The organism is Nocardioides halotolerans DSM 19273 (genome assembly GCF_000422805.1).
Classification (GTDB): Bacteria; Actinomycetota; Actinomycetes; order Propionibacteriales; family Nocardioidaceae; genus Nocardioides; species Nocardioides halotolerans.
The window spans coordinates 1-57671 of record NZ_AUGT01000029.1; the positions used below are offsets into that span (position 1 = coordinate 1).

Sequence of the window (57671 nt, forward strand, 5' to 3'; positions counted from 1 at the left end):
GCGACTGGCCACCCGGCATGACCCACACCCACCACCAAACACGCTGGACCGACGGCGGCAAGACCAACCTCCGCGACCTCATCTCACTCTGCCCCCACCACCACGCACGAGCCCACGACCACCGCTACCACCTCGACCAGCTCCCCACCGGGAAGTACACCTTCCACCGACGCACCTAGGCCGGCGGTCGATGCCGAGCGGTCGGGGCCGTCCTCAGAACGCGACGGTGCCGGTGCAGACCTGACCGTCGAACTTCGCCTTGAACACGACGTTGTCGGTGCCGGGCCGGTCCGCGATCCGGCGCTCGGCGCTGAAGGAGCCGCTGCGGCCGCCGGTGGTCGACGAGCCCTTGGCCACGACCGCGCCGTTGTCCTTGAACTTCCAGCGCCAGGTCTGGCCCGCCCGGTTGGTGTCGACCTCGCCCTCGACCTCGAGGCCGCCGTCGTCGGTCTTGACCTTGAGCTTCCAGCGGGCGCCGTCGGAGCAGCTGCCGGTCTTGATGATGCGGTCGTCCTTGCTGCCACTCGCTGCGCTCTGGCTGCCGCCGTTGTCGTCGCCGGGGCCGTCGTCGCCTCCGTGCGAGGCGAACGCGGGCGCGCCGAGGGCGAACAGCGAGGCGGTGGTCAGGGCGGCCAGGGCGGTGGAGATCTTCGTCGTCATGGCAGCAGCGTGGGCCAGCACCGTGAGGCGGGCATGAGCCGGTGGTGAGAGCGCTCTTACCTGGACGAGCGCGCCCACGCGCGCAGCCGGCGGCCCGGCGCGTCGGGCGCGGGTGACTCCGACTGCTCCCACACGCGGCGCCACGCCGCGACGTCGGGTCCGCCGGGGTCGGGCGTCTCGCCGGACGACGCACGGCGGCGCGCGTCCCACCACGTCGTCCTGTCCTCGTCGAGGAGCGTGGCGACCGCCGCCTTGATGCGCGGGGCGAACTCGCGCACCGACTCGCCCTCCCGCGGGCGCAGCGGCTCGCCGAAGCGGATCGTGAGCTGCCGGCGCCCCGGAGACGGCCAGCCCTGGCCGCGCGGCATGGCCGCGAACGTGCCGCGGTGGGCGACCGGGACGACCGGCACGCCGTGCTCGTGGGCCAGGAACGCCGCGCCCATCCGGAAGTTCCCCATCCAGCCGTCCTTGGACCGCGTGCCCTCGGGGAAGATCACCAGCGACCAGCCGTCCGCCAGCACCTCGCCCGGCGTCGTCGCCATCGAGCCGCCCCGTCGGTCGATCGGGAAGGTGTTGAAGATCAGCGACGAGCCGACCGCGCGCCACCAGGTGTCGAAGAAGTAGTCGGCCGCGGCGGCGACCGCCGTGCGCCGGCGCCACTCGTCGGGCAACGACAGGAGCACGAGCGGCGTGTCGAGGTGCGAGGCGTGGTTGGCCGCGAAGATGACCGGCCCCTCGATCCGCTCGAGCACGTCGAGCCCCTCGACCTTCGTGCGGACCTGCGAGCGGAACAGCGGCTCCAGCCCGCCCTTCTGGGCCACCTCGCGGGCCGCGATGGCCGGCCGCCTGCGCGACCAGTCCGACGGGAACACGGTCTGCTTCGCCGGCAGCACGTAGGGCTCGGCCGAGCGGGGCACCTGCGAGCGCCGGCCCCAGCGCCAGCCCCGGGCCGTACGCCGGAGGTCGGAGACCCCCTCGGACAGGAAGCTCATCGCGTCACCGCACGTCCGCGAGCAGGTGGGGCGGGTTGTGCAGGTAGGTGATCGAGGGCGACGTGCCGACGGTGCCCGACGCCATCTCGAGCGCGTCCTGCAGCGTGGTCGCCGCCCGGAAGCCCATCCGCGCGGCCGCCTTGCGGTTGCCGCCCACCCAGATCACCTCGTCGACGTGGTCGAGCGCGTGGGCGATCCAGTACCACATGTAGAACGGGTGGACGCCGTGGTAGGCGTGCGAGGTGCGGTAGAGGTGGATGTACCACGGGTCCTGCGCGAACTGCTGCTCGTACTTCTCTCCCACCACCGCGGGGTCGGTCGACTCGGCGAGGACCTCCTCGTAGAAGTCGACGTACGACGGGTGGTGCAGCTGGTTGAACCCCTCGTCGAGCGGGTGGTAGAGGATCACCGCGCCGCCCTTCCGGACCACCGGCTGGCCGCGGTAGGAGTTGAAGTAGTAGCCCAGGCCCATGCAGGCGGCCAGCACGGGGTTCATCGAGCTGTTGACGTTGTAGGGCCCGAGGTAGGGCACGCCCATCACGAGCACGTCGGACTGCCCGTTGACCTCGACCGAGTGCTGCGCGTGCACCTTCTCCAGCGTCTTCTCGTGCACCGCCTCGACCTCGCCGGCGTTGACGCCCGTGAGCCCGTAGACCGACCGCAGGTCGTGGAACATCTTGTGCCGCAGCTTCGGCGGCGCCACCGCGAGCCCGCGCCGCACGCCGAGCATCGAGGCCTGGTCCTTGACCGACCACTCCCACTCCCGCTTCTGGAGGAAGCCGAACGGCGAGGGGAACACGTCGTTGTTGAGCGTCGTCTCGACCTGGAACACCTTCACGGTGTCCTTGATGATCCGGCCCATCCGCCACGCCGAGTGGTGCATCTCGGAGTGCTTGTGGTCCATGAACGAGCGCGAGTGGACCATCGTCTTGGCGTTGTGGTGGTGCCGCAGCGACTTGTACGACGCGAGCCCGATGCCGACGGACTTGTGGCCGCCGTCCATCGCGACGAGGTTCACGTTGACGTAGACCAGCAGGTCGGACTCGGCGGCCCGCTTGCTGATCTCGATGTCCTCGCCCTTCTCGGTGGTGCCGAGGTGGGCGAGCTCGTCGCGGTCCTCGGCGTCGAAGTTGTAGAGGTCGCCCTGGGGGTAGAACGAGCGGAACACCCGCTCCCCGACGATGTGCTTGAGCTCGGCGGCCGTCATCCGGCGGTGCAGCGCGTTGGCCGCGATGAGCTTCACGTCGTCGACGCCGGCCTCGGCCGCCATGGTGAGGACCGCCTCGATGATCCGGCCTCGGATGTCGGGCGCCTTCATCGTCGGCAGCGGGATCGACAGGTCGTCGAAGGCGATGGTCAGCCGCATGCCGGCCTTGAGCAGCGCCGGCAGCGGCTCGGAGTCGAGGGGGTTCAGCAGCGCGTGCTGGATCGCCTCGTCGACGTCGGGAACGGCCGGGATCGACTCCGGCGGGTAGACCACGCGGGTGCCGAGCGGGAAGCTCTCGAGCCGGAACCCGAGACCCTCGTGGACCACCATGGGCGGGGTCCGGTCGTCGACCTCGAGCACGAATCCTGGGCGGCTCACTGGCCCTCCATCTGTGTACTGCTCCTCATTGGGAGCTCCGGGGGTCGAACGCGACCTTGACGGTACCGAGCCGGCCCGCGGCGTGCGCGTGGTCGAGCGCCTCCCGCCACCGGTGCAAGGGGTAGGACGCGACGGACTTGGACAGCTGGACCACGGGCTCGAGCTCGGCCAGGTCGGCGGCGAGGTCGAAGGCGCCGCGGCGCTCGCCGTTCGGCAGGGTCTCCTCCTGCGACGAGGCGTAGGTGCCGACCACCTCGAGCTCGCGGAACCACGCCGCGGACAGGTCGGCCGCCGCCGGCATCCCCGACAGCACCACCCGGCCGCCGGCGCGGGTCGCGTTGAGCGCGGTCTCCAGTGACTGCTTGCTGCCGACCGCGTCGACGGCGACGTCGACGCCGCCGAGGAGGTACGGCGCGGAGAGCTCCGGCTTGAGCTGGAAGGCGCCGGTCGAACGCCGGACGCGCCGCAGCACCTCGGCCGGCTGCACGACCTCGGTGGCACCGAACTCGAGCGCGAGCTCGCGCTGGTGCCCGTGCTTGGCGACCACGATGATCTCGCCGGCCGGGGTGAGCTGGCGCAGCGCCAACGTGGCGAACAGCCCCACCGAGCCGGCGCCGCTCACCAGGACCCGGCCGTTGTCGGGCACGGCGGCCCGCAGCGCGGTGTGCACCGCGCACGACAGGGGCTCCATCAGCAGCGCCTGCTCGTCGGACCAGCCCTCCGGCACGACGTGCATCTGGCTGCGGTGGGCCGTCAGCTGCTGGCCCCAGCCGCCGCCGGTGTCCTTGCAGAAGCCGGTCTGCAGCCCGGGTGCGAGGTGGCCGACGGTGATCCGTGAGCAGCGGTTGGTGTGGCCGACCGCGCAGTTCTCACAGGGCTCGACGCCCCGGGCCGCGCAGGTCAGCACGGGGTCGAGCACGACGCGGGTGCCGGCGGGGAGCTCCTCGCAGTCCTCGAGCAGCTCGGCGACCACCTCGTGGCCGGGCACGAACGGCAGCGACACGACCGCGGAGAAGTAGAGCGAGGTGTGCCCCGACAGCGCCCCGAGGTCGGAGCCGCAGATGCCGGACAGCCGCGAGCGCAGCCGCGCCCAGCCGGGGCGCTCGACCTTGGGCGGGTCGATCGTGACCAGCCGCAGCGGCGCGGCGAAGCCGGACAGGATGCCGGGCATCCGGCTGCCCATCGCCTTGCCGGCCACCGTGCGCGGCAGGCTGCGGAACATCTCGAGCGCGAGGATCATGCGTGGCCCACCTCCTCGGCAGCGATGCGCTTGGCGTGCTCAGGGTGCGTGCATCGCAAGGCGCCGGAGCGAAGACGCTGTAGGCCCATCATCGAGCGACGGCAACGCCGCGAGGTGCGTGCACTGCGCGCGCGAAGCGCGCCGATGTCGAGGAGGTGGGTCACGTACGGACTCCGGGGTCGAGGGCGCGCACGGAGCCCGACGGGCTGGCCCAGTCGGCGACGTCCCAGTGCGAGCGGCGCGCGTGGCGGTAGAGCGGCACGTCGGGCCGGACGGCGACCGGGTTGCCGACCGCCTCGAGCAGCGGGAGGTCGGAGTGCGAGTCGGCGTACGCGAACGACGCCTTCATGTCGATGTGGTGCTCCGCGGCGTAGGACCGCATCCAGGCGGCGCGCGACTCGCCGACCAGCGGCGAGGACGCCAGGAAGCCCGTGCAGACCCCGCGCTCGTCGACGGCGAGGTCGGCGGCCTCGATGTGGTCGAACAGGGGCCGCAGGGGCCGGGTCAGCGGCCGGATCGCCCCGGTGATCAGCACGGTCTGGTGCCCGGCCGCCCGGTGCTCGCGGATCCGGCGCACGGCGTCGGGCGAGAGCCGCGACAGGATGTGGTCGGTCAGGTGCTCGTCGGCCACCGCGTCGAGGTCGGCGGCCCGCGCGCCTTCGTACTCGCGATAGACGCCGCGCAGGAAGTCGCTGCGCGAGCGCCGCTCGGCCTGCACCAGGCTCGGGACCTTGGACGCGATCCGGCCGAGCTCGGCCAGCCGCTCGCCGCCGTCGAGCTCGCGGAGCCGCACCCACAGGTAGGTCTCGATCACGTTGGAGGACAGCAGCGTGCCGTCCATGTCGAAGAACGCCGCGATGCCCTCGCCCCCGGAGCCGACCTCGCGCAGCGACGTCCCGCTCGGCTTCTTGCGCAGGGCGCGGAGCTCGTCGAGGCGGCGCACCGGCGCGGTCACGGCCGGGCAGTGCACCTCGATGAAGTAGCGCGGCCAGTCGACCACCGAGGTGTCGAAGGCGAACGTCGCGCGGTCCTCCTCGGAGAGCGAGGTGAACAGCGCCATCGTCTGCTTGTCGGAGAAGCGCAGCTCGGCGGTGGCGTACTCCATGTAGAGGTCGAGGTAGCGGCGCAGGAACTCCAGGCGCCGGCCCTGCTGGTGCAGCTTGCGGGCCAGCTCGCGGGCGCGGTCGCTGCGCGGCGCGTGCCCGACGACATAGTCGGCGACCTTCCACGCCTTCTCGCTGGTCGAGAGCAGGCGCTCCACCGAGCGGGCGCCCGGGAAGCGCCACTCCGGCAGGCGGGCGGCGCCGCGGTCGCCCGCGGTGAACGGGTGGTGGTCGAAGTAGGTGCGCACCGAGCTGTAGAGCATGTTGAACGTCAGCGGGTTGCGGTCGCCGCTCGAGACGTGGAAGTAGCCGACGTCGCCCGGCTCGGGCGGGTGCGCGAGGACCGCGACGATCGCGGAGACGACGTGGTCGACCGGCACGATGTCGACGATGGTGTCGGGGGCGGCCGGGAACTCCGGCAGCTCGCCGCGACCGTAGGCCAGGATCAGCGGCTCGGCCATCTTGAAGCCCTCGATCCAGCCCACGTGCGGACGCTCCAGGGCGGACTCGATGATGCTCGGCCGGACGATCGAGGCGCGGCGCGGGCCGGCCGCGCCCGGCGTCGAGCCGGCCGCCCAGCGCTCCACGACGCGCTCGCCCATCGCCTTGGTGAACGTGTAGCAGTCGGTCCAGCCGAGGCTGCGGGCGCGCTCGGTGCCGATCCGCACGAGCTCGTCCTTGACCCACTGCCGCCGCGCCGCCTCGGTCGCGCGGGCGGCGGTGAGCAGCCCGGCGCGGCTGTGCTCCTTCTCGGCCTTCTTGCGCTCCTTGGTCAGCAGGTCGGCGCCGCGCGACTGGTCCTCGACGGCCCGCCGTTGTCCCAGGCCCCACGCCAGCTCGGTCTCGAGGTCGACGTCGTGCTCGACCGGCGCCTCGGGGATGCTGCCGCGGCGCCGCCCGGCGACGTACGCCGTGGAGATGTGCACGTAGTGGATCTCCCGGCCGCTCGCCGCCTGCGCCTCGTCGATCCGGTCGAGCAGGTCGCGCACCCCGATCACGTTGGTCGTGAAGCCCTCGTCGACCGGCGGGTCGAAGGACACGTCGCCCGCGCAGTGCACGACCGCGTCGATGTCGGCCGGCAGCGCCGGCACGTCGGCGAGGTCGCCCTCGACCACGGCGACGCGCGCGTCGATGAGCGCCTCGACGCCGCCCGCGGCGGCCACGACGTCGGCGAACACGGGCTTCTCGAGGAGCTTCGCCGTGCGCGCCGCCCCACTGGTCGAGCCCTTGGGCCGGACGAGCACCGAGACCCGCACGTCGGGCACCTCGGTGAGCATGAGGTGCAGCAGCGCCTCGCCCACGAAGCCGGTCACCCCGGTCAGCAGGACGTGCTGCCCGGCGAGCCGCTCGGCAACCGACGGCGTGTCCCTCTGACCCACGAGACGGAACCCTGCCATGTCGCTCACCACGATCAAGAGGCTGGTGCCGTCACAGGTGCTTCAGGGCCTCGCGCCGGGACCGCCCGGACAGGCGTCCCCGAGGCGGGTCGGACCCGCCGCACGGCGTCCACAGTCTGGGAACGGGTGTTTGCAGGGTGGGCACCCCGGGCACGGAAATGGTGTCGGCGGCCCGGACGAGATCGTCAGTCCAACCGGGCCGACGGCCCCAGACCTTTCCCTTGTCGGTCGCGAACGACGGGGGAGGTTCTCGGGCTGGTGGGCGCAGAGGGGATCGAACCCCCGACCGCTGGTTTGTAAAACCAGAGCTCTACCGCTGAGCTATACGCCCGTGGACGCCCGCACAGTACGGGAGTGGGGCGCGGCCGTGGAAAACGGCTCGCAACCGGCCCCAAATGGAAGTTGAGCCGCTGGCGTCTCGGGTCACCAGCGGCTCAACGGGGCATAACGTACTGCCCGCGTCAGACCGTCACAAACATCCCGATGAATTATTTCTCAACTGGTCCAGACCGGGCGTCGCCACGCACTGCTCGCGCGCTCAGACCAGGGCCTGGAGCTGGCGCAGGTGCTCCTCCAGGTCGCGGCCCTCGGAGCTCGGGTTGTGCACCGCCCAGCGGAGCAGACCCTCCTTGTCCACGACGTACGACGACCGGCGCGGCGCCCCGCGCTGCTCGTCGAAGACCTCGTAGGCGCGCGTCACCTCGCCGTGCGGCCAGAAGTCGGAGAGCAGCGGGAAGTTGAGCCCGTCGGCGTCGGCGAACGCCCGCAGCGCGTAGATCGGGTCGCAGGAGATCGCCAGCACCTCGCTGTCGAAGGTCAGGAAGTCGGCGAGGCGCCTCCGGATGCCGGCCATCTCGCCCGTGCAGACCCCGGAGAAGGCGAACGGGTAGAACACCAGCACGACCGCCTTGCGGTCGCGGTAGGACGACAGCGTGACGTCCTGGCCGAACTGGTCGCGGAGCGTGAAGTCGGGCGCCGGTCCGCCGAGCTGGAGCCCGGTCACTCGGCGTCCGAGCCGGAGTCGGAGCCGGAGCCGGACCCGCCGTCCGGGTCGTAGTCCTGCAGCTCGCGCTTGAGCACCTTGCCGGTGGCGTTGCGCGGGAGCTCGTCGAGCACCACGATCTCGCGCGGCACCTTGTAGCGCGCGAGGTTGTCCTTCACGTGCGCCTTGAGCTCGTCCTCGCCGGCAGAGGCGCCGTCGCGCAGCACGACGAAGGCACGCAGCCGCTTGCCGAAGTCCTCGTCGTCGACGCCCAGCGCCGCGACCTCGACCACCGCCTCGTGCCGGGCCAGGCAGTCCTCGACCTCCTTGGGGAAGACGTTCTCCCCGCCGGAGACGATCATCTCGTCGTCGCGGCCCTCGACGTAGAGCAGCCCGTGCTCGTCGAAGCGACCTACGTCTCCGGACGACATCAGGCCGTCGATCATGTCCTTGTGGCCGCCGCCGGTGTAGCCCTCGAAGAGCAGGCTGTTGCCGACGAAGATCCGACCGGACTCGCCCTGCGCCACCTCCGCGCCCTCTTCGTCGAAGATCTTCACGACCGTGGCCCACGGCGGCTTGCCCGCGGTGGTGGGCTCCTGGCGCATGTCCTCGGGGGTGGCGATGGAGGCGTAGGCGACCTCGGTCGACCCGTAGGTGTTGTAGAGGTTGTCGCCGAAGCGGTCCATCCAGCTGATCGCGAGGTCGCCCGGCAGCGCCGAGCCGGACGCGGCGACCACCTTGAGGGTCTCGAGGCGGTGCTGGTCGAGCTTCTCGTCGGGCAGGCCGAGGATGCGCTGGAGCATCACCGGGATCACGACCATGCCGTCGCAGTGCTGCTCCTCGACGACGCCGAGCGCGGTCTCGGGGTCGAACTTGCGCCGCAGCACGATCGTGTGGCCGAGCAGCAGCGAGAGCATCAGGTGGGCGAAGCCCCACGTGTGGAAGAGCGGGGCCGCGATGTGCACCCGCCAGCCGTACTTGAGCGGCATCCGCGAGAGCAGCGAGACGGCCGCGTCGACGCCCGCCTCGTTGCGGGGCGCGCCCTTCGGGGTCCCGGTCGTGCCCGAGGTGAGGATGATGATCCGGCTGTGCCGGCCGGGCACCTCCACGGGCTCGTCGCCGCTCTCGGACTCGATCAGGGAGTCGAGGGTGTCGAGGTCGGTCTCGTCGTCGACCCAGGCGAGCACCCGCTTCTCGACGTCGGCCTTCTCGAGCATGCCGGTGAACTCCTCGTCGTGGACCACGACGCTCGGCTGCTCGCGCTCGAGGACGTCGACCAGCTGCGGGCCGGCGAACGCGGTGTTGAGGTAGATCAGGTCGGCGCCGAGCTTGGCCGCCGCCACGGTGGCCTCGACGAAGCCGCGGTGGTTGCGGGCCATCAGCGCCACCGAGTCGCCCTCCGAGACGCCGAGGGCGCCGAGCGCCCTGGCCAGCGCGTTCGTACGCCGGTCCACCTCGCGGAACGTGAGGTCGCCGCGCTCGTCGACGATCCACACCCGGTCGGGCATGAGCGCCGCCATCGCGAGGAAGCCTCCGGCGGGGCCGGTGCCCCACTGCTGGAGCGCGCGACCGGCCTTGGCCAGCGCCACCGGTGAGTAGGGACGGAGGATGCCCGACTCGGCCAGCACCTTGAGGCCGTAGCCGGTCGAGGCGGCCTTGCCGGCCAGCCTGTCGAGCGGGGAGGGCAACGTGAGGGGCACGAAAGGCAGGATGCCACGACCTCCGCGCCGGGTGGCCCGGGCGTCCGGGGAGGTGGGGCTCAGCCCGGGGTCTTGGGAGCGATCAGGCGGGTGGCCGACCACTCCTTGCTGACCGCGGCGGTGGTGGTCTGCGACAGGCCCGCGATGGGCGCGGCCTCGGCGATGTCGGCCGGGTCGACCGCGTTGGGACGACCCACCTTGGGGGTGAGCAGCCAGATCGCGCCGCCCCCGACCAGGTCGGTCAGCGCGTCGACCAGGCCGTCGACGAGGTCGCCGTCCTCGGAGCGCCACCAGAGCAGGACCGCGTCGACGACGTTGCCGTAGTCGCCGTCGACCATGTCCGCGTCGATCGAGTTCTCGATCGCGACCCGCAGCTGGTCGTCGGTGTCGGAGTCCCAGCCGAGCTCCTGGATGACCATGCCGGGCTTGAAGCCGAGCCGCTCGGCGGCCCCGGGAGCACCCGTCTGGGTGGCGCCTCCACCCTCGGTCGAGCTCACGCCGTCTTCCTCCTGTGTCGCGTCCTGTGTCGCGTCGTCATGGCGGACCCTCGCCCTCGCGGGGGTCGACTGGGCGACAGTCCACCGGAGTTGGGCGGCACACGCAAGCGAGCGGCGCCGCGTGGGCACCCGCCCTGCACCCTCCGGAGCGGTCGGCACAGGGCCAGGACCTGTTCGGCGCCGCCTGTCACGGGTGCACACAGGCAGTCTTCGGGCGTACTCATCGGTAGCCGTTCCGGCTCGTCCGTCCTGGCGACGCGTGACACGATGAGAGGGTGACCGAGGAAACGTCCCCTGACTCCGGCACCGACACCGGCACCCGGGCCGTGGGCTCCCCAGCCCCGGTGATCCACGAGGGTCTGCCCACCCAGCTCCCTGACATCGACCCCGACGAGACCACCGACTGGCTCGAGTCCTTCGACCAGCTCGTCGGCGAGCGCGGCCGCGACCGCGCCCGCTACGTCATGCTGCGGCTGCTCCAGAAGGCGCGCGAGCTCAACGTCGGCGTGCCGGCGCTGCGCAGCACCGACTACATCAACACGATCCCGCCCGAGCGCGAGCCGTGGTTCCCCGGCGACGAGGACATCGAGCGCCGGATCCGCGCGTTCATCCGCTGGAACGCAGCGGTGATGGTCTCCGACGCCAACCGGCCGGGTCTCGAGGTCGGCGGCCACATCGCGACCTACCAGTCGGCCGCCAGCCTCTACGAGGTCGGCTTCAACCACTTCTTCCGCGGCAAGGACCACCCCGGCGGCGGCGACCAGATCTACATCCAGGGCCACGGCTCGCCGGGCATCTACGCCCGCGCGTTCCTCGAGGGCCGGCTCACCGAGGAGCAGCTCCTGCGGTTCCGCCAGGAGGTGCAGCACGGCGTCGGCAAGGGCCTGTCGTCGTACCCGCACCCGCGGCTGATGCCCGAGTTCTGGGAGTTCCCGACGGTCTCGATGGGGCTCACCGGCATCAACTCGATCTACCAGGCGCGGTTCAACCGCTACCTCCACAACCGGGGCATCAAGGACACCTCCCAGCAGAGCGTGTGGGCCTTCCTCGGCGACGGCGAGATGGCCGAGCCGGAGTCGCTGGGCGCCATCCGGGTCGCCGCGCGCGAGGAGCTCGACAACCTCACCTGGGTCATCAACTGCAACCTGCAGCAGCTCGACGGCCCGGTCACGGGCAACGGCAAGATCATCCAGGAGCTCGAGGCCAACTTCCGCGGCGCCGGCTGGAACGTGATCAAGGTGATCTGGGGCCGCGAGTGGGACGAGCTGCTCGCCCGCGACGTCGACGGCGTCCTGGTCAACCAGATGAACAAGACCCCCGACGGTGCGTTCCAGAACTTCTCGGTCGAGGACGGCGCCTACAACCGCGAGCACTTCTTCGGCCCGGACCCGCGGCTGCGCAAGATGGTCGAGCACATGAGCGACCGGCAGATCGAGAAGCTGCCGCGCGGCGGCCACGACTACCGCAAGGTCTACGCCGCGTTCGACGCCGCGTCCAAGCACACCGGGCAGCCGACGGTGATCCTGGCCCACACCATCAAGGGCTGGACGATCGAGGCGCTGGAGGGCCGCAACGCGACCCACCAGATGAAGAAGCTCAAGAAGGACGACCTCAAGAAGTTCCGCGACCGGCTCTACCTGCCGATGAGCGATCGCGACATCGAGGAGTCCTACGACGCCACCGGCACCGCGCCGTTCTTCCACCCCGGCGCCGACTCCCCCGAGATCGAGTACATGATGGAGCGGCGCCGCCAGCTCGGCGGGTCGATCCCCCGGCGCTCGATCCGCGCGAAGTCGCTCATCCTGCCCGGCAAGGAGATGTACGACGAGCTCAAGCAGGGCTCGGGCAAGAACAAGGTCGCCACGACCATGGCCACGGTCCGGCTGCTCAAGGACTGGATGAAGGACCCCAACATCGGCCAGCGGATCGTCCCGATCGCGCCCGACGAGTACCGCACCTTCGGCATGGACTCGATGTTCCCGAGTGCCAAGGTCTACAACCCGGGCGGGCAGCAGTACGAACCCGTCGACCGCAAGTTGTTGCTTGCCTACAAGGAGTCCCAGCAGGGGCAGCTGCTCCACGAGGGCATCAGCGAGGCCGGTGCGATGGCCTCCGCGACCGCCGCGGGCTCGGCGTACAGCACGCACGGCGAGCACATGATCCCGTTCTACATCTTCTACTCGATGTTCGGGTTCCAGCGCACCGGCGACTCGATCTGGGCCATGGCCGACCAGCTCGCGCGCGGCTTCCTCATCGGCGCCACGGCCGGTCGCACCACCCTCACCGGCGAGGGCCTGCAGCACGCCGACGGCCACTCGCCGCTGCTGGCCGCGACCAACCCCGCGGTCGTGCACTACGACCCGGCGTTCGCCTACGAGGTCGCGCACATCATGGAGTCCGGCCTCGCCCGGATGTACGGCGAGACCGAGGCGCACCCGCACGGCGAGGACGTGATCTTCTACCTCACCGTCTACAACGAGCCGGTCCCCCAGCCCAAGGAGCCCGACGACGTCGACGTCGACGGGATCCTGCGCGGCATGCACCAGACGGCGCGCGCCGAGGGCGACGGCCCGCGGGTCACGCTGATGGCCTCCGGTGTCGGCTACCCGTGGATCGACGACGCCAAGCGGATCCTGGCCGAGGACTGGGGCGTCCAGGCCGACCTCTGGTCGGTCACGTCCTGGAACGAGCTGGCCCGCAACGCGACCGCCGCCGAGGAGTGGAACCTCCTGCACCCCGGCGAGACCGCCCGCACGGCCTACGTCTCCGACCGGCTCGCCGGCGTCCAGGGACCGGTCGTGGCGGTGTCCGACTACATGCGCGCCGTACCCCTCCAGATCGCGCGCTGGGTGCCGGCCGACTACCGCGTGCTCGGCGCCGACGGGTTCGGCTTCGCCGACACCCGCCCCGCCGCGCGCCGGTTCTTCCACATCGACGCCCAGTCCGTCGTGGTGCAGGCGCTGCAGGCGCTCGCCGACGCCGGCGAGATCGACCGCGGCCAGGTCGAGAAGGCGTTCGCCGAGTACCGCATCGACGACCCGACGGCCGTCGCGGATGTGAAGCAGGAGGGCGGCGACGCCTAGCTCTGTGCCCCCGCGATGCTTCGCCGCGACAGACCGGGTCGCTTCGCTCCCACGCTCCGATTGCGTTAGCCGTAGCGAGGGGCCGGCCCACGGTGGCTGAGGTGCGAGGCCGGCTACGGCCGAGCCTCGAAGCCCCCGCAACAACGGCACCCGCCTACGTCGCGGCCAGATGCGCCCTTGAGCTCACCTCGCTGCCTCGACCCCGGCGACAGCTCGCCCGAAGTCATGAGGCGCTGGCGTTCGCGACGGGGCTGAGTGAGGTCGCGCGGCCGGACTTGAGCAGGCCGCGGAACCGGGCGCGGGAGTACTTCGCCGGCTCGGTCGAGCGGATGAACTCGTGGACGATCTTGGCGAAGCGCTGCGGGTGGTCCTTGTGGGGGAAGTGCCCGGCGTGCGGGATCACCTCGATGCGCGCGTTGGGCGCGAGCGCGGCGGCGTTGCTGGCGTGGCGCACGGGGATCACGCGGTCGTCGCGACCCCAGATCACCGCCATCGGCATCTCCTCGGTGAGGTAGGCGCGGTCGGCCATCGTGACGATCTGGCCGCGCCAGTCGACGACGGCCTTGACCACGTGGCGGATCGCCGCACGGGCCGCGGGGTCCTTGAACGAGTCGTAGATCGCGGCGACCTCGTCGAGGTCGCGGGTCGCCTTGAGCTCGGTGCGGGAGAGCGCGACGAGCCCCACCCTGCCCACGTGCCGGATGCCGGGCAGCGTCAGCACGCCCATCACCTGGTGGAAGCCGGGGGTGGTGACGGCGCGGATCGACCGGCTCACCTCGGGGCCGAGACCGCCGGAGGCGACGAGCACCAGCCGCTCGGTGCGCTCGGGGAACTGGTAGGCGAACTGCATCGCCACGCCGCCGCCGAAGCTGTGCCCCAGCACGGTCACCTTGTCGACGCCGAGGACGGTGAGCAGGTCGCGCATGCCGTTGGCGTAGCCGCCGACGCTGTAGTCGGCACGCGGCTTGTCGGAGAGCCCGTGGCCCAGCAGGTCGGGCGCGATCACGGTGTAGCGACGCGCCAGCGTCTCGATCACCGGCTCCCACGTCGTGTGGTCGCAGCCCAGCCCGTGGAGCAGCAGCAGCGCCGGCCCCTGCCCCGCCTTGACGTAGGCGCGCCTGTGGCCGTGCACCGTGACGAACTGGACCTCGTGCCGTGCCCGGTGCTGCAGGTCTCCCACGGATCCCTCCCCGTTGCACCGCCCGGTGGCCGTGCGCTCGTCTCGCGGATTCAACCTACCCACGACGGGCCGGGGCAAGCGCCCGTCCATCACGTGTTGGCCTCGATTCTCCGCCGGCCTCCTCCCGCCCGGCCGTTTCTCGAGCGCACAAAGCAAAGGTGACAGGATCACGGCGTGAGCGCCCGCCGTGCCGCCGACCCCCGCAGCCGGGTGGCCGACGACCTGCGCCGCTCGATCGGCCGGCTCAGCACCGCTGCGACGACCCGCATGGCCGAGGACCTCCCGTGGTTCCGGGAGCTCAGCGCCGAGGACCGCGCGTGGGTCGGCACCATCCTGCAAGCGGGCATCAGGGGCTTCGTCGACTGGTTCGAGAAGGCCGGCCTGCACGGCGACGCGCGCACCGGGCCGGCCGTCGCGACCTCGGTGTTCGGCGCGGCCCCCCGGGCCCTGGCCGGCGTGATCACCCTCCAGCAGACCGTCGACCTGGTGAAGCTCTCGATCGAGGTGGTCGAGAGCAACGTCGAGGAGATCGTCACCGCCGAGGACGCCACCGAGGACGCCGCCGAGGTGCGGCGCGCGATCTCCCGCTACGCCCGCGAGGTCGCCTTCGCGACCGCCGAGGTCTACGCCCGGGCCGCCGAGGTGCGCGGGGCCTGGGACGCGCGCCTCGAGGCTCTGGTCGTCGACGCCGTGCTGCGTGCGGAGACCGACGAGGCGGTGCTGTCGCGGGCCAGCGCCCTGGGCTGGAAGGCGCGCGGCACGGTGTGCGTGGTGCTCGGCGCCTCGCCCGCCCGCCGCACCGAGACCGACCTGTTCGACGACGTACGCCGCACCGCGGCCGACGCCGGCATGGACGCCCTGTGCGCCGTGCAGGGCGACCGGCTGGTGGTGCTGCTGGGCGGCGCGGCCGAGCCCCGCCAGGCCGCGTCGGTCATCGCCGGGCTGTTCGGAGACGGCCCGGTCGTGGCCGGGCCGGTGGCGGCGGACCTCGCCGGCGCCGCCGCCTCCGCGCGGGCCGCGGTCTCGGCGTACCGCTCCGCACCGGGGTGGCCGGGCGCACCGCGACCGGTGCTGGCCCTCGAGCTGCTCGCCGAGCGTGCGCTCGGCGGCGACGGCCATGCCCGCCGGCAGCTGGTCGACGACGTCTACCTGCCCCTGCTGCACGCCCGCGCCGCCCTCGTCGAGACGCTGACCGCCTGGCTCGAGGGGGGCTCGTCCATCGAGGGTGCCGCCCGGGCGCTGTTCGTCCACCCCAACACCGTGCGCTACCGCCTCCGCCAGGTCGCCGAGCTCACCGGGCTCACCCCCGGCGAGCCCCGCGACGCCTTCACGCTCCAGATCGCCCTCGTGCTCGGGCGGCAGTCGGGCCGCGACATCTGAGCCTGGACACGTTTTTGTAGGAACCCTACAAAGACGCTCCGCGCAGTTTCGTGGGCGGCGGAGGCGAGGTCGGCCCGGGGGGCCGGGCAGAGTGGAGCCCGTGCTCGTCATCGTCGCGCCCGGCCAGGGCGCCCAGAGTCCCGGCTTCCTGACCCCGTGGCTCGAGGACCCGGAGTTCCGCAACCGGTTCGAGTGGCTCTCGACGGTGGCCTCGCTCGACCTCGTGCACTACGGCACCGAGGCGGACGCCGACGAGATCCGCCGCACCGACATCGCGCAGCCGCTCCTGGTCGCGACCGGGCTCGTGGCGGCGCTCGGGATCTTCCCCCACCCCACCGACGCGTTCGGCAAGGTCAGCGCGGTCGCCGGCCACTCGGTGGGCGAGCTGACCGCCGCCGCCGGTGCCCGCGTGATCACCGCCGAGCAGGCCATGGTGCTGGTCCGCGAGCGCGGCCGGGCGATGGCCGAGGCCGCCGCGGTGACGGCCACCGGGATGACCGCCGTGCTGGGCGGCGACCGCGACGAGGTGCTCGCGGTCATCGAGAAGCACGGCCTGACCGCTGCCAACGACAACGGGCCGGGCCAGGTGGTCGCCGCCGGCACGCTGGAGCAGCTCCAGGCGCTGGCCGACGAGCCCCCCGAGAAGGCCCGGCTCATGCCGCTCAGCGTGGCCGGTGCGTTCCACACCCACCACATGGAGCCGGCGGTCGGGCACCTCGCCTCGCTGGCCCGGTCGGTCTCGGTCCACGACCCCCGCACCCGCTTCGTGTCCAACCGCGACGGGCAGGTGGTCCACGACGGCCGCGACGTGCTGCGCCGTCTCGTCGGTCAGATCGCGAGCCCGGTCCGGTGGGACCTGTGCATGGACACCTTCGAGGACCTCGGCGTCACCGGCATCCTCGAGATGCCGCCCGCGGGCACGCTGACCGGCATCGCCAAGCGAGCCCTCAAGGGCGTCGAGACCTTCGCCCTCAAGGGGCCTGAGCTCCTCGACGAGGCCAGGGCCTTCTGCGACAAGCACGGCGAGTTCGCCGAGATCGACTCCTCCCCGACCTGGCGGATGGTCGTCTCCCCCGCCAAGGGCACCTTCCACATCGATCCGGAGGCGGCGGACGTCGAGCAGCTGCCGTCCGGATCCCTGCTCGGTGAGGTCGCCAGCCGCAGCGACCGGATCCCCGTCACAGCCGCGCACGGTGGCACCGTGGTCGAGTGGCTCATCGAGGACGGCGACCCCGTCTCGCCCGGTCAGCCCCTGATCCGGCTCCACCCCCAGACCTCCGACAGCCAGGGAGGCATGTCATGACCGCCATCGAGTCCGTCACCGGCGCCCCGCACGCGCGCATCTACGGCATCGGCGCCTACCGGCCCTCCCGGGTGATCCCCAACAGCGAGGTCGTCGAGGCGATCGACTCGAGCGACGAGTGGATCCAGCAGCGCTCGGGCATCAAGCAGCGCCGCTGGGCGACGCCCGAGGAGACCGTGCAGCTGATGTCGGTCACCGCCGCGCGCCAGGCGCTCGAGCGGTCCGGCGTCGACGCGCGCCAGATCGACTGCGTGATCGTCGCGACCGTCAGCCACATGTTCCAGACCCCGGCGATCGCCACGGCCATCGCGCACGAGCTCGGCACCGATCAGGCCGCGGCGTTCGACATCTCCGCCGCGTGCGCGGGCTTCTGCCACGGACTGGCGCTCGCCTCCGACATGGTGCGCGGCGGCAGCGCGGGCTACGCGCTGGTCATCGGTGTCGAGCGGCTCTCCGACCTCACCGACGTCGGCGACCGCGGCACGGCGTTCATCTTCGCCGACGGCGCCGGCGCGGCCGTGGTCGGCCCGAGCGACACCCCGGCCATCGGCCCGGTGGTCTGGGGCTCCGACGGCGAGCAGTACGGCCTGATCCAGCAGCGCGAGGACTGGCGCGACGTGGTCGCCTCCGACCACCCCCAGATGCCGCACCTGGTCATGCAGGGCAACCCCGTCTTCCGCTGGGCGTCGTTCGTCATGGCGAAGGTCGGCCAGCAGGCGCTCGACCGCGCCGGCATCCGCGCCGACCAGCTCGACTGCTTCGTGCCGCACCAGGCCAACATGCGCATCACCGACGCGATGGCGCGGGCGATGAAGCTGCCCGACAACGTCAAGATCGCGCGCGACATCGCCGAGCAGGGCAACACCTCGGCCGCCTCGATCCCGCTGGCGCTCGACCGGATGTACGCCGAGGGCGACGCGAAGACCGGCGACACCGCCCTGCTGATCGCCTTCGGCGCGGGGCTGGCCTACGCCGCCCAGGTCGTCGTGCTCCCCTGACCACCCAGATCCGCAGGCGCACCACCCCAGACCCGACCCGGGACACCACCCAAAGAGAACCCGAAGAGAAAGAGACACGCCAGATGGCAACCACTGAGGAGATCCGCTCCGACCTCGCCGAGATCGTCAACGAGGTCGCCGGCATCGATGCCGATGACGTCCAGCTCGACAAGTCCTTCGTCGACGACCTCGACGTCGACTCGCTGTCCATGGTCGAGGTCGTCGTGGCCGCCGAGGAGAAGTTCGGCGTCTCGATCCCCGACGACGAGGTCAAGAACCTCAAGACGGTCGGTGACGCGGTGGCGTTCATCGAGCGCGCCCAGGGCTGAGCAGCGCCCACCCTTTCCCCACACCAGCACGAGAGCGAGCACCCCATGAGCCGCACCCGAGTCGTCGTCACCGGACTGGGGACCACCAACCCCGTCGGTGGTGACGTCGCCAGCACCTGGGACGCCCTGGTCAACGGGCGCTCCGGCGTCCGGCACATCGAGGCCGACTGGGCCGAGGAGATGCCGGTCAAGATCGCCGGCGTCGCCGCGGTCGAGCCGACCGAGGTCCTCGAGCGGGTCAAGGCCCGCCGGCTCGACCGCGCCGCGCAGTTCGCGATGGTCGCCACGATGGAGGCCTGGGCCGACTCCGGCCTGGCCGAGGTCCAGGACGACCTCGACGGCGACCGGCTCGGTGTGGCCATGGCCTCGGGCATCGGGGGCGTGATCACCCTGCTCGACAACTACGACGTGCTGAAGGAGAAGGGGCCGCGCCGGGTCTCGCCCCTCGCCGTGCCGATGCTGATGCCCAACGCATCGGCCGCCAACGTGAGCCTCTACGTCGGCGCGCGGGCCGCGGTCAACACCCCGGTCTCGGCCTGCGCGTCCGGCAACGAGGCGATCTCGCTGGCCGTCGACCAGATCCGGCTCGGCCGGGCGGACATCGTCGTCGCAGGCGGCACCGAGGCGGCGATCCACCCGCTCAACATCGCGGCGTTCGCCAACATGATGGCGCTCTCCAAGAACCCCGGTGACCCCACGACGGTCTCCCGCCCGTGGGACACCGCGCGCGACGGGTTCGTGCTCGGCGAGGGCGCCGGCGTGCTGGTGCTCGAGTCCGAGGAGCACGCGCGGGCCCGCGGGGCGAGGATCTACGCCGAGGTCCTGGGCGCCGGCATCACCGCCGACTCCCACGACATCGCGCAGCCCGACCCGCTCGGGCGCGGCGGCTCGCGGGCGATCCTCCGGGCACTCGCGGAGTCGGAGATCGGCCCCGAGCAGGTCTTCCACGTCAACGCCCACGCCACCTCGACGCCCCAGGGCGACATCGCCGAGGGGCTGATGCTGCACGCGACGCTCGGCTCGCACGTCGACCAGGTCGTCGTGACGAGCACCAAGTCGATGACCGGCCACCTGCTCGGTGGCGCCGGGGCGCTCGAGGCGGTCGCGACGGTGCTCGCCCTCCAGAACCGCGTGGTCCCGCCGACGATCAACCTCGACGACCAGGACCCCCAGGTCGAGCTCGACATCGCCACCAAGGCGCGCGACCTGCCGGTCGGTGACATCGTGGCGCTCAACAACTCCTTCGGCTTCGGCGGCGCCAACGTCGCCGTGGCCTTCGGATCAGTCTGATGACGACGACCGCCGACGCCCCGGCGGCCAAGCCGGCCAGGCTGCCACGCGAGGAGGACCCGCGCCACCCGGTCAAGCGGCTCACCGCGCTCTTCGACGAGGGCTCGCTCGAGCTCCTCACGCCCGACGACGACTCCGGCATGCTGGCCGCGATCGGCCACGTCGACGGCTCGCCGGTCGTCGCGTTCTGCTCCGACGCCACCACCATGGGCGGCGCGATGGGCGACGTGGGGTGCCGGGTCGTGGTGGACGCCTACCACCGCGCGATGACCGACGGCGTCCCGATCGTCGGGCTGTGGCACTCCGGTGGCGCCCGGCTGGCCGAGGGCGTGCTGTCGCTGCACGCCGTGGGCCGGATCTTCCACGCGATGACCCAGGCCTCCGGCAAGATCCCGCAGATCTCGGTCGTGCTCGGCCCGGCCGCCGGCGGCGCGGCGTACGGCCCGGCGCTGACCGACGTCGTGATCCTCGGCCCCGAGGGCCGCATCTTCGTGACCGGCCCCGACGTCGTCCGCTCGGTGACCGGCGAGGACGTCGACATGCTGCGCCTCGGCGGCCCGGAGCCGCACGGGCGCCGCTCCGGCGTCGTGCACATCCTCACCGAGTCGGAGGCCGAGGCGCTGGAGCGGGCCCGCACGGTCGCGGCGCTCCTCGGCGCCCAGGGCAGCCTCGACGTCGCCGCCGTCGAGGACCGCGACCTCGAGGACCTGCTGCCGGAGTCGCGCAAGCGCGCCTACGACGTGCACCCGCTGGTCGAGGCGATCCTCGACGAGGGCACCGCCCAGGAGGTGCACGCCAAGTGGGCGCCCAACATCGTGACGGTGCTGGGCCGGTTCGGCGGCCGCACCGTCGGCGTCGTGGCCAACAACCCGCTGCGTCTCGGGGGCTGCCTCGACTCGCTCTCGGCGGAGAAGGCGTCGCGCTTCGTGCGGATGTGCGACGCGTTCGGCGTGCCGCTCGTCGTCGTGGTCGACGTGCCCGGCTACCTCCCCGGCGTCGGTCAGGAGTGGGACGGCGTCGTACGCCGCGGGGCCAAGCTGCTGCACGCCTTCGGCGAGTGCGTGGTGCCGCGGGTCACCCTGGTCACCCGCAAGACCTACGGCGGCGCGTACATCGCCATGAACGCCCGCTCGCTGGGCGCGACCAAGGTCTATGCCTGGCCCGGCGCCGAGGTCGCCGTGATGGGCCCCGTGGCCGCGGTGCGGATCCTGCACCGCCGCAAGCTCGCCGAGGTGCAGCCGGACATCCGCCCCCAGGTCGAGGCCGAGCTGGCCGCCGAGCACGAGCGGATCGCGGGCGGCGTCGAGCGCGCCGTCGAGATCGGCGTCGTCGACGCGGTGGTCGACCCCTCGCGCACCCGCTCCACGATCGCGCAGGCCATCGACGAGGCGGTGCAGACGGTCGGCGTCCGCAAGGGCCAGCACGGCAACATCCCCCTCTGACGTAACCGCCCCGGACGGGTCTCGTTGGACCCTGGAGACGGTCGTCACGGCTCGGACAGGGGGATCAACGGTGCTCCGGAGCGTTCTCGGCGCGGTCGCCGTGGCCACCGCGCTGTCGCTGACGCCTGCTGCAGCCGAAGCGGCGCCGGTGCGGCCGGCGTACGCCAAGCCCTCGACCGACCCGCTCGACGGGCTGACCGTCCACCCCGAGTGGGGTTCGATCATCGGCACGAGCGGCGTGCTCAAGCGGGGCTGCCACCGGTACGCCTTCACCTACGCGATCGTGCCGCCCGACGGCATCTGGGCGATCGAGGTGTTCATCAGCGGCCCGGGCTTCAAGCACCTCGCCGCGAGCGCGTTCCTCGACGGCTTCGACCCCAAGACCGGTTCGGGCCGCTACAAGCTGTGCCGGGTGACGACGCGTCCGGGCAGATTCAAGATCGAGGCGAAGGTGTCGGTCGACGACGGCTCGGGTCACATCGTCGAGGGTCGGCTGCCCGCCGACCGCTACCGGCTGCGCGCGCCCCGACGCTGACCCTGCGTCGAGCCCTCAGACCACCTGGTGCAGCCAGCGCACCGGCGCGCCCTCACCGGCGTGCCGGAAGGTCTCCAGCTCGTCGTCCCACGGCTTGCCGAGGAGCTTGTCGATCTCGACCAGCAGCGTCGTGTCGCCCAGCGCGGCCTTCACCACGGCGGCCTTGAGCCGGTCCTCGGGGATCAGGATGTCGCCGTGCACGCCGGTCATGGCGTGGAAGACGCCCAGGTCGGGCGTGTAGGAGTAGCGCTGGCCCTCGGTGGTCGCGGTGGGGTCCTCGGTGACCTCGAAGCGCAGGTGGTTCCACCCGCGCAGCGCGGACGCGATCGCTGCCCCCGAGCCCGAGTCGCCGCTCCAGGACAGCTCGGTGCGGTAGGTGCCCGACTGCGCGGGCTGCGGGATCCACGAGGGGTTGACCGCAGCGCCGAGCACGCCTCCGACCGCCCACTCGATGTGGGGGCAGAGGGCAGAGGGCGCGGAGTGCACGTAGAGCACACCACGAGTGCTGCTCGTGGCCTCGGGGCCGAGCATCATGCGGGGTCCGTACATCAGCGTCTCCTTCGTCCTCAGCGCGAGCTGCGCCTTCCCCAGCGGGCTCGACCAGACGAATCGGACGTCGTACGAACGACAGCGATGTAGTTGTGCGGCCATTGTGACGCATGGGACGGCTGTAGACCAGCAGCAGCCGCGATCACGTGTCGCTGAGGGCTCAGGAGTCCCTCCGGCAGGGCGCCACCACGGCCGCGACCCGCTTCGGGTCGATCTTCGGGTTGTTGAGCTCGGCGAGGCTGAAGGCACGCACCAAGCGGTCCGCGCTGCACCGCGCCATGGCCACCGTCGCCCCGGACTTCACCAGGGTGACCGAGAGGTAGGTGCGGGTCAGCGCGAGGGTGAGCGCCTCCATCGACCTGCCCGACGAGACCCGCTTGGCGTTCTTGCCGGGGTCGCAGGAGGTGAAGGCGAGGGTCATCGCGTCCTTCGTGACGCCGGCCGCGCCCTTCGGCCCCTTGGCGGCCCACGCCTTGAGGGCGGTCTGCATCTGGGTGAGGTCCTCGGGGGTGTCCGCGCGGTAGTTGGCCTTGAGGCACGTGGTGCCGTCGCGCTCGTAGGAGATCGCCGAGTCGCCGCCCCAGCCGTCCACCGCCGTGAGCGCCTGCTCGAGCGGCACCCGCTCGGCGAGGACCATCAGCCAGCCGACCGCACCGAAGGACCCGCCGTCGTCACCGGCGAGCGCCTTCTCGCCGTCCGCGAGCTCGGGCTCCGGCACGTTGAGGAAGCCCTGGTGGTCCGCGATGAGCGTCCACGGGTCCAGCTGCTGCTCCTCGGTCCTGGGGGGCGAGCGGAACAGGTCGTCGACCGCGCGCTCGCCGCCCTGCTGCACGGCCACGGCGAGCATGGCCTGCCCGAGCTCGTACGGCGCTGCCACCATCGCCTTGAGCACCTCGGGGACGTCCTTGGAGCCGTCCTCGAAGTTCTTGACGTCCTTCTTCTGCGCCTTGTCCAGCGCCCGGCGCTCGCGGTCGCTGAGGCTGTCGCGCCACATGGTCTCGACGCGGCGCGCGTCGCCCTCCACGAGGGCGTCGAAGCCGTCGGCGGCGGCCGAGCTGTTGGCGTCGTCGGCCTCCTCGAGCTCCTTCTTGCGCTTGCCGAGGTCGAAGGCCTGGTCCTGGAGCGCGTGGGTGAGCTCGTGGATGATCGTCGACTCGACGGCGGGGGTGATCTCGGTGCCGCGGATGCGGAGCCGCTCGTCGTCGTAGGAGTAGAACCCGATGATGCCCGTGCCGTTGAGCTTGTTGGACTTCTCGAACAGGTCGACGTCGCCCTCGACGAGCCCGAGGGCGCGGAGCAGACCGGTGGCCTGCTCGATCTCCGTGCGGTCCTCGTCGGTCAGGTCCTTCTCGTCCGCCGTGACCTTCTCGGCGAACTCCTCGTCGGTGAGGAAGTCGACGTAGACCGGGTGCTGGAACCTGATCTCGCGGTGCTGCTCGACGAACTCGACGTACTTCTGCACGCGCGCGTCCCACTTGGCGGGGTGGGGCGGTCCCTTCGGCCCGCGGTCGCGGCTGACGACCACGATCCCGACGGCGACGGCGACGGTGACCAGCACGAGCGCGAGCAGGACCAGCGGCCAGCCCCGGCGCTTCGGCGGCGGGTCCGGCGCCAGCAGCGCGTCGAGCAGCTCGGCCTGAGCTGTCAGGGCCCCGTGCACGTCAGTCACTCAGAGAGCGTAGGTAACGCTGCCGCGTGCCGCCGGGGAATGGCGGAATCGCGAGGCTCAGTGGCCCGGTCGGGCCGTGCGGGGCTTCTGGGCGCGGCGCGGGCCGAGCTCCATGAGGGTGGCGATGACCGCCTCGGCGATGCCCAGCCCGCCGAGGTGGCTCTCCCCGTCGACGGTGGTCAGGGTGGCGTCGGGCAGCCGCGCGACGAGGTGCTCGCCGTGCCGGTGGGGGACGATGTGGTCCTCGTCGCCGTGCCACCAGCGCACCGGCACCGTCACGTCGGCGGCGGTGAAGCCCCAGTCGCGGGTGAACAGCACCAGGTCGTTCAGCGGCGCCGAGGTCTGGAACCGGCTGCCGTTGAGCAGGTCGTCGACGAACATCGCCTTGAACTCCGGCCGCGACAGCAGGTTCTTGTCCCCCGCCGGCTGCACCGCGGCGTAGAGGTCGAGCGCGGTGCCGGCGAGCGGCCGGACCAGCCGGATCGTCTGGGTGAGCGCCACCCCGAGGGGGACGCGGGCCACCTGCAGGAGAGGTGCGAGCCGGACGGCGAGCTGGATCGGTCCGCCGTCGACCGCGTCGGGCCCGCACGTCGGCGCGACGCCGCCGAGCACGCCCACGCCGTGCACCCGCTCGGGCAGGTGCGCGCCCGCGGCAAGCACGTAGGGTCCGCCGCCCGAGAGGCCGATCAGCCGGCAGGTGTCGATGGCCAGCGCGTCGAGGAGCAGCTCGAGGTCGCCGGTCCAGTCGCCGATGCTCCCGTAGAGGTACGGCGTCGACGAGCCGATGCCCGGTCGGTCGACGCCGATGATGCGCAGGCCGTGCTCGGCGGCGTACCGTCTGGCCTCGAGCGGGATCTGGCGCCGGGCCCCCGGCGTGCCGTGCATCCAGATGATCGCGGCGCCGCGGGGCGAGCCGTACTCCGCGAAGCTCAGCCGGCGCCCGTCGCGGACGGCGACGGTGCCCTCGAGGGCGGGGCGGGCGATGTCGGACACGCGCCGAAGTGTCCCAGACGGTGGAGGGTCAGGACGCGCAGTGTGAGCGGCGCAACGCCGGCTCAGCCGACGCGCGGCAGGTGCACGGCGGCGGGGTCGACGACGTTGTGGGGGTTCGCGAGCGCGCCGAGCACCTTGCCGTCGCCCACCACCGGAGGGCCGTCGATGAGGTCGGCCACGACGACGGTGACGTTGTCGCGTCCGCCGGCCTCGAGCGCGAGCCGCGTGAGCGTCGCCACCGCGAGGTCGCCCTCCTCCACCGCGAGCACCTCGGCGATCACGTCGTCGGGCACGAGGTCGGTGAGCCCGTCGCTGGCCAGCAGCAGCCGGTCGCCCACCTCCACGTCGAGCGGCACCACGTCGAGACCGCCGCCCTCCGGGTCGCCGTCGACCGAGCGCAGCACGACGTTGCGCCAGGGGTGGGTGGTCCGCGCCTCGGGGTCGAGCCTGCCGGTCTCGACGAGGTGCTGGACGTAGGTGTGGTCGGTCGTGACCTGGCGCAGCTCGCCGTCCCGGAACGTGTAGCCGCGGGAGTCGCCGACGTGCCCGAGCGCCACGCTCCGCCCGTCGGTGACGACCATCGTCAGGGTGGTGGCCATGCCCAGGCGGTCGAGGTCGCGCTGCACCCCGGTGCGCACGCCGTCGGCCGCGGCGGCGTAGGCCTCCTCGAGGACCCGCTCCGGGCGCTGCCCGCGGCGGCCGAGCGCGACCGCGCTGGCCGAGTAGGCCGCGGTCGCGGAGGCGATCTCCCCGGCCGCGGCGCCTCCGACCCCGTCGGCGACGACGGCGACGTAGGGACCGACGAACGCGGAGTCCTCGTTGTGCGGGCGCACCCGCCCCACGTCACTCACCCCAGCGCCTGCGAACCGCAGCACCTATGGCTCCTTCCGGAGACACGCCCCCGAGAAGGGCGGTTGAGGCAGTACACCCCGTGGTCCTGACTACCGTCAATCGTCTCAACGGGTACCCGAACAGCATGCGTGGAGCCACTAACCTCCGGCCATGACGTCGGTCACCCCCGAGCCCAGCGGGCCGGCGCTGCTGGCGGTGAGCCCGTCGCGCCGGGGCTGGCGGATCACGACGTACGTCGCGATCCTCGCGGTGCTCGCGGGCGTCATCGGCTGGGTCAGCACCCACCCCGACCCGCTCGCCACGACCGACACCACGATCCAGGCCGAGACGCCGCTGGCGCAGCCCGTCTTCGTCGGGGTGTTCAGCACCCCGGCCGACTTCGACCGCACGCTGTACGTCGCCGGCGTGCACGTCTTCGCGACCGCGACGACCGACGTCACGATCGTGCCGCACGTGTGCCACGGCGGGTCGGTCCGCGTCACGACCACGCCGGAGAGCTTCTGCCGAGAGCTCGGGCCCACCGAGGGCGCCACGCTCAAGGGCGGCGACGCGATCGTGCTCGAGGTCCTCGGCGACGTGCCGGCCGTGGTCGAGATCGACCGGGTCCGCGTGGCCTACCGCGACGGTCTGCAGTGGGCCACCCAGGACGCCGGCTCCCGCGCGCGGGTCAGCATCCTGCCCCGCTGAGGTGGGTGGACGCTCAGGAGCGGGTGGACTTCTCCAGCGCCGCGGCGCGCTCGCCCGCGTCGGTGAGCTCCTCGGCGTCGATGGCCATGGTGCGGTGGAACCACGCCAGGGCGTCCTCGGTGCGGCCCGCCTCCTCCAGCGCGTCGGCGTAGGCGTAGCGCAGCCGCACGACCCACGGCTCGCGCGACTTGGAGCTCAGCGGTGCCTGCTCGAGGATCCGCAGCGCCGCGTCGAGCTGACCCATGTCGCGGCGGGCGCCGGCCTCGACGATCGTCATCTCGGCCTTCGCCGCCGCGGGGAACGTCGCCACCGAGGGGCTCTTGGCGAGCTTCACGGCCTGGTCGGGCTGCCCCAGCGCGCGGTGGCAGTCGGCCATGATCGCGAGGTAGGCGGTGGCGCCGTTCATCCGCTTGGCGGCCCGGAGGTCAGCGAGCGCCTCGGCGTAGTGGCCCGCGACGTACGCCGTCTCGCCGGCGGCCTCGCGCACCACGGCCAGCCGCGGGGCGCGGGCCCGCGCGGCGAGGGCGTGGCGGTAGGCGAGCTCGGGGTCCTGGTCGAGGTAGAGACCGGCGGCGGCCAGGTGCCGCGCGACGCGGGCCGCGAGCTTCTCCGGCAGCCCCTTGAGCTGCGCGGTCACCGACCGGTCGAGCTCGGCGCCGGTGACGCCCTCGGGCAGGTCGGGGCCGTCGTAGGCCTGCTGGTCCTTGGTGCGCTGCGCCTGGTCAGGGCGCCGCCTGTCGTCGCGCCTGTCGTCGCGCCTGTCGTCGCGCCTGTCGTCACGCCGGTCGGGGCGCCGGTCGGGGCGCCGGTCGGCGCGCCCGTCCTGGCCCTTGCCGCCGGCCCGGGCCGACCCGCGCCCGGCGGGCGCACCGCTGCGCCCGGCGGCGGTCTTCTTGCCGGCGGGACGCTGGGGTCGACGGTTGTCTGGCACGGTCCCCCAGCCTACGGTCGCTCGGGGAGGACGGCGATTCCGCGCGCGTCGGCGACGGTGCGGCAGCCGCCGAGCCGGAACGCCTCGGTGACCTCGGCGCGCAGGTCTGCGTGCATGCGGGCCACCCCGGGCTCGCCCTCGACGAGCGCCCACAGCGGGAGCCGGCCGAGGAAGACGGCGTCGGCGCCGAGGGCCAGGGCGGCGAGCACGTCGAGCCCGCTCCGCACTCCCCCGTCGACGTAGACGTCGACGTCGGCCCCGACCTCCTCGACCACACCGGCGAGCGCGGCCGACGTGCGCACGGCGCGGTCGAGCTGGCGGCCGCCGTGGTTGGAGACCCAGACCGCGCTCGCACCGGCCTGGGCGCAGCGCCGGGCGTCGTCGCCGCGCAGCACCCCCTTGACCACGACCGGCAGCCCCGAGACCTCCGCCAGCCAGCCGAGGTCGTGCGGCCCGAGGTCGGTCGCCTTCTCGGCGCCGGGGCGGTCGTCGTAGCCGGGGTCGAAGTTGACGCGCAGGAGCTGCGGGTCCACGACGTCCCAGATGACCTGCTCGCCGGCGGCGTACTTGGTCGCGACCACCGGCGTGTCCACGGTGAGCACCACCGCCTCGGCACCCGCCGCCACCGCGCGCTCGAGCATCGGCTGGGCCAGGGTCCGGTCGGCCGGCAGGTAGGCCTGCAGCCACCACCGCACGCCGGTCGCACCGATCTCGGCGAACGGCGTGCCGGCGTTGCTCGACACGACCAGCACCGACCCCGCGGCCGCGCACGCCCGGGCCATCGCGACCTCGCCCTCGGGGTGGACGGCCCGCTGCAGCGTCGACGGTGCGACGCCCCACGGGACCTCCGCCTCGCCCCCGAGCAGCGTGGTGCCCAGCGAGACGTCGGTGACGTCGCGCAGCACGTGGGGCAGGAAGCGGACGTCGGCCCAGCCGGCCTCGCGGGCGCTCACGCCCTCGCGGGCCCCCGTCGCGACGTACTCCAGCACCGGCGCGGTCAGGCTCGCCCGCGCGCGCTCCTCGAGCTCGGCGAGCCAGGTCACGGCGCGAGCACTCCGGCGAAGTTCTTCTTGCCGCGGCGCAGCACCAGCACCTTGCCGCCGAGGAAGTCGGCCGGCGCCGGGACGTGGTCGGGATCGTCGGCCCGCTCGTTGTTGAGGTAGGCGCCGCCCTCGGCGAACGCGCGGCGGGCCTCGCCGCGGCTCTGCACCAGCCCCGAGTCGACGAACAGGTCGACGAGCGACTTCCCCTCCGCGGCGGTCACCAGCGGGCGGGCCGTCGCGAGCGCCTGCGCGAGCACGTCGGGGTCCGCCTCGGCGAGCGGTCCGCCCCCGAACAGCGCCTCGGACGCCTGCTCGATCCGCCGGGTCTCCTCGGCGCCGTGCACGAGCGTCGTGACGGCGGCCGCGAGGGTCCGCTGCGCCTCTCTGGCGAACGGCTTCTCGGCGTGCCGCGCCTCGAGCGCCTCGATCTCGGCACGGGACAGGAACGTGAAGACCCGGAGCAGCTGCCCGACCTCGGCGTCGCCCTGGTTGAGCCAGAACTGGTAGAAGGCGTACGGCGCCATCATCTCGGGGTCGAGCCAGAGCGCGCCGCCCTCCGTCTTGCCGTACTTGGTGCCGTCGGCCTTCGTGATCAGGGGCGTCGCGAACGCGTGCGCGTGCCCGCCGTCGGCCCGCCGGATGAGCTCGACGCCGCCCGTGAGGTTGCCCCACTGGTCGGACCCGCCGAACTGCAGGACCACGCCGTGCTCGCGGAACAGGTTGAGGAAGTCCATCGACTGCAGGAGCACGTAGGAGAACTCGGTGTAGCTGATGCCGGCCTCGAGCCGGCTCCTCACGACGTCGCGGGCGAGCATCCGGTTGACCGGGAAGTGCTTGCCGATGTCGCGCAGGAAGTCGATCGTCGACAGGCTCTCGGTCCAGTCGAGGTTGTTGACCATGGTCGCGGCGTTCGCGCCCTCGAAGGACAAGAAGGGCTCGATCTGGCGGCGGACGCGCTCCACCCAGTCCTTCACGGTCTCGGCGGAGTTGAGGACGCGCTCGCCGGAGTCCTTCGGGTCGCCGATCATGCCGGTGGCGCCGCCAACGAGGGCGTACGGCGTGTGGCCCGCGTCCTGGAGGCGCTTGGCGGTCAGGATCTGCACCAGGTTGCCCATGTGCAGGCTCGGTGCGGTGGGGTCGAAGCCCACGTAGAACCGGACGCTCCCCGCGGTGAGCGCCTCGCGCAGCGCGTCGAGGTCGGTCGAGTGCGCGACGAGACCGCGCCACACGAGGTCGTCGAGCAGGCTCTGGTCGATCTGCGGGGTGTCGCCGGGCACCTGCACATCCTCGCCGATCGGCCGTCTCCGGTGCGAACCGGTTCCCCGGGTACTCCGTAGGGTGGAGGGTCGCGAGTCCGAGGGACGGCGGGAGCAGGGTGGGAGCACGGTGACGAGCACGGTGACGAGCACGGCAACGACCACGGTGACGACGGCGTGATCGCAGGCAGGTACACGCTCGAGGCGGAGATCGGCCGCGGCGGCATGGGTGCCGTGTGGCGGGGCCTCGACGAGGTGCTCCGCCGTCCGGTCGCCCTCAAGAAGATCGGGGTGGCGCCGGGCGGCATCACGGCCGACGCACGGCGCGCCGAGCGCGAGGCGAAGCTCGCGGCCAAGCTCAACCACGTCAACGTCGTCGCGGTCTTCGACCTCGTGGAGGAGACGACCGACGGGCAGAACCAGCAGTGGCTGGTGATGGAGTACGTGGACGGCACCGACCTGGCCGAGGTCATCCGACAGCGGGGGCGGCTCACCCCCGACGACGCGGCGCCGATCCTGGCCCAGGTCGCGGCCGCGCTGGCCGCCGCCCACGGCGCCGGGATCGTGCACCGCGACGTCAAGCCGTCCAACATCCTCGTGGCCCCCAACGGTCAGGTGAAGCTGTCCGACTTCGGCATCGCCCGCACCGCCGCCGACCCCTCGCTGACGCAGACCGGCCTCGTGACCGGCTCGCCGGCGTACCTCTCCCCCGAGGTCGCCTCGGGCCAGCAGGCGACGCCCGCCAGCGACGTGTGGTCGTGGGGGGCGACGCTGTTCCACGCCCTTGAGGGGCGGCCGCCCTACCAGGTCGGCGACAACCTGCTGGGCGCGCTCTACCGCATCGTCCACGAGGACCCGCCACCCTGCCCGGAGGCCGGGTGGCTGGCGCCGGCGCTCGCGGCGACGATGACCCGCGACGCCGACCAGCGGTGGCCGATCGCGCGGGTGCAGGAGTTCCTCGAGTCCGGCCGTGACACCACCCCACCGGACACCCCACCGGACACGCAGCCCGCGACCGAGCCCGTGGCAGCCGGTGGGCTCGCCGACCTCGGCCTCGTGGGCGCCGACCCTGCCGAGGCCGGCCGCACCAGGTCCTACGACGACCAGGGCACCCAGGTGCTGCCGCTGACCACCACGACCGCGCCACGACCGGTCGCGCCGACCGGCCCGCCTCCGGTGCCCGGCGGCCCCGGCTGGCGGGACAGCGCCCCGCGTCGGCGGTGGTGGGTGGTGGCGGCCGCGGTGCTCGCGCTGGTGGCTGCGATGGCGGTCGCGTTCGCGCTCGGCCTGCACGACCGCGGCGGCGACGACCCGGAGGAGTCGTCCTCCGGCCCCGGTCCCCGGCCCAGTGCCTCCGCGTCCGAGCAGCCGGACAAGCCGACCGAGGTCGGCATGGTCGACTTCATCGAGACCTACATCGCGACCGCGTCCAGCGACCCGGAGTCGGCGTTCGACATGCTCACGCCGTCGTTCCAGGACGCGAGCAAGGGCCTCTCGGGCTACCTCGGGTTCTGGGGCGACGTGCGCGACGCGAAGGTGCTCGAGGTCTCGGCCGACCCCGCCACCCTCGAGGTGCGCTACACCTACCGCTACACCAAGCCACCGGGGCCACCCGTCGAGGACGACGTCGTGCTGAGGCTGACCTACGAGGACGGCACCTACCTCATCGACCAGGAGGTCTGAGCGGGGATCCCCGGGCCAGTTTCACCCGAGAGGGTGAGGCATTCCGCGGGAGGTTCGGCTGGATCTGTGCCTACATTCATCTCATCATGAATTCGGGTGCACGGGGACCGGGAACGTCGGCACCCCTCGCCGTCGGTGTCTACGACGAACCCGAGCTCATCGTCTCCGGCGTGGACGCCATGCTGGCCCGCTCCGGGCCGCCGGTCGACGTCGTCCCGGTCCGCCGCGACGACGACACCGCCGAGGTCGACGTCCTCCTCTGTGACCCCGTCGGCCACACCGTGCAGATCGAGGAGTACCTCACCCTCGTCGCCGCGCTCACCACCGCTCCGGTGCTGGTCTTCACGTGGAGCAGCAGCCCGTCGAGCGTGCGCCGGGCGCTCGCGGCCGGTGCGCGCGGCTTCCTGTCGAAGGGCGCCAGCTCCGGCGACCTCGCGTCGGCGATCGAGACCGTGGCCCGCGGCGGGCTGATGTCGCCGGCCGCCTCCCGGCGGGCGCGCACGCCCAAGGGCGTCGCCGAGCTCAGCGCGCGCGAGGCCGAGGTGCTCGACCTGATCTGCGCCGGCATGAGCAACCTCGAGATCGCCGACCAGCTCTTCGTGAGCGTCAACTCGGTCAAGACCTACGTGCGCCAGATCTACCAGAAGATCGGCGTCAGCAGGCGCGCCCAGGCGGTCGCCTGGGGGCTCGCGCACGGGTTCTGACGGCGTCCGTCCGCGCCGTCGACGCGGCCAGCTGGTCTTGACCAGTTGGCCGCCGAGCATCACGGGAGCGCCGCGACCGCGTTGGGCCCGGTGAGTGCTCCCTCCCCCACAGAAGAAGACACGACATGTCGCGACGCCACGGGGGCGTCGTCACCGTTGTTGCCGCGCTGGTAGCGGCGGTGCTGTCCGCCCCGACATCCGCAATCGCCCAGACCCCCCACCACCGCAAGGACCCCTCCACCTCTCCGTACTTCTACATCGGTCACGCCGGCGGGACCCAGGTCCAGGCGCTCGGCACGACCATCCGCTCCGACCTCACCGCCGCCTCCGGCGTCGAGGGCTTCACGTTCCCCGCCCACGACGACAACCGCGCCGCCGGCGTCAACGTCGCCTCGGGCCTGGTCAAGATCGGCGCGGTCACGACCTGGGCCGACGCGGTCCCGGTCGCGAACGGCACCCGGACCATCACCGGCGCCCGGACGGCGGACCTGTCCCTGCTCGGTGGGCTGATCAAGGCCGACGCGGTGGAGACTGTCACGACGGCGACCAAGACCCCGAGCGGCGTGACCTCGACGTCGTCGACCAGGTTCATCGGCCTGACCATCGCCGGGCAGGAGTACCCGGTGAACCTGCCGAAGGACTTCAACATCACGATCCCCGGCCTCGCCGCGATCGTGGCGAACTCCTCGACGTCGTACACCGTGGCCGGCGGCACCTACACCACCGGGTTCGGCCTCTACGTCGGGCTGCTCAAGCCGTTCAAGAACGTGCCCGCGGCCGCGACGGTGCTGCTCAACCCGACCCAGTCGATCGTCGTACCTGCCCCGCCGCCGTCGGCGCCGCAGATCGGCGGCGTCGGCTACAGCTCGATGATCAAGGCGAACGTCGGGCCGGCGCTCGACCTCGACGCCGGCTCGAGCGCGTTCGTCGCGACCCCGCCCGGCGGCACCGACGGCAAGACGATCCAGAACGCCACCGCGGAGGTCACCGTGCCGCAGGTGCTGCACGTGGCCGCCGCGAAGTCGTGGACCAAGGGGAAGACGGTCCCCGGGCACGGGAAGGTCAAGGTCAACAACGAGCTCGCCGGGCTCGACGTGCTCAACGGGCTGATCACGGCCGACGTCATCAGTGCGGGCGTCGTGGTCAAGAAGAAGAAGTCGCAGCGGGTGCGGACCAGGCTTGGGAGCCAGCTGCTCGGGCTCACCGTGGCCGGCAACGCCATCCCGGTGAACGTCGCGCCGAACACCAGGATCGACCTGGCCGGCGTGGGGACGCTGGTCCTCAACGAGCAGGTCAGGGAGAAGTGGGGCGGCTACGTCCGCGCGCTGCACCTGACCCTCAGCACCGCGCAGTACGGCCTGCCCGTCGGAACCGAGATCGAGGTGGGCGTCGCGCTCGGCTGGACCGCCACCGGCTGATCAGGACAGCGCGGGCCCCAGCCGCGTCGACGCGAGGGTGCGCTCGGCCGCGGTGAGCGTGCGCAGGCGCACCGACAGGAGGTAGTGGTCGACCCAGAGCGCGTCGGCGGCCGTCTCGAGATGGCCGTCGGCCCAGACCATCGCGTCGACGAGGCGGGGCACGCTCGGGACGAGGAGGCGGGCCACGCTCCGGTCGATCGCCAGCTCCTCGCGCAGCGTCTGGTGCGGGGCCACCGGCCCGCGCACGATGTGGGCCGTCTCGTGGGCGATCGTGCAGCGGCGCTCGGCCTGGCTCAGCCCGAGCGCGAGGGTGACGGTCCTGGTCTGGTGGCAGGTCCGGCCCATCACCCCCTCGGGCAGCTCGGCCCACACCAGCGACCAGTCCGTCAGCTCGGCGAACCGCCGCCACGGGTGGTGCGGGTGGCTCGCCGCGTACTCCCGAGGACGCATGGGCGCAACCTAGGGAGCAGCGCCGACACGGCGGCCACACCTCGGACCCCGCTCCAGGTCAGGCGGCAGGTCAGGCGTCGTCCTGGCTCTCCTCGCCGGCCGACGACCCGAGGGCGCGCTGCTGCCCCGGCGTACGCCGGCCGGACGGCGTGCGGCGCAGCTGGATCGCGACGTCGGTGACGGCCGGCTCGGGCAGGTAGCCCGCGTCGGTCAGCGCGGCGTCGAGCACGCGCTGGTACGGCGTGCCGGAGAGCGAGGAGAACCGGGCCAGGGCCTGGGCGCTCGGGAGCTGCCTGGGGTCGCGCCAGTTGGTGAAGACGCCGGAGGAGGCGTAGCCGAGCCGCTTGGCGAGCTGGCGCTCCGACGTGCCGTGCCGGTCGACGTAGGCCTGGACGAGCTCCCAGAGCTGACCCATGTGACCTTCTCCTTGCGACCGGGCGGGCGTGGTGGGCACCACGGTATCCACACCCGTCGGGTGCGTCCGCGCAGGTCAGGCCGTGGTTGCCGCGACTCCCCCGCGCGCGGCGCACCTCGGTGGGCACCGACGACACACAGGACGACAATCGACACTGGACATCATGTTCATCATCGATGTACGGTCTGCTCGATCCATCCGGCAGCTATTCGGGAGCTCGGCATGCGACTGCACAACCTGCGCGGCCTCAAGACCTTGATGGTCGTGCAGGGCGTCTCGCAGCGCCGGCTCGCCCGCGCCGCGGGCTACCGCTCCCACGCCTACCTGGGTCGTCTCCTGCGCGGCGAGGTCACCACGCTCCACCCCCGGGCCGCGTTGCGCATCGCCAGGTTCCTCCAGGTCGACGCCGGGTTCCTCTTCGACCCGTCGCCGACCAGTGGCCCGGCACGTCACGTCCACCGCCACCCGGAGGTTCTCGCCTGACACCTCATCCCGCACGCCCCCTCCTGCGACCTTCCACGGTGCCTCCCGCGGCGTTCGGTTCACCACTCACGAATCGAAGGAAGGCACCATGCAACCCATGCTGAGGCTCTCGGGCCTCGTCCTCACGCTGGTGGTCGCGCTCGCCCTGGGCACCGCGTCACCCGCCCGCGCCGCGGCCGCCGTCCACTCCAGTGACCGCTCGGCCGCAGTCCAGGTCCAGCGCACCCACCACGCCCCGGCCGCGTCCCGACCGGCCGCCACGCCCCACGCCCGCGACCACGCCAAGCCCTACCGGCCGCACGTCAACTACATGGGCCACGACTACTGCGGGGGGTGGCTGCAAGGCCCGGCGTGGTGCCTGACCTTCAACAAGATCGAGGCGGGCTACATCGCCGCGGTCTCCCTCACGACCGCCGCGGCGTTCATCTGCGCCGGCACGGCCCTGATCACGTGCGGGGCCGCGGTCGGCATCGCCGCCGCGATCCAGCACTACGTCGACCGCCACGGCGTCTGCCCGAAGTCCCGACCCAAGATGCGCGTCGAGTACTTCCCCTTCCCCGGAGCCGTCTCGTGCGTCTGACGAGTCCGGCCAGGCGGGCGCTGGCCGGCGGGCTCGCGTTCGGAGGGGTCGCAACCGGAATCGCCTGGGCCGACAGCACCCGCCACGGCATCGGCATCGCGGTCGCCGTGCTGGTCGCGCTGATGTTCGTCGTGGCGATCGTCCAGTACGCCGGCCGCACCGAGCGGAGCTGACCGAGGGGGGATCAGCTCACCCGAGGGGAGGCCCGTTCCCGCGAGGGGGCGGGCCTCTCGGCGCGCTCCCTCAGGCCTTCTCGCAGGCGATCTTGTCGCCGTCGCGGTCGAGGTCGTCGTTCTTCCTCATCGCCGTCGCGTACTTCTTGTTCGACCTCAGGAACGTCGTCACCGGCGTGCCCGACGTGTGGTCGACGGCGTTCTTCTTCCCGACACCGTGCGGGAACTTCTGGTTGAAGGCCGTGCAGTTGTCGAAGATCCCGCCCGACGCCTCCGCGGGCGCGCCCGCGAACGGCGCGAGCGCCACGACGAGTGCCACCGAGGCCAGGCCCCAACGCTGCATCATGCGCCGGATGCTGTCACCGACCTGACCCCGAGCGACATGGCCCGGGCGGGCCGTTCACTCATAGGTCACCTGGGGCCTGGAGTCTCGACCTGACTCGACCACGGCGATGATGGCCGCAGCGGTCTCGGCGGCGTACCTCTTCGTGACGAGCAGGTCGATGTGCCCGGCGCCTCCGACGATCTCCTGCGTGCTGTTGGTCGAGAGGTCCAGCAGCCTGCTCTGTGCTGCCATCCAGGACTGCGGGTGGCGGCCGGCGGTGACGACGAGGAGGGGCTTGTCGCCGAAGTCGCGGAAGGACGCTGCTTCCCGCGCCGAGGGGCCGGCGCGGAGGTACTCCTCGACGGTGCTTCCGAACCATCCGGCCTGCGAGTTGCTCGTCCGGATCTCGGTCTGGGACTGAGAGGGCAGCTCGGCCCAGTCGGTCTGTGCGAGCAGGCGGGCGACCCCGATGCGACCGGCGACGGCGGCAACCGCCGCGAAACGGCTGACCGCGTCGCGGGCGTTGCCCTCGGACGAGGCGGCGGAGGTTGCTGGTCCCTGAGCCGCGGTGCTTTCGAGGAGCACCAGGCCGGCGACCTCGTCGGGGTAGCGCTCGGCAAAGATCCGGACGTAGAGCCCGCCGAAGGAGTGACCGGCAAGGACGTAGGGTCCGGCCTCACCGGCGCGGTGGAGCAGGGTGTGGAGGTCGGCGGCGATCTGTGCGCCGTCCTGCGCGGTGTCGGCGGGCTGGCTCCAGCCTCGGCCGGCCCGGTCGTAGACGCAGACGCGGGTGTGGCCAGCTACCTCCGGGGCGATCCAGCCCATCTGCGCCGAGGTCCCGCCGGCGCCGGGTTCGAGCACGACGGTCGGGCTGCCGGAGCCGACGCAGCTGAGGTAGAGCCGGTGCCCGTCGACGTCGACGAGCCGTCCGGTGGAGGGCATGGTCGCGTGGTCCGTGGCCTCTCCGATGGCCTCGTAGCCTCCTCCGACCGCCGCCGCGGCCAGGACGCTGAAGACCAGGTAGAGCTGGATCCGGCCGCCGCGGCTGGGCATGGCGTGACGGGTGCGCTGCCACATCCAGGTCACCAGCGCCAGGAGCGTGAGGGGCCACACCCACGTGAGGGCCTCTCGCACCGGCGAGCCACCGGCGACCAGCAGGAGCCCCGCGACCCCCATGTACAGCGCTGGCGCCGCCGCCCAGCGCTGGGGCCGGTCGGTGTACCGGTGCGAGAGCATCCACAGCGCGGCCCAGCCCACCGCGAACCCGCAGAGGACGGCGCCCGTGAGGGCGCTCTCCTCGACCGGGACGACCGGGGTGGCCGCGAAGGCGACGGCGGCCACGAGACCGGCGCCCATCGCGAGGGTCACGAGCGGGCCGATCCGGCTCCGGCGGGTTCCAGGGGCGGTCAGCCCGGTCGTCGTTGCGCCCGGGATCGAGGTGGGGCTCTCGTCGTGGGTGGTCGTGCGGGCCATGCCGTTCACATCCTTGCCATCACGTGAGCCGAGGACGGCTCGCCCGGGAGGGGTTGATGGGTGGACCTTCGAGGCGGCGACTTGCCCCGGCCTGTCCGGCGGCTGTCCGCCGTTGCTCCGGCCTCGAAGCTGAGGCACGCTGAGCCTGGCAGCGGAGGGCTGCCCTGCCCGAAGGGACGTCGGTGAACGACCTGCGCTTCCGCGTGCTCGGGCCGATGGAGATCACGTCCAGGGGCACCTCGCTGCCCCTGCCCGGCAGTGCCGAGCGGGCCCTGCTGGCGCAGCTCCTGCTCTCCGCGGGCAGGATCATCCCGGCATCGATGCTCATCGACCGGCTCTGGGCGGAGTCGGCCCTGCCCGTCGACCCCACCAACGCGCTGCAGATCCGGGTGTCGAAGCTGCGCAGGAGCCTGAAGGCGAGCCAGGTCCCGGAGCTGGTCACGCGGGAAGGCGTGGGCTACCGGGCGAACGTCGATCCCGACGTGGTGGACGCGATCGACTTCGCCCATCGCGTTCGTCTCGCCCGGGCCGCTACCGCGGCGTCGGCGGGTGAGGGCGTCGAGCCGGCCGATCTCGAGGCCAACCTCAGGGCGTACGACGCGGCGCTCGACCTGTGGCGGGGCGAGCCGCTCAGTGACTTCGCGACCGAGCACTGGGCCATCAGCGAGGCGGCACGGCTCAACGGGCTGCGGATCACCGCGCTCACCGAGCGCGCGCAGACCGCCCTGGCCCTCGGCCGTGAGGACGAGGTCGTCCACGACCTCGAACCTGTGGTCGGCGGCGACCCGACGCTGGAGTCGCTGGCCGGACTGCTGATGCTGGCGCTCTACCGCAACGGTCGGCAGGCCGACGCCCTCGAGGTCTACGCCAGGACCCGCACAACCCTCGACGAAGGGCTTGGCCTCGAGCCGTCGGTCAGTCTCAGGTCGCTGCAGGAGCGGGTGCTCCGCCACGACGAGTCGCTCGGCGCTCAGCCCGAGATGACCGTTCCCGTCCGCGCCCCGGCATCTGCGCGAACCCGTGCGGTCGAGCCGTCTCCAGGTCCGAGCCGCCTGCACGAGACCCCGGCCGCGGGGCCGCCCACCAACCTGCCCGCCGTGGTGCGACCACTCATCGGTCGCGACGAGCTCCTCGAGTCACTGGGCACCCTGCTCCCGGGTGTCCGGTTGCTCTCGCTCGTCGGTCCCGGAGGCGCCGGCAAGACGTCCCTCGCGCTCACCCTCGCCGTCCGTGCCCTCCCGGAGTTTCCTGATGGCGCCTTCGTCGTCCGGCTCGCGGCGCTGGACCGGCCCGACCAGGTGCCGTTGGCCGTGGCAGACGCACTCGGCATGCCCATGGACGGCGCCGCCGCCGAGAGAGACGTCCGCGAGCGGCTCCACAGCTACCTCGCCAACCGCCGCCTGCTCCTGGTCCTCGACAACTGCGAGCACGTCATCGACGCAGTCGCCGGCCTGGCCGACGAGGTCCTCGCCCGCTGCGCCGACATCGTGCTCCTCGCCACGAGCCGCGAGGCGCTCGCCGTGCCCGACGAGGTCCAGGCCAACGTCGGACCTCTGGCGTCGCCCCCCGAGGACGCGCTCCCCGAGCAGGTCCTCACCTACCCGGCGGCCCAGCTGTTCGTCGAACGGGTCCGCTCGGCTCGGCCGGGCACGGTCTTCGACGAGACCGACCTCGCCGCCATCGGCCGCATCGCACGAGCGCTGGACGGGATGCCGCTCGCCGTCGAGCTCGCCGCGGCACGGGCCGGGACGATGTCCCCGGGTGAGATCTCGGTCCGGCTCGACCACAGGTTCGCCCTGCTCACCTCCGGAGCGCGGACCGCGGAGGCCCGGCAGCAGACGCTGCGGGCCACGGTCGACTGGAGCTACGCGCTGCTGAGCGCCGAGGAGCAGGGCGTGTTCGACCGGCTCTCGGTCTTCCAGGGCGGGTGGACCATGGACGCCGCAGAAGCCGTGCTCCAGGACGTCGGCGCCCCGCCGGGGTTCGTGCTCGACGCGATCGCCCGGCTGGTCGAGCGCTCGATGGTCACCGTCGAACCCGGATCGCCCACGAGGTACCGGATGCTGGAGACGCTTCGCCAGTACGCAGCCGAGCGACTTCGCGAGAGGGGCGAGGGCGCGTCCACCGCAGCCCGCCACGCGCGCCACTTCCACGACCTCGTGCTCGCCGCGGAGCTGGACCTGCGCGGGCCCGGCCAACGTCACGCCCTGCTCCTGCTCCGGCGGGAGCAGCCCAACATCCGCGCAGCGCTGAACTGGCTCAGCGGGCCGGACGGAGACCTCGACCAGGCCCTGGAGCTGGCCGGCTCGCTCGGCCTGTTCTGGCACCTCGGCCGCCACCTGGAGGGTCGCGAGGTCCTGCACCGGCTGCTGGACCTCGGCGGCAGCGAGGCGGCGCGCGCTCATGCGTTGCAGGCGGTCTCGATCGTCGAACGCCCGCGCGGCTGCCTGGTGCACCCGAGCCCGTTGTGCGCCGAGACCGCACAGCAGAGCCTGACGATGTTCGTCGATGAGCACGAGTGGTCGAGGGCTGCGCTGTCGCGGGTCCTGGTCGCGGTCGAAGGAGTGACCGGCGCCGAGCCCGAGCGCTCGCAGGCGTTGCTCGCCGAGGCCGAGGCGCAGTTCCGCATCGACGCGGACGAGTGGGGCCTCGGGGTGATCGGCTTCGTCCGCATGGAGACCGCGCTCAAGACGGGCCAGCTCGAGACGGCCATCTCGACCGGCCGCGCCGCGGCCGCCCGCTTCCGCCAGCTGGACGACTTCTGGGGCCTCTCCGCGATCCTCTACCACCTCGGGTGGGGGCTGCGGCAGTTCGGCCGCAACGAGGACGGCGCCCATGAGCTCGAGGAGGCCATCGACGTCGCAGCGAGCGCCGGTCTGTACAACACGGTCCAGTGGGCGCTGGCCGACCTCGCGCTCGTGCACCTCAACCTGGGCCGCCCGGATGCGGCTCGCGAGCTCTTCGACCGCGCGGACGCGGCGTCGGAACACATCGGCGACGGCGCCGGCACCGTGCTGGCGCACTACGGCCGCGGGCTTCTCGCCCTTCAGGAAGCAGAGCTGGACGAGGCCGAGCGCCACCTCACCCTCGCCCTGGACGGCTTCGCGAGGCTGAGAACGCCGGTCTGGGAAGGCTGGGCACTCGTCCCGCTCGGCCGCTGCCGCGAGCTCCGTGGCAAGACCCCTGAGGCTCGGGACTCGTACGAGAGAGCTCTCGAGCTCGGGACACAGGCCGGCGAGCCAGGTCTGACCGCATCGGGCCTCGAGGGGCTGGCGCGGACCTGGGCTCAGGAGCACCCGGACCGCGCGGCAGAACTCGAGGCCACGGCGACAGACGTCCGAGTGCGCCTCGGCCGCCCCCGCCCCGGCCACCAGGAGGCCTGGCCCACCTAGCGCCAGGCGTCCGCAACGAGCACCCGGAGCACCGGGCGGCATCCGGGTCTGCTCGGGACAGCGGCCGGACAGCGTCGCTGGTGATGCTTCCCCTGCGAAGGGAGCGAGCAGATGACCAAGCTGACGCTGCACCTCGACGGCATGGGCCGTCGCGCGTGCGTGCGCGAGGTGACCGCGCGCCTCCGAGACGTGCCGGGCGTCGAGACCGTGACGGCCGACCACCGCCGCTCGGTCGTGCTCCTGACCGGCTCGATGAGCCGCGACGACGTCGGAGCCGCGCTCAAGGACACGCGCTTCAAGGTCATGCGGATCAGCGCCGACAGCGACCAAACAGGGGCCGGACAGTGGCCGCGACGACCCTTCCCTCCGTAGCCGCCGATCACGGTGGCCCCGACCACGGAAGGACCATCATGCGCACCACGACGTCAGCGGCTTGGAGCCGCCAACGATGGCTGGCCCTGGCGCTCATCGCCGCGGCCCAGTTCATGGTCATCATGGACACCTCGATCATCGGTGTCGCACTCCCGGAGATGCAGGGTGACCTCGGCTTCACCTCAGCAGGGCTGAGCTGGGTGTTCAACGCCTACGTCGTTGCGTTCGGCGGCCTGCTGTTGCTCGGTGGTCGCCTCGCCGACCTCTTCGGCGCACGGCGGATCTTCAGCACCGGCTGGGCCGTGCTCGGCGTCGGCTCACTGCTGGCCGGCCTGGCCGGCGGTGTCGAGGCCGAGCTCGCCGGTCGGGCCATCCAGGGCGCGGGGGCGGCGCTGATCGCGCCGGCCGCGCTCTCCCTGCTGTTCATGACCTTCGGCGCGAGCCCCGCTGACCTGACCAAGGCCCTCGCGCTCTACGGCGCAGCCGCCCCGGCCGGCGGAACAGCGGGCGTGTTCCTCGGTGGGGTCCTGACCGAGTACGCGTCGTGGCCGTGGGTCTTCTTCATCAACCTCCCGCTCGCCGTCGCCGTGCTCGCTCTGACTCCGTCCGTCATGCCCCGGGGTGCCCGGCAGCGCGGCTCGCTCGACGTCGCTGGCGCGATCACGGCCACGGGAGGGCTGGCTGCCCTCGTCTTCGCGATCGTCCGCGCCCCTGACGCCGGTTGGACCTCGTACTCCACGGCAGCGGCGGTCCTGGTCGGCACGGGCCTGCTCGGTCTGTTCGTCCACCTGCAGCGGCGCCTGCGGCAGCCGCTGGTCCGCCTGGGGATCTTCAAAGCTCCCAACCTGGCTGCGGCCAACGCCGCCCAGTTCTTCCTGGGGGCGGCCTGGATCCCCATGTTCTTCTTCGTCAACCTCTACCTCCAGCACGTGCTCGGGCTGGGTGCGTTCGCGAGCGGTGCCGCGCTCCTGCCCCTCACCGTCACGATCATGATCGGGATGATCGCGGTCGCCCCCCGCCTGATCGGCCGCTACGGGCCCAAGACGATGACCGTCGCGGGACTGGTGACCCTCGCCGCAGGCCTGGTCTGGCTCTCGCTGCTGCGGGCCGACGGCAGCTTCGTGGTGGATGTGCTTCCGGCGACGCTGGTCACCGCAGCGGGGATGGCGATGGCGTTCATCCCCTCACTCGGGCTGGCGCTCTCCTCGGCCGCACCGGAGGAAGGCGGCCTGGCCGCCGGCATCGTGAACACCAACTACCAGGTCGGCTCCGCCCTCGGCCTGGCCGCGATGACAGCGGTGGCCGCGGCGTTCGGTGCCGAAGAGAGCGGAGTGGCGTCACTCACCGACGGATTCTCCGCAGGACTCCTGGGTGCCGCCGGCATCGCAGCCCTCGGCGCCGTGGCGGCGGCGACCTGGCTCCGGGCCGCCGCTCCCACCGAAGCCGGGCAGGCAGAGCAGCGGGAGGCCGTCGTCTGACCGTCGGTTTGGGGCCTCACCGACGTCCACCTCAGCCACCATTCACCGCCTCGAAGAAGGGCCGATCATGACCGCGCAGCACCACGGGCACCACGCACCCGCCCACTCGGGTCCGGACGCGCACGCTCATCACGATGCAGGCAGCAACAAGATGGCGATCAGCGCGACGCTCCACTGCCTCACCGGGTGTGCGATCGGGGAGATCGCCGGTCTGATCATCGGGACCGCCGCTGGCCTGAGCAACGCAGTGACCATCGCCATCTCGATCGCGTTGGCGTTCCTGTTCGGTTACACGCTCTCGACCTTGCCACTGCTGAAGGCTGGCCTCGCGCTGGGAGCTGCACTGTCGGTCGTCGTCGCTGCCGACACGCTGTCGATCGCCGCCATGGAAGTCACCGACAACGTGGTCATGACGCTCGTCCCGGGCGCCATGAACGCCGGTCTGGTCAACGTCACCTTCTGGATCGGCATGATGATCTCGTTGACAGTGGCCTTCTTCGCCGCCTGGCCGGTCAACCGCTACCTCCTGCAGCGCGGCCGGGGGCACGCGTTGACGCACGAGTACCACGGGGCCGTGGGTACGACCACCGGTGTTCGCCGATTCATCCCGAGCTTCGGCACAGGCGCCCTGGTCGCGGCCATCCTCGCCTTCATGCTCGGCGGCTTGGTCGTCTCGATCGCCGACGAGCTGACGGCCGGGAGCAGCACCGGAGGTGAGCACGCGGCGAGGTGAGGTGGCGCCGGCGCGGCCTGGGACACCGTCGGGACAGCGCGTGGACAGCCACCGCGACGACTCTGTGCACACGACCACCAGGCACCGACGATCCGAGGAAGCCATGAACCCGAGCCATTGCGCACGAACTCTCGAGAGGACATGTCCATGACCACCAGCAACGGGAGGCGCACGATGAAGATCTGCATCGTCGGAGCCTCCGGCAAGCTTGGGCAGTACCTGGTGCAGCACGCGCTGGCCCGGGGCTACGAGGTGGTCAGCGTCTGCCGGCAGGAAAGCGTGGGGAAGCTCGACCGGTTCGAAGGGCGTATCACCGTCATCCCGGGAGCCACCGACGACCGCGAGGTCATCGAGCGCGCGGTCGCGGGGTGCGACGGGGTGCTCGTCGTGATGACCCCGGTCGGCGTCAGCGGGTACTCGACCGGAACGACGCAGGCAGTCCTCGACCACGCGCCACCGGGCGCGCGCCTCGTGTTCTCGTGCGGGTGGCACATCACCCGCGACGGCCGGGACGTGTACTCGTGGAAGCTCAAGCTGATGGTGAACGTCGTCGGCCGGCTCGCGCGACTCGCTCGGATGGTCGACCTGGACGACCAGGTCGAGGCCGCCCGGCGGATCTTTGCCAGCGACACCCGGTGGACGGTCGTGCGCGGCAGCGACCTCGAGGAGGGCGAGAGCCAGGGCCTGCCCGTGTGGAGCGAGCATGTGGGCGATCCGGTCCTGGCGAGCAACCTCACGCGTCGGGTGGACTTCGCCCTGTTCATGGTCGAGGCCCTCGTGAACGACGACCTCGTCCACGAGGCACCCGCGATCGTCGGCCGCGAGACGCCCTCGGCACTCACCCACGCCGCCTGAGCATGAGCTCTCCGAGAAGCGAGGGTGCTGCCAGGTGACGACCTCTGGTGGGGCGGGTGGGGCTCGAACCCACGACCCAAGGATTATGAGGCACCGGGTCACCGGCGCTCTTCCCTCAGCGTCGGTCCGCCAACGACGCCATTTCACACGAGTTTTCACCCCACACTGTCCGCGGCGAGAAGCAGTTGCTCACTCAGACCCACTGGACCTGAGTGCGTGTCAGCCCCCGGCGCCGGTGCTAGACCGAGGTTCATGGCAGCCCCGCCCGGAGCCACCGCGACCAGCCTCGACCTCAACGACGAACTCTGGACGACCGCGCACCTCGCGACCTACCTACACTGCGGCCGCAGCACTGCCTTCGATGTCGCCCGCGACGCCACCTTCCCGGCCCCGATCGCCGTCGGTGCCACACGGCGCCGGCTCTGGATCGGCAGAGAGATCCGTTCCTGGGCCACCGCTGGCCACCGCCAACGCCCTGCCGCACCTAGGCGGACCACAGTCGATAAGAGGCGGCCGTGAACTCGCGTCCCATCGCCACCCCGGCGCTCTCCCGGCGTCGCGACCGCGTCGTGATCGGCCCTGGCGCCGAGACGCGTCTCACCCGCCCAGCCAGCCCGACCGTCGTCCCGCTCGTCAGTCCGTCCGGCCGGGTGAGGGCCACACCGCCGCCCGCTGGCACCCGCTACTGGCGCCTGACGGTGCTGGATCCGACCTGCCGGTTTCGGATCCACCAGACCACCGGAGGGACAAGCCTGGAGAGTGCAGTGCAGCGGCTGCGGGACCTCGACCGACAGCTTGTCACGCACTCCCCCGCCGGCGCCCATGCAACGATGGGCGTGGAGTTGCTCGACTACTTCCTCGACGACACCCGGCCAAAGAACCTCGGCCATCCTGACCGCCCGGCGCGGTGGAGCACCTCCTACGCCGACCAGAACCGGTACCTGATCAACCGCTACCTGCGGCCACACCTTGCCAGGGTCGCACTCGCCGCGTGGGCACCTGGGCATGCCTACGCCGTGCTCAACGGCTGCCCGACCAACTACCTCGTGGACAAGGTGCGCCGCACCCTCTCGAGCGTGATCAGCCTCGGGATCGCCAACAGTTTCCTGCGCCCTGACCAGCGCGAGCTGCACCGAGTCGCCGTCCCGCTCCGCCCGGAACTGCGGCCAGAGCGCCACCCCCGTACCCGGCAACCTGACGCCATCATGCTGCTGCGACCCGACGAAGTACCCAGCACCGAGCAGGTCGCCCGGCTGGCCGCAGCCGCACCGCCCGGCCTGGCCCCCGTGCTGTGGGCCGGCATCGTCAACGCCCTCGCCTACGGCGGCTTCCGGATCGGGGAACTGTTCGCGCTCGATGTCGAGAGCGTCCTCGACGACCTCCCCACGGGCCTGGTGGCCGTGCGGCACCAGGTCATCGAGCCGCGCAGCGCGCCCAAGCGCCTCACCGCACCGAAGAACGGGTTCGCGCGCCTGACCGCCATCTGCAACACCACGCCAATCGGATTCCCCTTGCGCGAGTGGATCGACCATCGGGCGCACGTCGCAGCCGCCGAGCGAACGGCGGGCCGAAACCGAGCCGGTGTCCTCGTGGCGACGCCCCGAGGCACATGGTGGACCCGCAGCAACTTCCGCTCCCGCTGCTTCAACCCAGCCGCCACCGCCGCCGACTGGGAACAACTGACGTGGCACGGCCCTGTCCGACGCCGGGTCGCCGGACGCTGGGTCACGGTCCAGACCGAGCGTCACGACTGGCGGCACCCGGTGCACGCACTGCGGCACCACTACGCCTGCGCTGCCCGCGACGTCTGGGGCTGGACCGGCGCCGAACTTTGTCTCAACGGCGGCTGGGCCGACGAGGCCTTCGTCATCAGCCGCTACTACGGCAGCACCGCAGAGACCTACCGGCACGCAGTCGAGAAGCAGTCCGGCGTTGCTAGGAGTGTCACGCCGTGACCCATCCTGATGGCTCAGCGTCACCGTTCGCCGTGGCGGCTGTACTCGCCCTAGGGCTTGAGCTCGCCATCAGTCGTCGCGGCCCCGTTCGCCGTAGCCTCGGTCGAAACAGCCCGGGTCGGCGCTGCCCGTTGCCGAAGGGCCTCGTAGGACGTACGACCACGCGGGTCCACACTTCTTCACCGCGGCTCCTTCCCTCCTCCGTCGTACCTCCCGGCTCCGTTCCTCCCGGCTGCCCGGCGTCGCCTGTCGAGCCCGGCGTGTTTCTCTTCGTTAACCTCGACCCAGGCACCGACTCTGACGGTTCGCCACTCTCCGTTTTCGGGGGGGTACTGCAACGAGGGTCGCTGCAGGCAGTCACCATCCTTGGCGTACCACTCCGCGTTGCGTTCGCCCCTCGGCGCCGCATCACCGCCAGCCCGGATGAAATCGACGGTGTCTCTCAGTCCCCACGAGACGAGCATCCAGAGCAACACATGCCAGGTGAGTCGTCGCCGGGTCTCCACCGTGCCCCACACCCGACCGTGGAACAGGTTCAGCACGGTCCCACCTCCCAGCCCCGGGTACGTCGAGAGTCCGGTGTACGAGTGGGCCATCCGGTGCAGGGCCGACATCAACAACAGCACCCAGCGATAGTGCTTCTCCTTGTTCGGGTCGCTGTGACTCGGGGAGGGCCGACCGGGATAGGGGCCCTCGCGGCCATCGCACGGACGACCCAAGTTGCTCGTGGACGCTCGTTGGTCCCCCGACGGGCCACCTTCCTCAGTGGCAGTCCAGCGCTTGAGCCCGTCCAGGAACTGGCAGAGGAAAGCCACGTCCTCGGGACTGCCATCAACCTCCCAGCGCAGGCGTGCGGCGTCCTTGAGTGGCAGCAGGCGCATGGCGACCGTCAACAGGCCATCCACATCCAGACGGTCTGCGAGATGAGCCGTGCTCGCCCCGTACACGCCGTGCTGTCCTCCTCGTCCCATGCGCTGACCGTGTGGACGCGGGAGCGGCGCGCAGCGTCCGAACCGGGGGCTACGCCAACCCCGGTGACCACGACACGCGACGTTAGGGCGCAGATCGGAGGTGGAGGCCACTCGGATGAACCGCGTCCGAGTGCCCCATTTACCGAAGAATGTGCACGGGAAGACGCGTCCGCCGAGCTACACGCCCGGATGGCACGACCCCGCCCGGCGGCCGAGCGCGAGAGGATCTGTAGTCTCCCGCGGAGACCGACGCCGGCGGCCACGAGATCGATTTCAACGGTCCGGCGATGACCAACCTCGCCGACCGCGACCGGCAAAGTCGCAGCAAACCCGACCGGGCTCAGGCGTCGGAGCGCTTCGTGCTGCGCGGGCCCCCCGGGTCGAGCGCGGCGGAGGCAGTGCTGACCGCGTTCAACGCCGGCCGTGTCCGGGGTCGGCTTCGGCTACTGGCGGCTGCCGGGGCCGCGCCCGACGGTGTAGGCCGTGCCCGTGACGCACGCGGCACCGAGGAGGGCGCCGCACCAACCGCAGCCACCAGCCGCAACAGGGCCCGATCTAGGGGATTGTAGGGCGCCAAGATCACATCGCCGACCGCGAGCGCTGTCACGTCTCGCGGGTCGGCAAGGAAGTCCCGGACATCGTCGGAAGTGAGGAGCTGAGCTAGCGCGCTACCGACTCCGGCGAATCGGACGCTATCGGCGCCGGATCCTCCCACCGCCACACGCAGGCACGCGCCCTCTTCTGGCGCCTTGAGCGCGCGGGCTCCCGCGTAGTGCAGACCGGGTGGACCGACGACCTTCCAGCCGTGCCGCGGCAGGTCCTCGGATCGACCAGCGATGGTCAACCACCAGGTCATGCCCCATAGTTATAGTTCACCCACGGCGAAGTAAAGGGGTGACGATGTGTCTTACCCGGCATCCGTCGAGCTAGTTCAGGACGAGGTCGCGCTGCTGGTCAGCGACGCGTGTCCAGCCGGTCTGAGACAGCTCCTCAGCGACGGCGCGGTGGTCCTGGCGATCGGCTCGAATAGCGAATCCTCCGGCCTCGCTGGCGCCACGGGCGCTGCCAAGAACCTGCACTCGGCACTCAATCGGCTCGCGAGGTTCGGCGGCATCGACGCCACGGTCGGACTCCCCGACCGAGATGCGCTTGCACGAGATCTCCGGCTTCGCGGCGATCCGCTCGACGCCGGGATCGATCTCAAGACCGGTCGTCCGCTCCGCGCCACCAGTCTGGTCGATCGACTTGGTCCACAGCTCGTCATCCACCTGTCGACGGGAAGCCGCAGGAAGCTCAGCGATCAGACGCGGTCGAACCCGATCTCGGACGACATCTCAGACACGATGTGGGCACACAGCGTCGGCCTCGTCGTGTTGCACGAAGGCACCCGCGCGCTCCGCACGGTCGCCGGCGCCGGTCGGATCATTGGCACCCTCGATGCGCTCAGTCAGCGCACCCGGACAGCGCCTTGGGTCTACTTCGGAGACAAGCAACCCCCGCAGCCCTATGGCAAAGCGGTTCGACGACGGCTGATCGACATCGCCGAAGCCGGAGAAGACGAAGTCGAGCGACTCGAGCATCGATCCGCGAGCGGGATACAGGCCATGGTTGGCACCCGATTCCATCAGGGTCGGGTCGCCTTTGGAGCCAACACCACTGTGCCGGCCGGCGCACAACTGGCGGCCCTTCGGCCCGCCTTCGGTCGCGGCCGACCGTTGCACATTGCGTACCTCGACGAGCCGGGCACACGCCCCGAGCCAGCCGAGGTGCTCTCTGGCTGGCTGGCGGAGGACGCCATCCGTGGCATCGCGGATCCGGTCAACCAGGTCGAGCTCGTCGTGTGGTTTCTCCACAACTTCGGCCGACCCGGCTGGGGATATGAGGAGTGCGCGGATTACTTCGTGGCCAATGGATATCGCACAGCTGGCCTACTGCGAGGCGGCAAGAGCCCAGAGGAGGGGTACCGACGTCGGACCGACGACGGTCACAGTATGGCCCGCAACATCTGCTGGTCCATCCTGCGTCACCTTGATGAGTACCTTGCCGAGAAGATCGTCTTGCGGGGCCTGGGAATGGACGACTCTGACGCGAACGGCCATGGCGTCGCCAAAGATGCCGACGACCTCGAGACGGGGACGAACCGCGCAAACCTGGAGATCGAGGGATTCCGCCCGGCGAACGGGCCATGGCTCACGGTCGAGGACTACGACCGGATCATTGCTTTCCTCGCCGTCGGTAGCGCCCGGCACCGAAACACAGCCGGCTACGCATTGTCGCGTTGGGCGGTCGAGACTCCGCAAGGAAAGGGCGAGCTTGTCGCGCGCGCGATTCTGGGAAACGTCGTCTACTACATCCAAGATCATGCGACCCGCCGACGGCTCGGCACTCGCGACGATCCGCTCCCACCGCTGCACCACGCGATCATCACCGCGTCAATCGTCGACGGACTCGCAAACAACGTCGACGCACTTCGCCCGCTCCTGAGCATGATCGCCAACCGGTATGCGGCCGACGAGGCCCGCGCTGCGGTCCTGGAAGCCGGAATCCGACGCCTTCAACGCAAGGAGGCGAAGTACGACGAAGAGTACTGGGAGGACATGACGGGGCACGCCAGAAGGAAGTCCGCCGAGCAGTACAACAAGATTGTCGACGAGCGCGTCAAACTGGAAACCGAGCTTGGCCAAGTTCAGGTGCGGTTGCGGGCGGCGCGGGAACCTGAGCTGCGCGGCATCCACGTCGACGACCTGCTCGAGTTTGCTAAGGCAATGCGTGACCCAACTGACGTGAGATTCCGCGCCGCCCTGATCGACGGCACGATCGCCTTCCAGCTCTGGACGGAAACCCGCCGCCGCGGCCGCCGGGGGAAAGAGCGGGTGCTCCGCTGGCGCGGCACCATCGCCGTACACGACGACACCAGGACGGTGACCTTCGACTTCGAGGGCGAGCAGTCCGCTGGACGATCGCTACAAGACAGGGAAGAGGAGAGGTGGCGAGAGATCTATGGGAAGCTCGCCGCCGGTTGCAGTTCTGTGGAGGTGTTCGGCCGCAGCAACCACAGCGAGATGCTTCCACTCCTCCGAGCTTGTCTCGGCATCCCCGAAGGTCGGCACTACCGCCTCTCCGGCGTTACCGACCCGCGGATTCACAGGATTCTGGTCGCCATGCTGCACCCGCCCAGGCCTGGTTCTATCGAGTTCCATCAAGGGGTCCCACTCCTTGCCCGGGGACCGCTGGCCCGCCGACAGCTCCATGCCCTCGCCAAGCGTCTCCGCGAGCCCCTCAATCTGCTCCGGCACATGCACGACCTCTACGTCGTCGCACCGCCGCCGCGCGTGCCTCGATGGCTGCGGATACGACACCGAACCCTGGCCTTGACCTACCACCTCGCCGACCGAACCGGTTGGGTCTCGATCGACCAGATGCACCCGTCGGACTACCACCAGATCCGCGCCTACCTGCGTGCTGGACCATTCGCAGACGATTGGGACATCGAGCCCGACGGCCTGCGGCTACGTCCGTGCCCGCACTGCGGCCACCAGCGGCGTCACCCCCTCCGAATGATCGAGACCCAAGGCGCCGTCTGCACCCTCGAGAACTGCCGCAAGGACCGCGCCGGCAACATCTGGGCCGCCATCCCGTACGACCGCTACCGCGATTAGGGCGGCTCCAAAGTCACGATCGCAAACTTCGGTTGCCGCCACGCAAGCACGACGCGGCTGCCTTCTCCAAGCGGCTAGGCATCGAGTGGCCACAGAGGCGTTCTTGCGGCACCTCCTCTCCGCGAGAGGAGGCAGGGCGTGACTAGTTGTGTACTTATGACAGTTAGGCTGCAGTCGGATGCACCCCGGATCAGCCGAGATCCGATTGCCAGGCTGGCACGCCCCACCCCCTCATCGGTGAGGTCAGAAGGGATTGGTCACGGTCCGCGATTGGCAACGGACTCCAGGATGCGATCAATGAGATTGATCCACCCACGCCACCGCATCCGGGGTCGGTTCGGCGCAGACCACGGTCCCGAGCTTCGGGTGAGATCGATTCGACCGTCTCCGAAGTTCGTCTGTCCCTCGGTCGCGCAATAGCGCTGCGTCAGGTGAGGAAGGTGCTCGAGGTGGTGAACGGCGAGGTTGAACCGCAGGGCACCGGGCACACCGAGCCCCGCGGGATGAGCAATCAGGCTGACGAACTGGTCGAGCTGGGCGCTGCTGACGCCCGCGCACAGGGCCGCCACGTTGGGGCGGCCTGACACCGAGGTTCGTCCTGCCCGGCGGATGTACTCGGGGTCGTCGAGGTCTCCGCTCATCTCCAGGGCGACCTCGCTCATGTCGATCTGGCCGGTGCAGGCGAGACAGGGGACGCCTGGGGTGGTCGTCTGGGACCGTCTGGTGGCGCCGCGCATGCCGCCGGTCTCGAAGGTGTCGATGGCGATGCCACCGTCGATGACGGGGATCAGGTCGGCGTAGGCGAGCGTGTTGAGGACGGCCCTGGGCCAGGGACGATCGACGCAGCTGAAGATGACGTCGTAGTCGAGGGCGTCGGCGAGACCAGTCGGCGAGCAGACGCTGTCGTGGTGGCGCACGACGGTGAACGTTTCGGCCGTGGCTGCCTGTCGGGCGAGACGGGCGGCGATGTCGACCTTTCGGCGTCGAAGTCGCGCGTCCCGGCGCGTGGCGCCGATCATGCGGTCGCGGTTGAGGGGCTCGATGCGGTCGAAGTCCATGACGCCGACCGCTAGGACGCCCGTGGCGGCGAGGCGCTGGACGATGTCGAGGCCGACGCTGCCCACGCCGACGACGAGGATCCGCAGCCGTGTGATGTCGCGATGCAGGTTCTCGCCCCATGCGGAGATGGTCCGGGCCTGGGTCGCGACGTCGGCGGGCGACGGGACCAAGCCGTCGTTCCAGGACGTGTGAAGCGTCGCCCCGACTCGGCGGACCGAGGTTGCCGACTCGGGCTTGCTGTCGACCCAGACGCGCGCGGACCATGCCCCGTCGCCGGCCAAGGTCATCCCGACCAGTGGCAAACCGGTGAGTTGTTCCACAAGTCCGGCGAAGGAGGATTCGGCGTCTGCATCAGGCGCGCTCATCTGCTGCCAGCGGTGACCTCGGGGATGGCTGTGCATGATGACGACGCCGCGTTGCTCGCGGGCGGCCTGAGCGGCGACGCGGAGTACGTAGGAGCCGGTGATGGTGGCGTTGCCGTGTACCTCACGCTCGCCGTCGCGCGGCAGTTCGATGCCGGTGATGAGCCTGGTGGTGCGGTACGACCCGGTGGAGACGGTGTAGGTGGCGAGGCAGATGTCCTCCTGGCCGTCGTCGCGGAAAAGGTGCTGACGGAGGTCGTGGTGGTGGGCCGCGGTCATCGCCACCGAGTGTCGGGGCATCTCAGGCCGCCAGACCGAGCATCCCGCGCACGTGCGAGATCCAGATCAGGATCGGCTCGCGGTCCATGTTCCACGGCCCGGCGTCGCGCGAGTGCCGGCGCCAGCCAGGCTCGCAGTCGGTGGCGTCGGTGTTGGTGTGGGTGAAGTTGACCTCGTCGCGGAGGTGGATCCAGTGCGGCGGGACAACGGGCCACCCCTGCAGCTCGCCGGCGCTGACGCCGGTCTCCACCTGCTGGCCGGCGTACCGGCCCGCCGCGGGAACGACCATGTAGCGCACGGCCTCCCCCCAGCGGGTCGGCTGGAGGCCTTCCTCCTCGAGGTCGGCAATGAACCGTGAGACCCCGTCGGCGGGGGAAGGCCCGGCGGTCATCAGGCGACCTGGGCGCTCTGACGCACGGTGACGAAGGCGTCGCCGTCCTTCAGGTCGATGACCTTCTCGTCGCGGTAGACCTTGGGCTCGCCATTGTGCTTGATCTTGGCGAGGTCGTACTGCGCCGGGTCGACACCGGCCAGGCGCAGCAGTGAGGCCGCCTCCTGGTCGTCGTCACGGGTCACGAAGGACTGGCCGTCGATCGTGATGGTGATCTTCTTGCGGGTTTCTCGGATGGCGTCAGTCATGACGCACTCCCTTCTGCTTGGGCCGGCGGAGGGTCCACTGGCTTGCTTGCTCCATCGCATCATGCGCATCACCCCAAGGGTGATGCCCCTATGTTGACTTCTTGTGTCGCTGCGCTACGCTGGTCACAACGAGATGTACGGTCTGCATCACCGGATCAGCCTTCAGGTGATGAATCAGGAACCACGTGCAGATCGAATATGACGACGACTCGCTGCGTCGCCTGGCGGAGGACGTGACCTTTCGCGCTCCCGATTGGAGCGCGGAGGTGACTCGGTCGTTCCGCAAGAAGATCCAGATCCTCACGGCCGCGACGGACGAACGCGACCTTTCCGCTCTGCGTGGGCTTCGCTTCGAGAAACTGAAGGGGCCGCGTCGAGGCAGCTACTCCATCCGCCTCAATGACCAGTACCGCCTAATTCTGAGGTTCCGGACCGAACCTTCGGGTCGGATGGTCACCGTTGTCGAGCTTGTTGACTACCACTGAAAGGAGGCCCTGATGACAAACAGCCTTGCTGAGGCCTTCCCCGCAGGAGAGTTCCTCGCCGACGAGCTCGACGCTCGGGGCTGGACTCAGGCCGAGTTCGCCGAGATCCTCGATCGGCCCGCTCAGTTCGTTTCCGAAATCGTCTCCGGAAAGAAGGAGATAACTCGCGAGTCTGCAGTGCAGATCGCAGCAGCGCTTGGGACGTCGCCTGAATACTGGCTCAACCTGCAGAACGCGTACCTGCTTTGGAATCAGCGAAACGACACCAACGTCCAAGCTCAGCTCGACGCGGTGCGCCTGCGCGCCCGCCTCCAAGAACTCGCTCCAATGTCCTTGCTCGAGAAGCGCGGGCTCATCAACGGCGGGACGTTGTCCGCTCAACGTAAGGCGCTCGAAAAGCTGTTCAATGTCGATGACATCTTTGAGGAGCCAGCACTGCTGATCGCGGCACGGCGAGCGAATCCGACCGAGCCCGTGGTCAACACGCAGTTGGCCTGGGCGGCCTGCGCGCGCCGGATCGCCGACAAGCTCAAGGTCGCGCCGTACGACGCCCAAGGGCTCGAGGCCGTGGCAGCGCAAGTTACGTCTATGGCCAAAGCGCCCGCGGGAGTACGACGCCTTCCTTCGGCGTTCGCCGACGTTGGCGTACGCCTCGTCTACCTCGAGGCCTTCCCGGCGAGCAAGATCGATGGATGCTCGCTGAGTCACGACGACGGCGGACCAGTCATCTGCATTTCGGGCCGTGGCAAGCGCCTGGACAAGGTCCTATACACGATCCTGCATGAAGCCGCTCACATCCATTGCGGACACCTCGAGAAGGAGCCCTACATCGTCGATGACCAAGAGCGACGTCCAACTTTGGGGCTCGAAGACGAAGCCGATCGAGTTGCCGCGGCGTGGGTTCTGCCAACGCCACTTCCTCAGGTGCCAGATCGGGTGACGGCTCCCTGGATCACTGCCGAAGCTAACGAGATCGGCGTCCATCCCATCGTCCTCATCGGTCAACTGCAGAACGCTGGAAGGCTCCCTTGGCGAACCACCTTGGTGAAGGGCGCCCCCTCTGTAACCGAGCACCTTTCCGCCTGGTAAGCCCCGCTCTGACCCAAGGCCGTGTCTCGGCGCGACCAACTCGCACCAACATGCGGATCTGCCGCGCCTAGCGGCCTACCTGAATCCAGCATGTTCTTGAGCCTCTGACGACGACCCTCCGGCACTTCGCGTCCGCGCGCATAGAGCGTGCGCGATGCTCGTCGCGTGAGGATTCGACGATGGCCGCTCTTGATGCGGGTTGCCTTTATCGCGGCCGGTCTCGGCAGTGCCTTGGGCTACTACGGCGCATCCGTTGCGCTGAATGCGGAGCCGCCTGATCCAGCATCAACGGGCTGGATCGCCGTCCTCACACCCATTTCCACGCTCGAGTCGGACGTTCAAGTGCGGGTCAACGCGTTTGCGCTGGACCACCGCACCGACCCGAGAATGGCGTACGGGCTCTCGCTTTGCGGAGCCGATTCGTTCTCGGGCTACTTCCTGATCGGCGGCGGCGCACGCCTTTTGACTCAAGACATCGAGGCGAGTCCTAACACGGTGCGAAGCCTGGTCCCTGGCGACATTGAGGTCGACGATGTCGGCACCGGGCAGCGACTGAAGTTCAAGGACGTGCAGGTCCTTGAAGTGGAAATAGGCTCGCTCCCACCTTGCGTCGGTGCCGTCAGCGAACAGACTTTCGTCGGAACCGGCTTTCGGGTCGAGGGGATTGCCTCGGAGCCTGTAGTTACGAGTCCGTCAACGGGCGTCTTCGACAGCGCCGTACAGCGGTGGTCGATGCCGTACGTAGGCAGTTTGCCGGGCACGGGAAACAGACTCGGCGAATTCCGAGTCGCGGGTGCCCTCGACGGCTCCTATGTACGACCTCGATTGTTGGCTGTCGACGTGGACGCTGGAACCCTCTCGTCCGGGATGGAACTCGATCAACCGCGCCCAGCTCCGCTCGACTCCGACGTTGCATCCTGGTTCGAGAATGCGCCCATTCAGGCGACCACGAAGGTGCGTGAGCCGGCGAAGTTGAGCTCGCTCCAGCGATGGTCGGCGCTGTTCGCAGTAGGTCTCGGCGTTTTTGGTTCAATCGTCGCGTCCATGCTCCTCGAGTGGACGCGAACGAGTGGTCATCGACCAGAAGCTCGTGAAGCCGCGACACTTGGGCCCCTCGACGAACCTCTTCGGGATCCCGAAGCGCGCCGGACCGGAGTTTGGCTCTTAGCCGTGCCATTGCTCGTCTTGGCCTACCTGTTGCGCCGGGCACGCGGAGGGCATCGCCCGTGACGCTGCCGAGGTCGCCGTCTCTATCGTCATGCATCGCGTGGCCGACGCCGCTGCGACAGAGGTTCCCGTGGCTATGCACGGATCTGCCGCATGGCGCGCGTCGGCGCGCGGATCTGGCCGCTAACCGGGCCGCCGCCGACTCGGCCCGAACGGGTGTACCGCGTCGCTGGCGATCACCCCGGCTAAGTCGGCCGTGCCGCCAACCGGTTCCGGGGACAGTCGACCATGAGATCTCTCGATCAGCCGTCGACGACCTGTCTACTTGTTCGCTCCGCGTAGCTCATGTGAATGATCTGGAAGTACTCGCGGAAGCCGATGCCAGCCAGCCGTTTCCCGGGGCCGCCAGCGGGTGGAGTGGTGAGTGGGAAACGCATCCCAAGTGGTGAGGCCGAGTCGATGTCAGCCGGCCTGGGGCCGCCGACGGGGAGATCGGGACAGGTCGGTGGCGCCAAGTGGTCCGGCAGGTCCGCCCGATCTGCGAAGTGTTCGATCGCCGCGACGTGGAACATCGCTCCATGTGCCGTCGCCAGCATGTAGGCCTCCGCCAGGAGTGCGGCCGGATTGAGGCGAAGCTGTGTCAGCTCGAGTCCTTGTCCGTGTCCGTCGACCTTCGGACTGGCCAGGAGCTCGACCACGGGCTGATCGAAGATGTCGATCGCGCCAGCACCGGTCAGGGCACTGAGTGGCACCGAGCCGTCCTCGTTCGGCGGAGTGGTCGTGAAGGTGATCTTCAGGTCAGCGCGGGCTCGGACGGCGAGTCCGTGCTTGACCTTGTTGTGAGCCGCCTGGAAGTCGATCTCTGCCGGGCTCAATAGTCTTCCTGCGTAAGCGAGCCACTCGCCGTAGACGTTCGCCGCGTCGACCACGTCGGCATTGCTGCGCGCTTCCTCGCGGAACTCTGGCGGCACAACCGAGTGGAAGAGCCGCTCTCCGGCATCCGGGCTCGCAGCGCCTTCGCGCAGCCGCCCGATCACATCGACGATCTGTTGCGGCCCCCCGGCGATCTCTCCCCACAAGCAGCCCACAGACGCAGCCTCGCTGGGGACTAGGCGGGCGCAAGCAAGGCGGAGCAGCGACTCGGCGGCATGGTGCCGAACGGAGAGAGCGTCCGTCGCGACTTGGGCATACACATCGAGATCCTTGAAGGGACCCTTGGCCGCGTCGCGCTGAAGGTAGGCGTTGAACTCGGCGCGGATGGTCCCCTCGCCCGGCGGCTCATTGTCCGGAGCCACTGCGCGCTCATGCCAGGCCAGCAAAGAGCCGATCCGGGACCGGAAGTACTCGAAGGGGTCTGAAGCTAGGAAGGTGTCGTCGAGCTGGCGCGCCTGTTCTGAGGTCAGAACTGGCCCGAGGGGCGGTGGGTACACGCCCATGACGGTATGGCCGTCCACCGACAATTCGAGCGAGCGGAGCGATGCGTCATGGCTGTTTGCTGGGGCGCGCCGATCCGAAGTTCGAGTGGGTAGTGCCGATCTGTTGCCCATCGCTAGCGGATGGCTCCTCGCACCCGGCGGCATACTCCTCCGGGCCATCTTGAGAGGACAGGGAAGTGGACACGAGCGCGGCAGGGGTTTCCTGTACCAACACGGGCTCGCGCATGCGGGGTGGCGCGGCCGACCAAGCCTTGAGGTCTTGGACCACCTCGGCGTAGAACGCGTCCACGAGATCGAGGACGGAGTCGATGAACCCACCTCGCCCTCGGCCACGTTTGACCCCCATCGGCGCCGACATCG

51 protein-coding genes and 1 tRNA gene (1 of these 52 running past the window's edge) are annotated in these 57671 nt (G+C 70.9%); 25 read left to right on the plus strand and 27 right to left on the minus strand.

The window, feature by feature from the left end; all coding sequences use genetic code 11:
• Positions 1 to 213: 213 nt before the first annotated feature.
• The 9 genes from G514_RS0109565 to G514_RS0109605 all read right to left on the minus strand — a co-directional run bounded on the left by G514_RS0109565 (position 214) and on the right by G514_RS0109605 (position 10156).
• On the minus strand, positions 214 to 660 hold the full coding sequence (locus G514_RS0109565) for a hypothetical protein (RefSeq protein ID WP_028651563.1): 447 nt from the start codon (positions 658 to 660) through the stop codon (positions 214 to 216).
• A gap of 56 nt (positions 661 to 716) precedes the next feature.
• Entirely contained in the window at positions 717 to 1652 is a 936-nt protein-coding gene (locus G514_RS0109570; RefSeq protein ID WP_028651564.1) for a lysophospholipid acyltransferase family protein, read from the minus strand.
• A 4-nt stretch (positions 1653 to 1656) separates the two neighbouring features.
• Positions 1657 to 3237 carry an NPN-dependent hydroxyacid isomerase, LarAH14/15/16 family gene (gene larAH / locus G514_RS0109575; RefSeq protein WP_211222102.1) on the minus strand — a complete coding sequence of 527 codons (1581 nt, stop codon included), beginning with the start codon at positions 3235 to 3237 and terminating at the stop codon, positions 1657 to 1659.
• A gap of 25 nt (positions 3238 to 3262) precedes the next feature.
• Positions 3263 to 4474 carry a zinc-dependent alcohol dehydrogenase gene (locus G514_RS0109580; RefSeq protein ID WP_084151964.1) on the minus strand — a complete coding sequence of 404 codons (1212 nt, stop codon included), beginning with the start codon at positions 4472 to 4474 and terminating at the stop codon, positions 3263 to 3265.
• A gap of 163 nt (positions 4475 to 4637) precedes the next feature.
• Positions 4638 to 6959: an HAD-IB family hydrolase gene (locus tag G514_RS0109585; RefSeq protein ID WP_028651567.1), complete on the minus strand. Its 2322-nt coding sequence runs from the start codon at positions 6957 to 6959 to the stop codon at positions 4638 to 4640.
• 274 nt (positions 6960 to 7233) lie between these two features.
• Positions 7234 to 7308: transfer RNA gene (locus G514_RS0109590), tRNA-Val, on the minus strand.
• Between the two features lie 207 nt (positions 7309 to 7515).
• Positions 7516 to 7980, minus strand: a complete 465-nt coding sequence (locus G514_RS0109595) for a peroxiredoxin (protein ID WP_028651568.1) — start codon at positions 7978 to 7980, stop codon at positions 7516 to 7518.
• A complete protein-coding gene (locus tag G514_RS25935) occupies positions 7977 to 9659 on the minus strand; it encodes an AMP-binding protein (RefSeq protein ID WP_245582157.1) in 1683 nt (560 codons plus the stop codon). Before G514_RS25935 ends, G514_RS0109595 begins: the two co-directional genes overlap by 4 nt.
• A 59-nt stretch (positions 9660 to 9718) precedes the next feature.
• A complete protein-coding gene (locus G514_RS0109605) occupies positions 9719 to 10156 on the minus strand; it encodes a DUF3052 domain-containing protein (RefSeq protein ID WP_028651569.1) in 438 nt (145 codons plus the stop codon).
• 326 nt (positions 10157 to 10482) lie between these two features.
• Between G514_RS0109605 and aceE the strand changes: the two genes are divergently transcribed.
• Complete coding sequence (aceE, locus tag G514_RS0109610) at positions 10483 to 13239, plus strand: pyruvate dehydrogenase (acetyl-transferring), homodimeric type (protein WP_051247255.1); 2757 nt, start codon at positions 10483 to 10485, stop codon at positions 13237 to 13239.
• A 223-nt stretch (positions 13240 to 13462) separates the two neighbouring features.
• Here aceE and G514_RS25940 read toward each other — a convergent pair whose 3' ends face one another.
• Entirely contained in the window at positions 13463 to 14419 is a 957-nt protein-coding gene (locus tag G514_RS25940) for an alpha/beta fold hydrolase (RefSeq protein WP_245582158.1), read from the minus strand.
• A 174-nt stretch (positions 14420 to 14593) separates the two neighbouring features.
• Here G514_RS25940 and G514_RS0109620 point away from each other — a divergent pair, with 174 nt between their 5' ends.
• From G514_RS0109620 to G514_RS0109650, 7 genes are all read left to right on the plus strand, one after another.
• Positions 14594 to 15799 carry a PucR family transcriptional regulator gene (locus tag G514_RS0109620; protein WP_028651571.1) on the plus strand — a complete coding sequence of 402 codons (1206 nt, stop codon included), beginning with the start codon at positions 14594 to 14596 and terminating at the stop codon, positions 15797 to 15799.
• A gap of 100 nt (positions 15800 to 15899) precedes the next feature.
• Positions 15900 to 17102: an acyltransferase domain-containing protein gene (locus tag G514_RS0109625; RefSeq protein WP_028651572.1), complete on the plus strand. Its 1203-nt coding sequence runs from the start codon at positions 15900 to 15902 to the stop codon at positions 17100 to 17102.
• Entirely contained in the window at positions 17099 to 18100 is a 1002-nt protein-coding gene (locus tag G514_RS0109630) for a beta-ketoacyl-ACP synthase III (protein ID WP_028651573.1), read from the plus strand. Before G514_RS0109625 ends, G514_RS0109630 begins: the two co-directional genes overlap by 4 nt.
• 83 nt (positions 18101 to 18183) lie before the next feature.
• Positions 18184 to 18429 carry an acyl carrier protein gene (locus G514_RS0109635; protein WP_028651574.1) on the plus strand — a complete coding sequence of 82 codons (246 nt, stop codon included), beginning with the start codon at positions 18184 to 18186 and terminating at the stop codon, positions 18427 to 18429.
• Positions 18430 to 18474: 45 nt separating this feature from the next.
• Complete coding sequence (gene fabF / locus G514_RS0109640; RefSeq protein WP_028651575.1) at positions 18475 to 19719, plus strand: beta-ketoacyl-ACP synthase II; 1245 nt, start codon at positions 18475 to 18477, stop codon at positions 19717 to 19719.
• The gene (locus tag G514_RS0109645) at positions 19719 to 21161 is read left to right on the plus strand and encodes an acyl-CoA carboxylase subunit beta (protein WP_028651576.1); all 1443 of its coding nucleotides are present in this window, start codon (positions 19719 to 19721) and stop codon (positions 21159 to 21161) included. The genes fabF and G514_RS0109645 overlap by 1 nt, the downstream gene beginning before the upstream one ends.
• A 70-nt stretch (positions 21162 to 21231) precedes the next feature.
• Entirely contained in the window at positions 21232 to 21696 is a 465-nt protein-coding gene (locus G514_RS0109650) for a hypothetical protein (protein WP_028651577.1), read from the plus strand.
• Positions 21697 to 21711: 15 nt separating this feature from the next.
• Here the strand turns inward: G514_RS0109650 and G514_RS0109655 are convergent, their stop codons facing one another.
• The 4 genes from G514_RS0109655 to G514_RS25945 all read right to left on the minus strand — a co-directional run bounded on the left by G514_RS0109655 (position 21712) and on the right by G514_RS25945 (position 25758).
• Positions 21712 to 22245, minus strand: a complete 534-nt coding sequence (locus G514_RS0109655) for a DUF3145 domain-containing protein (protein WP_245582159.1) — start codon at positions 22243 to 22245, stop codon at positions 21712 to 21714.
• A 160-nt stretch (positions 22246 to 22405) separates the two neighbouring features.
• The gene (locus G514_RS0109660) at positions 22406 to 23914 is read right to left on the minus strand and encodes a hypothetical protein (RefSeq protein ID WP_157544694.1); all 1509 of its coding nucleotides are present in this window, start codon (positions 23912 to 23914) and stop codon (positions 22406 to 22408) included.
• Positions 23915 to 23971: 57 nt separating this feature from the next.
• Positions 23972 to 24907 carry an alpha/beta fold hydrolase gene (locus G514_RS0109665; RefSeq protein WP_028651580.1) on the minus strand — a complete coding sequence of 312 codons (936 nt, stop codon included), beginning with the start codon at positions 24905 to 24907 and terminating at the stop codon, positions 23972 to 23974.
• 62 nt (positions 24908 to 24969) lie between these two features.
• Positions 24970 to 25758 (minus strand): PP2C family protein-serine/threonine phosphatase, encoded by a 789-nt coding sequence (locus G514_RS25945; protein ID WP_169576379.1) that lies wholly within the window; start codon positions 25756 to 25758, stop codon positions 24970 to 24972.
• Positions 25759 to 25909: 151 nt separating this feature from the next.
• Between G514_RS25945 and G514_RS0109675 the strand changes: the two genes are divergently transcribed.
• A complete protein-coding gene (locus G514_RS0109675) occupies positions 25910 to 26446 on the plus strand; it encodes a hypothetical protein (RefSeq protein ID WP_028651581.1) in 537 nt (178 codons plus the stop codon).
• Between the two features lie 13 nt (positions 26447 to 26459).
• On the opposite strand, the gene G514_RS29815 is transcribed toward G514_RS0109675, so the two are convergent.
• Genes G514_RS29815 through tyrS form a run of 3 tightly spaced genes read right to left on the minus strand, consistent with a single transcriptional unit; the run spans position 26460 to position 29697 of the window.
• Entirely contained in the window at positions 26460 to 27377 is a 918-nt protein-coding gene (locus G514_RS29815; RefSeq protein ID WP_245582160.1) for a tetratricopeptide repeat protein, read from the minus strand.
• Positions 27378 to 27388: 11 nt separating this feature from the next.
• Positions 27389 to 28420, minus strand: a complete 1032-nt coding sequence (locus tag G514_RS0109685; RefSeq protein WP_028651583.1) for an alpha-hydroxy acid oxidase — start codon at positions 28418 to 28420, stop codon at positions 27389 to 27391.
• Complete coding sequence (tyrS, locus tag G514_RS0109690) at positions 28417 to 29697, minus strand: tyrosine--tRNA ligase (RefSeq protein WP_028651584.1); 1281 nt, start codon at positions 29695 to 29697, stop codon at positions 28417 to 28419. Before tyrS ends, G514_RS0109685 begins: the two co-directional genes overlap by 4 nt.
• A gap of 156 nt (positions 29698 to 29853) precedes the next feature.
• On the opposite strand from tyrS, the gene G514_RS25950 reads away from it, so the two are divergent.
• The 3 genes from G514_RS25950 (at position 29854) to G514_RS0109705 (ending at position 33481) form a co-directional block, all read left to right on the plus strand.
• On the plus strand, positions 29854 to 31359 hold the full coding sequence (locus G514_RS25950; protein ID WP_051247236.1) for a serine/threonine-protein kinase: 1506 nt from the start codon (positions 29854 to 29856) through the stop codon (positions 31357 to 31359).
• Positions 31360 to 31445: 86 nt separating this feature from the next.
• The gene (locus tag G514_RS25955) at positions 31446 to 32063 is read left to right on the plus strand and encodes a helix-turn-helix transcriptional regulator (protein ID WP_036564400.1); all 618 of its coding nucleotides are present in this window, start codon (positions 31446 to 31448) and stop codon (positions 32061 to 32063) included.
• Positions 32064 to 32188: 125 nt separating this feature from the next.
• Positions 32189 to 33481: a choice-of-anchor P family protein gene (locus G514_RS0109705; protein WP_157544695.1), complete on the plus strand. Its 1293-nt coding sequence runs from the start codon at positions 32189 to 32191 to the stop codon at positions 33479 to 33481.
• Here the strand turns inward: G514_RS0109705 and G514_RS25960 are convergent, their stop codons facing one another.
• Together G514_RS25960 and G514_RS29130 are read right to left on the minus strand one after the other, a co-directional pair.
• Positions 33482 to 33931 carry a hypothetical protein gene (locus G514_RS25960; RefSeq protein ID WP_036564383.1) on the minus strand — a complete coding sequence of 150 codons (450 nt, stop codon included), beginning with the start codon at positions 33929 to 33931 and terminating at the stop codon, positions 33482 to 33484.
• A 70-nt stretch (positions 33932 to 34001) separates the two neighbouring features.
• On the minus strand, positions 34002 to 34346 hold the full coding sequence (locus G514_RS29130) for a hypothetical protein (protein WP_051247239.1): 345 nt from the start codon (positions 34344 to 34346) through the stop codon (positions 34002 to 34004).
• 222 nt (positions 34347 to 34568) lie between these two features.
• On the opposite strand from G514_RS29130, the gene G514_RS0109720 reads away from it, so the two are divergent.
• The 3 genes from G514_RS0109720 to G514_RS0109730 all read left to right on the plus strand — a co-directional run bounded on the left by G514_RS0109720 (position 34569) and on the right by G514_RS0109730 (position 35582).
• A complete protein-coding gene (locus tag G514_RS0109720) occupies positions 34569 to 34829 on the plus strand; it encodes a helix-turn-helix domain-containing protein (protein ID WP_051247243.1) in 261 nt (86 codons plus the stop codon).
• A 97-nt stretch (positions 34830 to 34926) separates the two neighbouring features.
• A complete protein-coding gene (locus G514_RS0109725; RefSeq protein ID WP_028651587.1) occupies positions 34927 to 35409 on the plus strand; it encodes a hypothetical protein in 483 nt (160 codons plus the stop codon).
• Positions 35400 to 35582 carry a hypothetical protein gene (locus G514_RS0109730; RefSeq protein ID WP_028651588.1) on the plus strand — a complete coding sequence of 61 codons (183 nt, stop codon included), beginning with the start codon at positions 35400 to 35402 and terminating at the stop codon, positions 35580 to 35582. The genes G514_RS0109725 and G514_RS0109730 overlap by 10 nt, the downstream gene beginning before the upstream one ends.
• 70 nt (positions 35583 to 35652) lie before the next feature.
• On the opposite strand, the gene G514_RS0109735 is transcribed toward G514_RS0109730, so the two are convergent.
• Together G514_RS0109735 and G514_RS0109740 are read right to left on the minus strand one after the other, a co-directional pair.
• Positions 35653 to 35928 carry an excalibur calcium-binding domain-containing protein gene (locus G514_RS0109735; protein ID WP_051247246.1) on the minus strand — a complete coding sequence of 92 codons (276 nt, stop codon included), beginning with the start codon at positions 35926 to 35928 and terminating at the stop codon, positions 35653 to 35655.
• A gap of 54 nt (positions 35929 to 35982) precedes the next feature.
• The gene (locus G514_RS0109740) at positions 35983 to 37380 is read right to left on the minus strand and encodes an alpha/beta hydrolase (protein ID WP_084151966.1); all 1398 of its coding nucleotides are present in this window, start codon (positions 37378 to 37380) and stop codon (positions 35983 to 35985) included.
• 182 nt (positions 37381 to 37562) lie between these two features.
• Here G514_RS0109740 and G514_RS0109745 point away from each other — a divergent pair, with 182 nt between their 5' ends.
• From G514_RS0109745 to G514_RS0109770, 6 genes are all read left to right on the plus strand, one after another.
• On the plus strand, positions 37563 to 40772 hold the full coding sequence (locus G514_RS0109745; RefSeq protein WP_028651591.1) for an AfsR/SARP family transcriptional regulator: 3210 nt from the start codon (positions 37563 to 37565) through the stop codon (positions 40770 to 40772).
• 111 nt (positions 40773 to 40883) lie between these two features.
• Positions 40884 to 41144, plus strand: coding sequence for a heavy-metal-associated domain-containing protein (locus G514_RS0109750; protein ID WP_028651592.1), 261 nt, complete (start codon positions 40884 to 40886; stop codon positions 41142 to 41144).
• A 38-nt stretch (positions 41145 to 41182) separates the two neighbouring features.
• Complete coding sequence (locus G514_RS0109755; protein WP_028651593.1) at positions 41183 to 42622, plus strand: MFS transporter; 1440 nt, start codon at positions 41183 to 41185, stop codon at positions 42620 to 42622.
• A gap of 67 nt (positions 42623 to 42689) precedes the next feature.
• Positions 42690 to 43355: a DUF4396 domain-containing protein gene (locus G514_RS0109760; protein ID WP_245582161.1), complete on the plus strand. Its 666-nt coding sequence runs from the start codon at positions 42690 to 42692 to the stop codon at positions 43353 to 43355.
• Positions 43356 to 43502: 147 nt separating this feature from the next.
• Positions 43503 to 44210 carry an NAD(P)-dependent oxidoreductase gene (locus tag G514_RS0109765; protein ID WP_028651595.1) on the plus strand — a complete coding sequence of 236 codons (708 nt, stop codon included), beginning with the start codon at positions 43503 to 43505 and terminating at the stop codon, positions 44208 to 44210.
• Between the two features lie 515 nt (positions 44211 to 44725).
• The gene (locus G514_RS0109770) at positions 44726 to 46165 is read left to right on the plus strand and encodes a hypothetical protein (protein ID WP_157544696.1); all 1440 of its coding nucleotides are present in this window, start codon (positions 44726 to 44728) and stop codon (positions 46163 to 46165) included.
• Positions 46166 to 46344: 179 nt separating this feature from the next.
• Here G514_RS0109770 and G514_RS0109775 read toward each other — a convergent pair whose 3' ends face one another.
• Entirely contained in the window at positions 46345 to 47058 is a 714-nt protein-coding gene (locus G514_RS0109775) for a hypothetical protein (RefSeq protein ID WP_157544697.1), read from the minus strand.
• Positions 47059 to 48038: 980 nt separating this feature from the next.
• Between G514_RS0109775 and G514_RS0109785 the strand changes: the two genes are divergently transcribed.
• Complete coding sequence (locus G514_RS0109785) at positions 48039 to 50795, plus strand: hypothetical protein (protein WP_157544698.1); 2757 nt, start codon at positions 48039 to 48041, stop codon at positions 50793 to 50795.
• Positions 50796 to 51052: 257 nt separating this feature from the next.
• Here the strand turns inward: G514_RS0109785 and G514_RS0109790 are convergent, their stop codons facing one another.
• Genes G514_RS0109790 through G514_RS0109800 form a run of 3 tightly spaced genes read right to left on the minus strand, consistent with a single transcriptional unit; the run spans position 51053 to position 53134 of the window.
• Complete coding sequence (locus tag G514_RS0109790) at positions 51053 to 52495, minus strand: ThiF family adenylyltransferase (RefSeq protein ID WP_169576382.1); 1443 nt, start codon at positions 52493 to 52495, stop codon at positions 51053 to 51055.
• Between the two features lie 22 nt (positions 52496 to 52517).
• On the minus strand, positions 52518 to 52886 hold the full coding sequence (locus G514_RS0109795; RefSeq protein ID WP_028651601.1) for a hypothetical protein: 369 nt from the start codon (positions 52884 to 52886) through the stop codon (positions 52518 to 52520).
• Complete coding sequence (locus tag G514_RS0109800; protein ID WP_028651602.1) at positions 52886 to 53134, minus strand: multiubiquitin domain-containing protein; 249 nt, start codon at positions 53132 to 53134, stop codon at positions 52886 to 52888. Before G514_RS0109800 ends, G514_RS0109795 begins: the two co-directional genes overlap by 1 nt.
• Before the next feature lie 185 nt (positions 53135 to 53319).
• Between G514_RS0109800 and G514_RS0109805 the strand changes: the two genes are divergently transcribed.
• The 3 genes from G514_RS0109805 to G514_RS30240 all read left to right on the plus strand — a co-directional run bounded on the left by G514_RS0109805 (position 53320) and on the right by G514_RS30240 (position 55938).
• The gene (locus G514_RS0109805; RefSeq protein ID WP_028651603.1) at positions 53320 to 53619 is read left to right on the plus strand and encodes a type II toxin-antitoxin system RelE/ParE family toxin; all 300 of its coding nucleotides are present in this window, start codon (positions 53320 to 53322) and stop codon (positions 53617 to 53619) included.
• A 12-nt stretch (positions 53620 to 53631) separates the two neighbouring features.
• Positions 53632 to 54708 (plus strand): HigA family addiction module antitoxin, encoded by a 1077-nt coding sequence (locus G514_RS0109810; RefSeq protein WP_028651604.1) that lies wholly within the window; start codon positions 53632 to 53634, stop codon positions 54706 to 54708.
• A gap of 165 nt (positions 54709 to 54873) precedes the next feature.
• On the plus strand, positions 54874 to 55938 hold the full coding sequence (locus tag G514_RS30240) for a hypothetical protein (protein ID WP_157544700.1): 1065 nt from the start codon (positions 54874 to 54876) through the stop codon (positions 55936 to 55938).
• Between the two features lie 239 nt (positions 55939 to 56177).
• Here the strand turns inward: G514_RS30240 and G514_RS25970 are convergent, their stop codons facing one another.
• Both G514_RS25970 and G514_RS25975 read right to left on the minus strand, forming a co-directional pair.
• Positions 56178 to 57305, minus strand: a complete 1128-nt coding sequence (locus tag G514_RS25970) for a hypothetical protein (RefSeq protein WP_157544701.1) — start codon at positions 57303 to 57305, stop codon at positions 56178 to 56180.
• Between the two features lie 52 nt (positions 57306 to 57357).
• Positions 57358 to 57671: the 3' portion of a hypothetical protein gene (locus G514_RS25975; RefSeq protein ID WP_211222103.1), read on the minus strand. 1123 nt of this gene lie beyond the right edge of the window; the window shows 314 of its 1437 coding nt (coding positions 1124–1437); the start codon falls outside the window, past its right edge; its stop codon occupies positions 57358 to 57360.

Coding starts and splice junctions, on each gene's coding strand:
- G514_RS0109565 (WP_028651563.1), bottom strand. CDS start 660: ATGACGACGAAGATCTCCACCGCCCTGGCCGCCCTGACCACCGCCTCG.
- G514_RS0109570 (WP_028651564.1), bottom strand. CDS start 1,652: ATGAGCTTCCTGTCCGAGGGGGTCTCCGACCTCCGGCGTACGGCCCGG.
- G514_RS0109630 (WP_028651573.1), top strand. CDS start 17,099: ATGACCGCCATCGAGTCCGTCACCGGCGCCCCGCACGCGCGCATCTAC.
- G514_RS0109635 (WP_028651574.1), top strand. CDS start 18,184: ATGGCAACCACTGAGGAGATCCGCTCCGACCTCGCCGAGATCGTCAAC.
- fabF (WP_028651575.1), top strand. CDS start 18,475: ATGAGCCGCACCCGAGTCGTCGTCACCGGACTGGGGACCACCAACCCC.
- G514_RS0109645 (WP_028651576.1), top strand. CDS start 19,719: ATGACGACGACCGCCGACGCCCCGGCGGCCAAGCCGGCCAGGCTGCCA.
- G514_RS0109655 (WP_245582159.1), bottom strand. CDS start 22,245: ATGTACGGACCCCGCATGATGCTCGGCCCCGAGGCCACGAGCAGCACT.
- G514_RS0109675 (WP_028651581.1), top strand. CDS start 25,910: ATGACGTCGGTCACCCCCGAGCCCAGCGGGCCGGCGCTGCTGGCGGTG.
- G514_RS25955 (WP_036564400.1), top strand. CDS start 31,446: ATGAATTCGGGTGCACGGGGACCGGGAACGTCGGCACCCCTCGCCGTC.
- G514_RS0109705 (WP_157544695.1), top strand. CDS start 32,189: ATGTCGCGACGCCACGGGGGCGTCGTCACCGTTGTTGCCGCGCTGGTA.
- G514_RS25960 (WP_036564383.1), bottom strand. CDS start 33,931: ATGCGTCCTCGGGAGTACGCGGCGAGCCACCCGCACCACCCGTGGCGG.
- G514_RS29130 (WP_051247239.1), bottom strand. CDS start 34,346: ATGGGTCAGCTCTGGGAGCTCGTCCAGGCCTACGTCGACCGGCACGGC.
- G514_RS0109720 (WP_051247243.1), top strand. CDS start 34,569: ATGCGACTGCACAACCTGCGCGGCCTCAAGACCTTGATGGTCGTGCAG.
- G514_RS0109725 (WP_028651587.1), top strand. CDS start 34,927: ATGCTGAGGCTCTCGGGCCTCGTCCTCACGCTGGTGGTCGCGCTCGCC.
- G514_RS0109735 (WP_051247246.1), bottom strand. CDS start 35,928: ATGATGCAGCGTTGGGGCCTGGCCTCGGTGGCACTCGTCGTGGCGCTC.
- G514_RS0109740 (WP_084151966.1), bottom strand. CDS start 37,380: ATGGCCCGCACGACCACCCACGACGAGAGCCCCACCTCGATCCCGGGC.
- G514_RS0109750 (WP_028651592.1), top strand. CDS start 40,884: ATGACCAAGCTGACGCTGCACCTCGACGGCATGGGCCGTCGCGCGTGC.
- G514_RS0109755 (WP_028651593.1), top strand. CDS start 41,183: ATGCGCACCACGACGTCAGCGGCTTGGAGCCGCCAACGATGGCTGGCC.
- G514_RS0109760 (WP_245582161.1), top strand. CDS start 42,690: ATGACCGCGCAGCACCACGGGCACCACGCACCCGCCCACTCGGGTCCG.
- G514_RS0109765 (WP_028651595.1), top strand. CDS start 43,503: ATGACCACCAGCAACGGGAGGCGCACGATGAAGATCTGCATCGTCGGA.
- G514_RS0109790 (WP_169576382.1), bottom strand. CDS start 52,495: ATGACCGCGGCCCACCACCACGACCTCCGTCAGCACCTTTTCCGCGAC.
- G514_RS0109795 (WP_028651601.1), bottom strand. CDS start 52,886: ATGACCGCCGGGCCTTCCCCCGCCGACGGGGTCTCACGGTTCATTGCC.
- G514_RS0109800 (WP_028651602.1), bottom strand. CDS start 53,134: ATGACTGACGCCATCCGAGAAACCCGCAAGAAGATCACCATCACGATC.
- G514_RS0109810 (WP_028651604.1), top strand. CDS start 53,632: ATGACAAACAGCCTTGCTGAGGCCTTCCCCGCAGGAGAGTTCCTCGCC.